The organism is Pseudoalteromonas sp. SMS1, assembly GCF_021530565.1.
Lineage (GTDB): Bacteria > Pseudomonadota > Gammaproteobacteria > Enterobacterales > Alteromonadaceae > Pseudoalteromonas.
Map to the genome: position 1 here is coordinate 1 of NZ_JAKGBI010000025.1, position 57,671 is coordinate 57,671.

Genomic DNA, 57,671 nt, shown 5'->3' on the forward strand with positions numbered 1-57,671 from the left:
GGTTGCACTTGCCAATGAAGCAGCAAAATTTGATGACCTAGAATTAAGCTATGACAATCGTCGCAAGCTAGACAAGCTGAAGCTCAACTTAACACTTCCCGCCCCTAAAGATCCGGCAAAAACGGCTGAGCTTGCAAAACTTTCAGCTGATTTAGACGGCCTGTATGGTAAAGGCAAGTATTGTAAAGACGGCACATGCATGAGCCTAGGAGATATGACGGCTAAAATGGCAACGAGCCGTGATTACGAAGAACTACTTGATATCTGGCAAGGTTGGCGAGACGTATCTAAGCCTATGCGCCCACTATATAAAGACTTAGTGTCTTTGGCGAATGAAGGCGCAAATGAACTTGGCTACGCAGATACAGGCGCAATGTGGCGCAGTAAATACGATATGCCAGCAGATGACTTTGCAAAAGAGCTTGATCGCATCTGGGGACAGGTAAAACCGCTATATAACTCACTGCACTGTCATGTTCGTGCCAAATTGGGTGAAAAATATGGCGAAGATAAAGTACCTCAAGACCAACCTATTCCAGCACACCTGCTAGGTAACATGTGGGCGCAATCTTGGGGCAATATCTACGACTTAGTGGCGCCAGAAAATGCAGATCCAGGTTACGACCTCACAGAGTTACTTGAACAGCATAACTACGATGCTATAAAGATGACTAAAGGCGCTGAAAAGTTCTTTACCTCTATGGGCTTTGAACCTCTGCCAGAAACATTCTGGACTCGCTCACTTTTCCTTAAACCAAAGGATCGCGATGTACAATGCCATGCTTCAGCATGGAACCTAAACTTTAAAGATGACTTGCGCATCAAAATGTGTATCCAGCAAACAGGCGAAGAATTTTCAGTCATTCACCACGAACTTGGTCACAATTTCTACCAACGCGCATACAACAAGTTACCACTGTATTATCAAGAAAGTGCAAACGATGGCTTCCACGAAGCAATTGGTGACACGATTGCGCTATCCGTTACACCGGGATACCTAAAGGAGATAGGTTTACTGGATCAGGTACCAGATGAATCCAAAGATATCGGCCTGTTAATGAAAATGGCGATGGATAAAGTGGCTTTCATTCCATTTGGCTTGTTAGTCGACCAATGGCGTTGGAAAGTATACTCTGGCGAAATAAGCCCTGAGCAATATAACCAAGCCTGGTGGGAGCTACGTGAAAAATACCAAGGTGTCACTGCACCGGTTGCACGTACAGAAAATGACTTTGATCCGGGTGCAAAGTACCATGTGCCGGGCAATGTACCTTACACTCGTTATTTCCTAGCCCATATTCTACAGTTTGAGTTCCACAAATCACTGTGTGAAATCGCAGGTAGTAAAGAAGCGATCCACCGTTGTTCAGTTTACAACTCAAAAGAAGCCGGCGAGCGTTTAAACACAATGCTTGAAATGGGAAGTAGTCGTCCATGGCAAGAAGCACTTGAAACGGTCACGGGTAGTCAACAAATGGATGCGACAGCCATCCTAGACTACTTTGCACCACTGCAAGCCTACTTAGACGAGCAAAACAAAAATCGTCAGTGTGGTTGGTAATCACACGCGTCTAAATGTGTGCAGCGCTAAGCTGCACACATTGCATCTCGCCATATCTTGCAACACTTTTTTTCTTCCTGCTCTGCAAAAATACCGCTAATGTATTGATATCAAGAGGAGAAACCATGAATTTAAATCGTACTTGGCTATACAGCCAGTTTGAACTTACACGCTTGTTTGCCACCAAACGTGGCTGGCTAGCCGTAACCGCATTTTCTTTGGTGTGGTTTATGGTGCTGCGTTACCCTATTTACAACGCCGTGCCATTTATTAACAGTCCCGAATTTGAAGGCTTTGTAAGTCAACTTGCCGGCACTGTTGGCCTATACAGCTTGGTTTCATGGCCAGAAGCCGAGCTCGCTATTTTCTGGGTCATCGCCTTGTTTACCTTCCCAATGTTTTCTGTCTTTGTCACGGCAGACCAAACTGTTGAAGACCGAAATCGCGGTACAGTCCGGTTTCTCACCCTAAGAAGCACTCGGTTTGAGTTATTGCTTGGACGATTCATGGGTCAAGTCTTTATTTTAGCAGTATTAATTGGCTTGGTTTGTATTGCTACCCTCATTATGATGGGCATACGAGACAGCGGCTTAGTCAGCTCAGGGCTGACAAAGACTTTAGCTATTTGGGCTAAGTTATTGATTACCTGCTTACCCTTTATTGCGTTAATGAGCTTACTTAACTTGTTGACGAATTCAGCCCGTATGAGCATCGTTTTTGCGATTTTGTTCTTTACCATTATCGCGTCGGTGATTACCTATGTAGGCGATGTATACCCGATGTTTTCGTTCTTAAATTTCGCCATTCCAGGTCACCATATTGGAGATATTACGGGCTGGCAAAGCGACGCACATTTTTCGTTGTTGGTGCCAATATTTCAAACTGTCGCATTGTTAGGTGCTGGCCAGTTTATATTGCGGGAGCGTGACCTATGAATACTGTCATTGAAGTAAACGCATTGGCAAAAAGTTTTGGCTCAAAACATGCCCTATCAGACGTCAATTTTAGGATAGAACAAGGCAGCACAGTGGCGCTCGTTGGGCCAAATGGCGCTGGAAAAACAACCTTATTTAGTATCATCTGCGGATATCTAAAACCCGACCATGGCACGGTCAATATTCTTGGCCATAACCCAAGAAGTGCACCACTGTTTAGTAAACTCAGTGCACTACCACAAGATGCACAGCTCGACCCTAAATTCTCCGTGGAAAAACAGCTAAGCTTTTTTGCACAGCTTCAGGGAATGGATAAAAAAGCAGCGCTGGCAGATACTCAGCGAGTTTTAGAGCTTGTAGATTTATCTCAAGTTGCCCAGTCCAAAACATCAGAGCTCTCACATGGTATGCGCAAACGAGTTTGTATTGCACAAGCTCTCTTAGGTAGCCCAGAGGTCGTATTACTAGATGAAGCCACAGCCGGATTAGACCCCAAAAATGCCAAGGCAATTCGTAACCTGATTGCTTCGCTTAAAGGCCAAATCACCTTTATTTTAAGCTCTCATGATTTAAGCGAGTTAGAACGACTATGTGATACCGTACTCTATTTAGAACAGGGAAAACTGAGCAGTCACCAGAGTGATTTACACCAAACACAACCGGGTAGCTTTATCACATTACAGATGCTTAATCTCAGTGATGACATGCATCAAAAAATAGCCCAGCTCACCGGGGTGCTAGCGGTAAAACAAACCCAATCCGACGAGCTTGTTATTGAATACACAAAACAGCCAGAACCTTTAGATTTGTCCTTACTCTCATTGATACATGAAAACCAGTGGACATATAAACAAATTGTCAATGGCCGAACTTTAGAAAACCAACTCTTTGTAGATTAGCAAGGGCTATGCGCACCGCAGCCAAAATGCGGCGCGCATTCCCTTGTGATTTGGCACGTCATTAACCCCCCCTCGGTACGCCCTGAAAAATTGAGGCGGAAAACAACGTATTGGACGACATTGCAAACCTGTTACAAACCATGGCATTAGTCGTATACAGCCCCCTTGCAAACATGATGTCGCGACTGTGACGAACACATTCTTTTTTAATTCAAAACAGGCGCCAAATTGAAGTAACTTTATTTAGTCCCCCTCAGTAGGTATCATCCTCGGATTACATTATCCGCAAGCCACGTTGCTTTTGCTTTGAATTGAAGGGTATAAAATATGAAGACTGCAATCGTGTTGGGTGCGACAGGCCTAATTGGGAAGCACTTGGTTGAGCAGCTCATACTTAATGCAAACATTGACCAGATTGTCGCAGTTACTCGCAGACCGGTCGATTTTGGCGCATCCAAAGTACACAACGCAGTGATTAATTTCGAACAATTGGACGACTGCGCGGACGTGTTTCAAGGAGATTTGCTGTTTTCTTGCTTGGGTACCACCAAAAAACAAGCTGGCTCCATTTCAAAACAACGCATCGTTGATTTTGACTACCAATTACAAGTCGCAAAATTAGCTGCACGTAACAAAGTTGCTCACTATTTATTGGTGTCTTCAAGTGGCGCCAACAAACATAGTCGCAGCCCCTATTTAAAAATAAAGGGTCAACTAGAGGACCAAATAAGCCAACTTACTTTTGAAAAAATAAGCATTGTTCAACCTTCACTGCTTCTTGGACAACGTGATCATGTCCGTATCGCGGAAACTCTGGGGAGCTATATTTTACCCATACTATGCAAACTACCAGGCTTACGTAAATTTAGACCAATTACAGGTGAACAAGTCGCCAAAAAAATGATTGAAATCAGTGCCTCGCAACCGCTTGGTCAATGTACCTTTAAACTTGATGAGCTCTTTTAGGCCCGTGTTGAATAGTTAACTCGGGACAAAAAGTATAGTGTTTCACGCACGACTGGCGAGAGCTGCGCACAATCATGGCACAGCGAATAAAATGAACCGTTCAGCAAATATACGCACGCTGCAATTACTTCGCGGGCGATAAATTTTTAACATAACCTGCGCATGTGCATTGGAATTCACGCGTGTTAACTTTAACGCGCCAGTGAAGTTGAGTGTCAGAAGCCAAGGCATCAGCATCATAACGGTGACTTTGGTTTCTTAAACAGGCATTAGACTCTTGCTCAGAAAATACTTGAGAATCTCTCAAGGTTGGGTAACCCGTCTTAACACATGCGCCAATGACATAGTTTGGTTCACTCAGCATCAAATTGGTATATTCAGTGTCGTTTTCACGCTGCATCGGTGTAGGTTGCTGAATAATATTCTGATCTTTTTTACTCCCTTCACATGCTGCGATTGGTACGACACCAAGCAAAATTAGTAAGTGAAATAGGATTTTAGAAGATATTCTTTTCATCGGGGTAGCCGTTCCTTGTCGTTGCAACAAGCTTAGAGCAAATTGATAAATTTGCCTTCAAAACTATTCATTTAACTTGTTCTGTTCCGAATAAAATACTAATTATGATGTAAATCATTCGATTCACTCCGTAGTCTGCTTACGGTATACTAGTACCCAAACCCCCATCAGCAATGCCCATACTAACATTCATTTAGAGAGTAGCATGACTAGTAACGCTTCAAATAATACCCTCATCCAAGAGTTAAAAACTATCGTTGGCAATAGCTTTGTGCTAACTGACGACACCAAAAAGCAACCTTACACAAAAGGATTTCGATTTGGCTCAGGCGAAGCGTTGGCAGTAATTAGACCTGCGACTTTGTTAGAAATTTGGCAAGCACTTGAAGCCTGTGTTGCAGCTGATGTCATTGTAATTATGCAAGCCGCTAATACCGGGTTAACTGGTGGTTCAACACCCGATGGTAAAAACTATGACCGCCCTATCGTCATTATTAGCACCATGCGCATAAACGATATTCAGCTCATTGACAGCGCAAAGCAAATTGTTGGACTAGCTGGTAGTACTTTGTTTGGCTTAGAGGATACACTCGCCCCACATGGCCGAGAGCCTCATTCCGTGATAGGCTCTTCATGTATTGGCGCGTCAATCGTTGGCGGTATTTGTAACAATTCTGGCGGCGCTCTCGTTCAACGTGGACCTGCCTATACCGAATTGTCACTGTTTGCGCAAATTGATGAACACGGTAAATTATCATTAGTCAATAACCTAGGTATTAACTTGGGACAAACACCTGAAGACATCCTGACTAATCTACAGAACCAAAACTACACAGATGCAGATGTGCATTTTCCAGCACTTAGAGCCTCTGATGATGAATATCATGAACGGGTTCGAGATGTTGACGCCGACACGCCGTCTCGTTTCAACAATGACGGGCGCCGATTATACGAATCTTCTGGCTGCGCAGGTAAATTAGCTGTTTTTGCCGTGCGCTTAGACACTTATCCAGTTCCTGAAAAACACCAAGTATTTTATGTCGGCACCAATGACCCCGCTGTTTTAGCACAAATTAGACGCGATATTTTGTCTAAATTCGATAACCTACCAGTGTCTGGTGAATACTTGCACAGAGACTGCTATGACGCTTCTAAAAAGTACGGTAAAGATACCTTCTTGGTCATTGATAAACTTGGCTCAAAGTACATCCCAAAAATGTTCGCCATGAAACGTACCGTTGATCGGATTGCGGAAAACTTTAAGTTTTTACCTAATAAGTTTTCCGACCGAATCATGCAGTATTTAAGCTGTTTATGGCCAAATCACCTACCAAAGCGTATGGAAGCATATCGTGACCGCTATGAGCACCACTGGATTGTAGAAATGAGCAATGCAGGTGTGGCTGAGGCAAAAGCTTACTTTGATGAGTTTTTCAAAACCAATGATGGCAGCTATTTCGAGTGTACTGAAGATGAAGGCGAAAAAGCGATTTTACATCGTTTTGTAGCAGGGGGTGCCATTGGCCGTATGCAGACTATGAACAGTAAAGAAATGGGTGCGATCATGACAATCGACGTGGCATTTCCGCGCAATGAAAAAGAGTGGTTTGAGCAATTACCACCTGAGATTGACGAACAAATTGCCGTCAAACTTTACTACGGCCATTTATTTTGTCACGTCATGCATCAAAATTACATCATGAAGCCTGGTGTTGATGCTAAGGCCGTAAAAAATAAAATTCTCGAGACATTTGATAAACGTGGTGCAGAGTATCCAGCCGAGCACAATGTAGGTCATGAGTACCTTGCCAAAGATGCACTAAAATCATTTTACAAGGAACTCGACCCAACAAACTCATTCAACCCCGGGATTGGTAAAACAAGCAAATGCAAACACTGGCACGAACCGTCTGAATAATCTCTCATTGATGCCTTACTACAGCAGAGCATTGCAGTAGTAAGGCTGCAACTAACAGACACCTAGCAACGTGAGCCCAACGCCCAATTATTCGCGATGAATTAAAATTTTTATATAATCTATTTGAAACATTTTTGATACACTATAACGCTATTAGAAAAATTCAAGTGTTGTAAACCTTATGAATCACCCTCTCAAAACAAGTGCAATTGCACTTTGTGCTCTGCTGACAGCAGCCTGTAACGCCACCAACCCAATTGACAAAAAGCCATTAGAAGACAACAACCTACGCGTAGTAACTTGGAATATCGAACATTTAGCTGCGAAGAATACTGAAGGCTGTAAACCAAGAAGCCATACAGAGCTGGTCGAATTGCAAGCCTATGCCAAGTCACTTGATGCAGATGTCATTGCCTTTCAAGAAGTGGGATCTATCAACGCCCTTGAAACCGTTTTGGATAAAACACAGTGGCAGTTCATCATTTCAAATCGAAAAGATAGCCCAAGCTACACTTGTCGCGGTAACGGCTTAACGTCAACGCAGCAAAAGGTTGCTTTTGCCGTGAGAAAAACCTTGGATATTGAGCAAGTCGTTCAACACAGACAATTTTCAGACTTAAAAATGGGACTCAGAAACGCGCTGGAGATACAACTAAACTATCGTGGTGAAACGCTGAGTCTACTTAATGTACACTTGAAAAGCGGCTGTTTTGTGGACGACTACCGTCGCTCTGACAAAGACGCATGTAAGCTACTCGCGAAACAGATCCCACTTTTAGATAAATGGGTGGAAGATAAAAGCAAAGCTGACGCGCCCTTTATTGTGTTAGGCGATTTTAACCACCGACTTTCTGCCCCATATAATCGCTTCAGCCGTGACCTTTACTACCCAGATGGGCTAGCAAACAATGCGCCAAATGATGTGACTAAAGCATCGTTTTTCAACGCGAATCTGATGCTAACCGGCTGCCACCCATATTACCCAGCGCCCATTGACCACATGTTAGTATCTAACACATTAAAATCTAATTATGTGCAAAACAGTGCTCAGTTCCATTACTTTGATAATATGGAACCAAAGAAAATGCTCAGTGATCACTGCGCGTTAAGTCTTGACTTAAAATAATAAATACAGTTTCTTCGGGCTGTACAGCACACGCTATACAGCCCATACAAATCAAAAAATTACTTTTCGACTTGATCAATGACATCAATTACAGCCTTAAACAAACGCTTGTTGGCAAGGCCTAAACTCTGATTTACCACAGAGCCATACGCACCAAACCTGACAACAACCAGCTGTTTTGAAGGGATGATAACGACATACTGCCCGCGATGCCCTCTCAGTGACACGGTATCCTTTGGCAGCCTTGGTAGCCAAAACCCTAAATCATTCAGCCACAGCTGCCCACCGTAGTGATCCACGACACCTTTACCCATCATGACCTCTGTGATCCAAGTTTGAGATACTATTTGACGACCGTCCCAGTGACCTTTTTGAATAAAGAGTTGCCCTATTTTTAGCCAGTCATGAATCGTTAGAAACATGCGCGCACCACCACGCAAATTACCCGCTTCGTCAAACTCAGCAATAGCATTGTTGATCCCAAGTGGCGCAAAAAACTGCGTTTGATACAGGTTATTTAATGACTGAATATCTCCCCCAGAGGCGACTTTCACGACATCGCTGAGAAGTTGAGTTGTGCCCGTTGCATACTCAAATTTGCTGCCTGGTGAATAGTCACTTGGGCGTTTTGAGACATATTCAACTGAATTACCCGTGTGGTACCACATTGGCGCCAAATCTTCATGCCCATGAATATCTGGGGTCTCAGCCCATTTCACGCCTGAGCTCATATTGAGCAGGTTTCGTATCGACATAGTATGTGCGCCATATGTCACTTCCTGGTCTAATGTTAGCTTACCTTGCTGCGCTAACACACCCACCAGCAATCCAGTCAACGTTTTAGCCATCGACCAGCTCAGCATTCTCGTATCACCAGAATGGTGCGCATCATACTGCTCTGCAACCAGCTTTCCTCTGTGCAATACCGCAACGGCAAACGTGTTATCACTCCATGGGTAGTCCAAGTGATTATTGGCAAAGAATTTATCCAGCGACACATCATCTCGTATAGCTTTGTTTATTGGCGTACTGGGCATTTCTGCTGGTAACGACAATGTATCAGCTTGCGCAACTAATTCGGCAGGTGTCAGTGCATGCAACAAAGTACAGCCAAGCCCAGCCCTATAAACAGAAGTACGCGTGAGATCTTGCCCATCGACTTGTGCCGTAATTGATACACGTTTTGTGGTGCCGTTAACCTCAATTGCAGGGGTACTAGGCAGTGCCCCTAACGCTTCTGGAATAACCCGTTGCCGAATAAACTCAACAGATTCGCCTGAGACAAAGTGCCTAGAGCAAATTTGGTTAGCGCTGTATCCTAACAGCACATTGGGATCTGAATGACAGCCAGTTAAAACAAGCGATGAAGCCACGCACGCAAGCGCGAATACTGTGTTTTTCATATTTATTCCTTTTGTTATAGTCAAAATTCATGACGAATAACTCAACAATAAATACAAATTTATGCTCTGAAATTCCCTAGCTTAGTAGTGCTTTTTTATTGCCCGAGCTCGGATGTGTGCTAATAATTGTATATATCAATAAACACCCACCTAGAGCAAAGTTAGATAAAGATAAGCCCCATACAATCCCGCTAAACCCGGCAAAATGTGCCCCAACAAATGCACTTGGTACAGAAAAAATAAAAAGTCTAATAATACTAAAACTCAATGCTATACCACTTCGCCCAATTGCATTACAGCAGCTCACATACAACATCACACCAGCCAAAGCGATATAAGATATCGGCAGCACTGTGACTGCAAGGTGGATCGCATCTTTGACGTTAGGTTGTTTACAAAACCCACCACTGAAGAGATCTGCACCGAAAAACAGCAACATCGCAATCACTGATTGCCAAACAACACACGCGAGCACCGCAAGTTTTATACTCCGCCTAACCCTCAGTAGTTTTTTAGCCTCCCAGTTTTGACCGACGAAAATGGGTAATGACGTGGTAAGTACCATCGGCAATAATAAAGCGATAGGCTCCACTCGCATGACGACGCCATACGCTGCAACCGCATCACTGCCTTGTGTCGCGACTATCCCCATCAAGAGCGATTGTGCAATTGGGGTGAGTAATTGAATCGCAACCACCGGCACCAACAGACGCAATAAACACCTAAATGCTTGGCGACTTTGTTGAGAAATCAAATTTACTTTGAGTGAAATATTCTCTTTAACTACGAGTAAGTACAGCGAAAACAAACAGCTGATGAATGCCGCCAACAGGTGCGCTAGACCGAGTTTCTCCAATCCACTTAACGGTAAACTGTGTGCAAATGGCGAAAAAAATGTCGTGCTTAAAACAACTTGCGACAGAGAAAATGTCATCAATAAGCATGCTGCCGCACGCATATTGCCAAATGCACGCAACACCCCAAAAATAACCATAACGACAAAGAAAAAAACCACTGCACTCAATCTATATTGCATATAAGCTTTTAAAGTAGGCCACACTTGTAATTGCGGTGTAGACGCCTCGTCAAACCCAAGTAAGTTTAATATCGGTAATAAGTTGAACCAGGTGACCCCAGCCAACACAGACCCAACAATAGCCGTAAAGATCAAACTCACCGCCGCCAGTTCTTCAACCTTGCGTGCTTGTGTCAAACGTGTTGCAACCACAATACCCAAGCCAATGGCAAAGGCAAAAAGCGTCGCTTGAATGGGAAGGGTAAAACTCATCGCAGTGAGCTCTTCAACCCCCAACCGCGAAGCAAAATATAATTCGATTAAATCAGCACCAAACAAAGCTAAGATCGCAAATAACATCGGCATGGTAAGCTGACCAAGCACGGTACTTGTCGATCCCGTTAGAATCCATCGTTTGCGTGCCATTCTTTGACGCTGTTTTTGGCACATTGCTGCTGCCGCAACCTCTGGGTATTTTGAAAGGGTTTTGCATGTCATAGTTTACGGCTTTCTCCCTGCTATTTAAGTTATTCGTTAAGTATTTTGCAGTCCGTATGCCAAAAAGACCTCTTTGGTAAAAAAGAGTTCCCCCATGCCCCTTCTATAGTCGACCAACTGCCTTCGATATGAGATAAGCCACAATACTTGTAAATTTGGTAAGAAAATGTGAACGCATGAAGCTGATGATAATATGTACAAATTCATTATTTGTATTTCAGCCAAAATGGTGACTTTAAACTCAAAGATAAAGCCGTCATAATTATCATTAGATGAATAAGCATGTAAGTAGTGAATATGGTTCGAAAGCCAGAAGAAAAGCAGCCTGAAGTCCCATCCCCTTGCGTCAGAAATTGTTGTCTTGACAACAATGACATATGTGTTGGGTGCCTGCGTCATATTGACGAAATTGTTGGCTGGGGTAGCAAAAGTGATCAAGAAAAGTCCGCCATATTAACGCGCTGTGAATCTAGGAAGGAGGTGCGCATTAAATAGATTAATGGCACTTTTGTCATCTGCTTTAAACCTCCCCCACACCACTTCATAAATAGCACTACCCAATATACTTACATAAGGGAAATCAATGAATAAATCTAAATTATCTCACTATATTACCTTGGCTTTATGCCTCTCGAGTGCATCCGCGTATAGTCAAGAGCTAGTTAATGACGGTCAGTTCAATGCACTCAGCATACAAGAAGCGCAAATCAGCACTGAATCTAACTTTTGGCTTGCATCACCTTCTGACGGGGCAGGCATCTTCAACCCTACGCTCTCTCAATATACTTCGCACGAATCAATTAACAATGTTGGCGCTGTCAGTGCAAGCGCTAAACTGAGTCAAAACTTACACACGACGCTTGATTTACAAAGCACCTATTTAATTTCAGCAAAAGTTGGCTGGCGAAATGACAGCGATGCTTACAATTTTAAAATTGGCTTAAGTGTGAATGGCGAATTCATTGACCTGACACCAAGCGTGCAGCTTCAACAAGGCCAATTTACGCCAGTTTCTGTCTCTTTTACTCCCAACACGACACACCAAGCTTTAGCTGACTCGGCACACCCTATCATTTTAGAACTAGTAAACTCAGACACTCAAATCAGCACCATAGATTTTGACGAGGTTTCAGTTACCATCTTACCCAAACGTACCGATACCGACGGAGATGGTATGGACGACGCTTGGGAAGTGTTACACGGCCTTAGCCCAGCGGATCCGAGTGATGCCCACACTGACATAGACGGCGACCTTGCTACGAACTTAAACGAATTCTTAAACAACACAGACCCAACGAACAGCGCAAGTGTGCCCAGTGCCTTCAGCCACACGCTTACAGGGAATACCGAAGTTGACGGCGCTTTACGATTAGTGCCACAAGCTATCTCTCCAGTGCTGTGTGATGCTGCCCATGAAGGCTCAATGTACTACAGCAGCGTCGACAAACTGCTCTTTGTTTGTGACGGCACTGTTTGGAATGAATTTAAAGGTGAACAAGGAGAGCCTGGCATACAAGGTCCTCAGGGACTCCCTGGTGTACAAGGTATACAGGGGGAAACAGGTGCGACGGGGTTAACTGGGGCAATCGGTCCACAAGGTGATAGAGGTCCCATCGGCCCTCAGGGACCACAAGGCATTCAAGGAGCCCCTGGTACAACCCATTGGCGGGATGGTGCAGGAAGAGTCACAACCACGGTGAGTGTCGGCGTTGGGACGGTAACTCCCTCAGCTGCTCTTGAAGTCATCGGGAATGCGATAGCAAATACCCCGATTCAACCTAATCACTTGGTCACCAAAGGATATGCTGATTCAGCAGATAGAATGTTGATGGCCAAATATGATGAACTATTGACAATGCTAACCGTGTTAAATAATGAAGTGTTCCCTAGTGATGGTTCCAGTTGTGCCAATGTTCTTGCGGCTAACCCATCAGCACAAAGCGGTATTTACCTCATTGATGCAGACGGCCCAGGTGGTGAGAAAGGCGTGTATTATTATTGCGATATGCAAGACCCTAGTGCATCTCGAAAAGCCATTTTCGCGCAAGAAACAGGACCAAACAAAAATATTGCTTTGGTTTATACAAACTCACTTCAGCCTGCTAGCTACTCCGCTAGCGCGACGGTTTCTGGATTTACCCCTGCCGGTGCGTTTGATGGACACCTTTACTACACTGCACCAGAAAGAAAGATAAACCTCGATGCAGGAGACTACATCTCTCATGGAATTTGGCTTGGGCCCGCCAACAACAATGAATGGCTGCAAGTTGCTTTTGCCAAAAAAGCGGTGATTACCGCATTCAGCACGCAAGTCGCAACGCATGATGCTAATTTCGCACCCAGAACACCGAATCAAGCGATTTTGCAGGTGTCAGATGATGGCATCAACTTTGTTGATCATGAACACTTAACGATGGACAAAGGCAAAGCAGTCGTCACCCTTAAGCGCCCTGCGGTAGGCACCTATTTTAGATTGCTAGTACTGTCTACCCATGGTTCTTCAAGCCGTACTCAGATAGACGAAATGGAGTATTACGGGTTCTTCATTGATGAATTTGGACTAGATCCTGATACCGCGCAAGGCACAAATTGCAAAGATATTCAGCAGAAAAATGCGGGGGCCACATCAGGGTATTATCAAATTGATCCTGATGGGGCTGACGGGCTATCACCTTTTACGGTCTACTGCGATATGGAAACATTAGGAGGGGGATGGACGCTGTTTGCAAACCATGCTGACGGGCTCGAAAGAAAGTTAGAGAGAGAGCCCGTAAAGGTTGATCAATTTGGGGTATTGGCATCTGCTCGTTGGCAAGCTTTGCGCGCCACTATGACCGAAGGACTCATGTTTATCGATGAAAACCAAAAGGTGTCGATGATTTCTGCGTATAACGTCACTCACCCAACAGGGGTAGGTTGCCAAAGCTTAATGGACAGCACTGCGTCAGATCTCACCGCGACATTTGACAATACGCCGCATATGGAAGGGTTAAATATTTTCCGTTCAGAGCCCACTGGCGTAGCATGTAACTATGTGGACAGTGGCACGTTCACGATGGCCCAATTGTCAGATAATACCGGCTACTATCAATATGATATTGCTGGTGCAGCCATATTTAATGGTAACCCTGAAAGGCCATTTTCGGTATGGCCATACCGTACAATATATGCCCACACTGAGCAGGACCAGTTAAAGTACTTTATCAAGTAGGCCACATAGCGGCGCTTTGGCGCCGCAGATAAGCTTTTGTCTAACGCTTTAAGTGACCAACGTTAAAGCTACTTGCCTTACTTGGATCACCTTTCCCGTCGTATACGGCCTGTTGTGGATAAGGGTAAACTGGCTGTTCTCTCGTCACGTCCCCATTTGTGTCTTCTTTTTGAGTCAGTAGACTGTTGGGTGCAACGCCACCTATTACCCATGCTTCTAATGCACTTATTGCATCAAACGTCGCGTTGCCAGGCCCATCAACGCCACAGTGCAAGACCCCAGGCAGTAAAAACAGCCTAGCAAAATCACGGACTTCTTGATTGTGGCTTGCCATAAACGCCTCAACGTTTTCATACCAGTCAATGGTTGCATAAGCAGGAACGGCAGCATCAGCCCAGCCATGTAGAACCAACATTTTGCCGCCACTATTTTTAAATGCTCTTAAGTCAGGATCATCTGCATCGATCATTTCACTGATATGGGCCAAGTTTTCTGCCTCATCTTCATATGAAAAATCACGCCAATTGTAATCAACATCTAATGCTTCGGGGTAAGCAATGTACTTTAGATACTCAGTCGCAGCGTAATAATGGAAAGGTTTTAGCTGTGCAAGTTGAGGCGCAACCCACCCCACCCACTCTGGCTCAGAGCCATATGGCAGACCCCCATAAATGACTTCTCCATGCACGTTTTTTGACGGTGCATATAGGGCTTTTACTGTATTGACTTGCTGTTGCGATAAGCAGTCATTAACATGCCCCGCTTCGCATTGTAGTGTTTTGGGGTCAAAATCACACAATCGTGGATCACTGATCACCCCATCTGTAAGACCGTCATACGCGTCACAAGCGCGCATCACCGCACTGGCAATTTTGCTGATATCTTCGGGTGATAAGATCGGGTTATCTCTATCATCGAGAATTGCCCGCGCGTTATCCATACAATTGACTAAATTCACATCGGTGTAGTTTATTGTTGGGCCACGAGCGATCACCCCGTCAAAATCATCGGGAAAACGTTTTGCAGCCATTACACCCGCATGCCCGCCTTTCGAGCAACCCGTGATAAATGAATACTGAGGCTGAGTATGGTAAAACTTCTCAATGATGGCCTTTGCAGCCACAGCGACAACATGGTTGGCACGATAAGCAAAATCAACTTTTCCTTGTTCGTTGTTTCTCGCCCACTTGCCATCAAAGCCATAAGCCGTATGACCACCATCATGACTCATAGTCGCATAATGTCTTACAATTCCAGCCATAGGCGGGTACGGGCTGACATCACCACAAAACCCCATACACGCATTCAGTAAGTATTTCTGGTTCCACACTTCGCGGGCAGGCAAGCGCAACTCAAAGCGTATTGTTGGCGTTACATACCCTCTCACAAGGCAATGATCTGGAAGAGACGTTTGTGACTTTGAGATAGGAGCTCCCATTAATCGGCTGTGTTTATAAGCCCACACAGACTCTGTCGCATTCATTTCATAGCCTTTGATGAAACGAGATTCGATCACGTTAGTTGCAGCCTCGCCATTGTCTAATTTTGAAAAGTCATCAAATCGCAAGGACATACAGGCGCGCGCTTGGGCACTGGGTTGTGTTGCAACCTCCGACGCCAAAAGGGGCTGTGAAAAAGGCACTAACCCAACCACGGAGAGTGAAATTGCCGCTTTACTTAAAAATGTTGATTTTAAAAACATACCCATTTATCTCCTTTAAAGGGATGCAATTGATAACCATTATCAATTGCAGAGTGAATTGTGTTGTATTTACCTTAGAAACACAAGTAACTTATCGTAGGAGCACTGCACAATAACAACTCGGTCAAACAATGACCGTATTTTTGAGTGAAAGAAAAAAGGTGAAGGTGTGTTTGTGGTGTTTGAATACGTGTAAAATAGGCTGCCAAAATAAATATAGCGCGATAAAGCCGCTAACAGGTGCCAAGCCTCGTCGGTCATGTCTGGTTTTTTACTCGCCAAGTCAGGCTACGACGTTAACACGACAACGTCTATTCCCCTTATTTAGCTGCACAACGAAGGTAAAGTAAATGCTTTGTTGAACATCTCTTTATGCTCAAAGCACCAGCCTTAGCAAATCGCCGCTGAGAATGCTGGTCAAATTCTGAAAAATGAAAACCACTCTTGTAAATCAACAAGCTGCCTATCGCCGTGAAGCATATCGGCATCATCTAGTTCATCACAGGCAAATGAAGTACGTATGGACATTGATGGTGGTAAATGCCTGAGACTAACACCAAACTTATTACGCACCTTTTTAATTTCTATCTTAGGTTAACACTATGCCATTACCACATGAGCATTCATCACGACAGAGCAATGACTGGAAAATGAAGCGTAATCTCTCACGACGTCTACATTGTTTGGTTACAACGCCAATACCCCTGCCAATATAATGTATACGACGTGATTTATCTCGCCCTAGCAACCCGTGCGTTATTTCAGACTTCTTTAATCTATCAACTTATCCAGCTTTATAAAAAAATCATTGAATGTTGCTGACATATCTTCAGAATGTTCTTGCACCTGTTGCAGGTCATCTTTAGCACCGTCGAGTGTATCTCTAATCTGCTGCTCCTGTGCATTCGTTAATCCGAATTCTACAATTGACTCTTCTACATCAAAGATTAACCGCTCTACTAACTCTTGGCATGAATGACTATAACTTTTGAACACCTGTTCAATGTCTTCTAAATCTTTACTCGCGACTTGACTAAGCTCCCTGAGGCCTTTATTTTTCGCTTGTATCGCCAGAATATTGGTTTGCAGACTCCTTAATCTGGCGTCTGCGCCTCGCACAATTAGCGCTAAAATATCGTTAAAGCGGCCATATTTCTCTTCATCTTCAATTGGCATATTTTTAACCAACAAAGAACAGTAGCAACTGTTAAAAAAACTGCGCTTTTCGATATTAATTACTGTTTTACTTTCACGTCCTTTTTTGAGCAATTCACTTTCCAATGGGTTTATTGCACCAAAATTGCAATAGTCTCTGAACTCACCCAACAGCCCGATTTGCACCGATGCATTTAGGTCAAGATTGCTACAGGTCTCCAATATGGCGCTAGACAAATCTGAGAGCGTATTGCATTGATAGGATTTTTCAATAAACTCAAGGCACTGACCGAGTTCACTGCAACTCGTAATCGCAGTCATTGTGACTTCTTCGGCCGTTTCGCAGTTGACCTTCAACGTGTCGATTTCACTGCTGTACTTTACTAACCGTTCGATCCTAAAGCTTAGCTCTTCAGCGTCAAACGGCTTGGTAATATAGTCATCCCCGCCCGCTTTAAATCCTTCTAACTTATCCTCAATACAGTCTTTTGAAGACACAAACAAAACAGGGGTATCCGAATGTTCAGCGCGACGGCGAATGGCCTTGCATACTTCATAACCATTCATGCCTGGCATCACAACATCCAACAATACGGCGTCATATTTGCGCTCATCAAATAATGTTAATGCCTCATCACCGTTAAGCGCAGAAAAATATTCGTGTGCATCGCCTAACATCGTTTTCGCAATGTCGTGGTTCACGTCATCGTCATCCACCAGCAAAACAGTGTAACTCATACCACCCCCAATTAAGTGCTAGTCTCGATACTTTTGAGAAATATCAAAGAACAGGTCTTCTTTTTGCAAAAACTCATCAAGTAGCTCAGGATCAAAATGGGTCCCACGCCCCTCTTTCATAATTGCAATAGCTTTGTCATGATCCATTGCATCCTTATATACACGCTTGCTAATCAGCGCATCATACACATCGGCTATCGCCATCAAACGCGCACTCAATGGGATTTCTTCCCCCTTCAATCCCATCGGATAACCAGAACCATCCCATTTCTCATGATGGTAATGAGAAATTTCTTTTGCAGTTTGTAAAAAGCTGTCTGTTTGGCCTAAAGCAGACTCAGCCGTTTCAATGGCATTGCGCCCAAACACAGTGTGGTTTTTCATAATCTCAAACTCTTCGGCGGTCAACTTACCAGGCTTAAGCAGCACATTATCAGGGATCCCGACTTTCCCAATATCATGTAGCGGCGCCGATTTATAAAAATTATTAATGGTTTCTGAATTAAGTATTTGTTTATACTTTTCTTTTTCGCTGATGATGGTTGCCAGCAGCTTGACATATAATTGAGTCCGACGAATGTGATTACCCGTCTCTTGGTCACGCGTTTCAGCCAAACTGGCCATTGCCTGAATCGTTACATCTTGTAACTGAGACATTTGCTCAGTCCGCTTTTGTACTTCTTCTTCCAAATAATCATTCTTGTTCTTGAGAATATCTTTAGACTCTTTGTTCAATAAATGTGTGTTCAACCTCGCAAGCAATATGGGGGGGCTAATCGGTTTGTTAATATAATCACACGCTCCCAGTAAAAACCCTTTCTCTTCATCTTCTACGCTTGTTTTAGCCGTTAAGAAAATGACCGGTATCTCACAGTAAACCTCATGTGACTTCAGATACTTTATGACTTCATAGCCATTCATTTTAGGCATGACAACGTCGAGAAGAATAATATCTACATTATTCTTCGCCACGACCGAAATTGCAGCCTCACCGCTTTTTACTGCCAGTACTCGATACTTATCCTTAATGATCTCCGTCATAAAAGCTAAATTCTCTTTAACGTCATCAACCACTAGCACTGTTTTTTGCTGTTCCATAGTCCCTTCTATTGATTTGTTGGACAATTGTTCACCACACACAAAAATATAGGTCTATTATTACTGAAACGCCAAGCTTGGATAGGATCCGATGAAAAGTTTAAGAATCAGCTTTTTTATCACATTCTCAATCATGCTCCTTGTTAGTATCGGTATTGGGTTGATGTCTTATTACGTAAAAACCGAAGTCAGCGAGCTATCAGAAAAACAAACACAGCTGTTCAAACTCACCGAACTGGCACATGAACTGAAACTCAGTTCAGACAATTTGACAAACTTTGCAAGGGCTTACGCAGTCACAGGTAACGACAAATGGCAACAATTGTTCAGTTACACCTTGCTAGTGCGCGATGGAAAGGTGCGGGCAGACAACGCAAACACCTACGATTACTGGGATAGCTTGGCAGCACCACATTCAAACTTACCCCCAATCATCAGAGTCAATGACGGGCACAACATAATTGAGCGATTTCAACAGCTAGGCGCCCAAGATTTTGAGCTTTTACAAATGCAAAATGCACTTTCTACCTCTAATGGATTAGTTTCTCTTGAAAGGCGTGCTTTTAATGCAATTGAAGGGATCCACAAAGATGAATACGGAAACTGGGTTAAAGATGCCGCTCCTGACCTAATCAGTGCACAAAAGATCTTGTTTAGCGACAATTACTTAATTGAAAAGTCAAAAATCATGTCGGCGATTGGGGAAGCGCATCGCGCCATTACATCTCGATTAAACACTGAGCTTGAAAACCATCAAAGCAGTCTAAATACCGCCTACCTGCTGAGAAATATTTTTAACTTGGTTTTATTGGTCAATATTGCCCTGTCGTTTTACCTATTGTGGCGACTTTATATCAATCCTGTTGCCTCAATTCAAAAACAAGTCGTTACGAATGTTGAGCAAGGCAACTATAATTTCACTTTAGACGAATCCGTTAAAGGTGATTTGTCTGACTTATCAAAGTCGATGAACAAGTTGTTGAGCGACCTATCTGAGCAGTTAGAGTTCAATACCATCATGAAAGACTTTGGGCTGGCGCTTCGGGGGAAGAAGAACCCCCATGAACTGGGAGAAGAATTACTGCAATTCTTAGAGCAGCGACTCTCTGTACCTTTACTCGGTCTTTATGTGTTTGAAGAGCAAAAAGTCCTAAACAGGGTTGCTGGTACAGGGTATAGCTCTAGTGCTGCGAAAACTTATAGCAATTACGATTCTATCCATTTTCACGTGTTAAGCACCCAAAAACCATACTCGATGAAATTTGAGAAGGATCAGTACGCCATTGAATTAAATGGTGAAAAGCTTTCAATTTGCGAGCTATATTACTTTCCATTAGTGGTGAGCAACGACAGTATCGGTCTACTGGAGCTCGGCAGCTTGGTTGCGTTGACGGATCAAGACTACAAATGGATAAAGTCTGTGATAAACGATTTAGCAGTGAGTCTTCAGCTCACGCAAAACATCGACTTGCAGTCCAAGGCCGAGAAACGCATCGTTGAGCAACTCGAGTTGAATAAAAAGATTTTGGATGCCATCCCAAGCCCTATGTACTACAAAAACAGTATGGGCAAATACCTGGGTGTTAACAGCGTATTTCACCAATACTTCGGGACATTTGATGCTGACGTACTCGATGCAACAGCCGAGGACATTTTCAATTATGAAATTGCACAAATATTCGAACAATCGCACCAAGACCTGCTCACAGGTACGTCCAATCAGCATTACGAAATCACCATCAACAATTCTGAAAATATACCTAGAAACTTCATCGTTTACGAAGCCGTTTTCACCAATGCAGAAAACGAGTTAGCCGGCGTCGTCGGACTCTTACTCGACGTAACAGAGCGCAAGCAAATGGAGCAAGAGCTGCGCCAAGCGAAAGATAGAGCGGATGAAATGAGTACTGCTAAAGGTGAGTTTTTGGCCAATATGAGTCATGAAATCCGTACGCCTATGAACGCCATCATAGGAATGAGCCACTTAGCCCTGAGAACAGAGCTTAGTACACAACAACTCGGTTATATAAATAAAATTGATCAGGCGGCTAAGAGCTTACTCGGTATTATTAATGACATCTTAGATTTTTCAAAAATTGAATCCGGTAAGCTAGAAGTTGAGCAAATTGACTTTTCATTACAGGAAGTACTTGATAACGTTGTAAATATCAATGTCATCCGGATGCAAGAAAAAGGACTTGAGATGCTACTTGATATCGCCCCAGATGTGCCAATTAGCTTGATTGGCGATCCTTTGAGGTTAGGACAAGTACTCATCAATTTGTGTGGGAATGCCATTAAATTTACAGAGCAAGGCGAAATCACCATCTCAGTGACAACGGTTGAGCAACAGGAAAACACGGCGACACTCAAGTTCTCTGTTCATGATACAGGGATTGGAATGACGCAGGCCCAGCAAGATAAATTGTTTCAAGCATTCTCTCAGGCGGATGGCTCAATAACCAGAAAGTACGGTGGCACAGGGCTTGGGCTTAGTATCTCGAAAAAACTTGTAGAACTAATGGACGGCAGTATTGGCGTTAATAGTGAGGAAGGCAAAGGTTCTGAATTCTATTTCACAACACGTTGCGGACTGCAGTCAGCGAAACTCACCAACGTCATTTGTCCAGATAGTCAGCTAACAGGAAAGCGGGTGTTAGTCGTTGATGACAACGAAAGTGCGCGTTCTATACTAACTAACTTACTAAAAGCAATGAAATTCAATGTCACTTGCAGCGCCAGTGGTTCAGGGGCTATCGAGCTTGTACAAGCAAGCCAATACGACATTATTTTTATGGATTGGAAAATGCCACATATGAGTGGTATTGACGCCATCAAACACATCAAGACGCTCGAACTAGAAATCGAACCAAAGTATATTCTGGTCACTGCATATGGCACAGATATCGGTATGAATGCAGAAATTCATGATTTGATTGATGCAATTATCCTCAAGCCGGTCAATGCATCTGTATTATTGGATGCCATCATGGAGTCATTTGAACTGGCACCACAATGTTCAAAAGAGGTCTCAAACTCCGAGCCCCAAGCAATAGAATTTAACCAAGAGCGAGTGCTGCTCGTTGAGGACAATAGTACTAACCAAGAAATCGCAAATGAGATGCTATGTTCATTAAATTTATCCGTAAAAATCGCAGATAACGGTCAAATTGCAGTAGATATGGTCAATAGCGAGCCCTTTGATATTGTACTGATGGACATACAAATGCCAGTTATGGATGGATACTCGGCGGCCAAAGCGATTAGAGGTAATCACAAGTTTGATAAATTACCCATTGTCGCCATGACCGCCAATGTCATGAAAGAAGACCTAGAAAAGTGCGACCAAGCTGGTATGGATGGCCATATTGGCAAGCCAATTAACTTTGGCCAAATGGCACAAACGATTAAAGCCCACCTGTCCACTGAACGAGGAACCCCCTCCACCCTGTCAGAGCAAAGTACGAACGATAAGTCAGCCGCAAAGCAACCACATGCGCTCACCCCACCCCCTATCGACGAAAAAAGTAAAAACCAAGAATTAAAAGGCGTAGATGTAACGTGTGCGATAAAAAGATTGGGAGGCAACGAAAAAGCATTTTGGAATATCATCAGAAAATTTGCCAGAAACCAAATCGAAGAAACCATTAATTTGAGTCAGGCGTTGGTCATTGGGGACTTCGAACATGCGGAGCGTATCGCGCACTCTCTAAAAGGGGCAAGTGCAAATTTGTGTATTGATGAGCTTTCAAAGCAAGCGTCAGACATAGAATCAGCAATTTCAAAAGGCGAAAAGGTCGCGGCACAGGATGTTGAAAAAATGACCCTGTATTTACGTGAGCTCCATCAAGCATTGTCTGACGCACATCAAGACGCCCCAACACCCGAACCAACCACTTCCAACGTGGTTCCGTTAAATATAACAAGAAATGACTTTATTGAGTTGGAAGAGCTACTTTTAGCTTGTGACACGCAATCAGTGGAGAAAGTGCACGAACTCAAAACAAAACACAAAATTAGCGAAGAAACCTGTAATCAGCTTGTCGAGCTCATTGAAGATTTTGAATTTGACCAAGCAAGAGAGTTAATTGCACAATTGCTCAATCAGTCGGCTTAAATTCAGTCTAAGCGATATCAATGTGTCAACACTTAGGAGCACAATAAATAGGGCCTCTTTTATAAATACGCCGGACTCACATAGACGTGATTGAGGATTGTGTGTCCTGCAAACTCAAAACTGAATTCACCAACGTGCTTAAAACCCAAGCGCTGATAAAACATGTTAGATGAATTTTCTGTCCAAGTGTATAACCAAAACGGCAAACCATAATGCTGCGCTACCGCCTGTAACAGCACTTTGCCTATACCTTGACCATGGAAATAGTTATGAACATAAAGCTTCTCCAGCTCATAACCACGACTTGGGTCACCAAAAAATGAGGCGGTATTGATCATAGCAAATCCGAGTAAGGCGCCCGCTCGCTCATAAACGAGTATTTTATACGCTTTATTGGCCAGTAATTCTTCAAAGTGTGCTTTTGTAAATTGCTCAATAGCAAAGTCGGCATAAGCTTTACGCATCCCATCAACAGTATAAGTATTCAGCCAAACTTGCAGTGTAAGAGCGGCTAAACTTGCCACATCATGGATATTTGCATGTCTTATCATTTCAATATTTACCGATACTTTATCTACTTGCACTGAACAGCACCATCGACTGCTGCGACCATTGTGACACATTTATGATTTCCAAAAAGCATGTTTCACTCCACTGATTTTTGGATAAATGTGAAGCTTTAACAATCTACTTCATCAAACTACTTCATCAAACTGCTGACACCAAGTTTTAACCCCGAGAACGAAGGCAACGCCACTTCACGCCTTATCGTGTATACAACCAACCTCGCTGATCTAACCGAAATATAACGCCTCGCTTATAGTCACCTTGCCAGCAGTGCTTGAGTGCTTCGTAGATTGCGTCGAGCATTAAAATCTAAGTTGCCAGCTACGCTTTCCCTGATATATTAACTGCTGTAACCCCCCTATCAAGGATAAGATTAACATTCGACTTGAGACGGACATACGGTTTGTTGAGCGATGGACTTAGAACTTTATGCACAATACCTTACGCGTTTTGGGTATGCCAACGCCTTACCCTAGAACAAATAACAACACATTGCTTTAATTGCAACAGTTGTTGAATAATGGCACCACGAGTCAACACCTGTAGATACGCCTGACTCAGTAATCATGGTATATAGATCCACACAGACACCAAAACACACTTTGTTAATACTGTTTACATCTATATACTTTCAATATGCAATTTGAGAAAAACACTTCACAAACATGAGTAAATAAACTCCCGAAATGAATAAAATAATAAAAATTTAAATATATTTAAAACGCATTATATTCCAAACTAATAATTTAAAGGATGGATATTCAATGCTATTTCCTTGCTTTTAAAGTACAAGAGCATTCAATACGATATTGCAACCAAATAGAAATGTCACTTGCTTGGTCACTATCAGAGCCTTTGAAGAAACGAGTATCTAGGTAAACCCTACGAGGTGTCTATTGCATGGATTTTAAACGAAAGTCGCGGCAGCCCTGATAGGATGCCGCATAGCATAATGAAGCCATTACTCTTATAAAGAAAAGCAAGAAAAATAATAAATTAAACACCTGAAAATATAAGTACTTTTAAATCAGGCATTTAAAAACAAACCTAATCGCTAACCTGGGTTCTCGCGAGAGTCAGGTTCACAATAGGTAATCTAGTTCCTTTGCTGTTTTGGAGGGAAAAAACTCTGTAATTTGATATTCGGCAATACCTGTTTTAAAGAAAGGGTCCTCGCTCAATACCGCTTCTAACTGCTCTTTTGAAGTAGAAGTAGCTAGGATCACACCACCCGTTCTAGGTTCAGTACGACCAGACATTAAAAAAATACCATCGTCGTAACATCTGTCCAAATATTCAACATGCAGGGGTAAATATTTATCAACTTCAGATAAACCAACTAAATAATTTAGTGTGACGATAAACATGCCAGTTCCTTTTTATAATAATTTATATGCGCTCAATGCTGAATCAAAGTGTGCATTAATATAACGAACCACCTATTTCGATTCTTTTAATAATGTATCAGCCAATAAGGTACATGTATATAGATACTCACATTTGTTTACAACTTACTAGGTTCAAGCAGTGTTAATCAAGTGCAGCAAACATGCGACAATTTGTCACATGCCATTCCGAATGTGAGTCAAATATAATGCCCTCATTATCCCCAATATAATAATAATCATATGCTTAAACAGCTACTTTTATGGCATAGACGCATTGCCCTTTTTTGTCTTGTTCCCTTCATTGTATGGGCACTCTCGGGCTTACTACACCCAATAATGTCGCACTTTGCAAAAGCCCCTAGGATCAATGCAACACCCACTCAGATTAATGTGCAATATTTACAAAATTATGCACATTTAAAAGATTTGCTAAGCCAAAAGCAGATTGAACGATTCAGTCATGCCAGTTTAGTTAGTTATAAAGGTGCTTATTATTATCAAGTTAGAGAACTGAAACTCAATCACATCGCGATGCACTACTTGCCACTCAGACCGCACCTCCCAATCTTGACTGACGAGCAATATGCCCAATATTTGGCCCATAAATGGTCACATCAAACAATCTCAAATTCAAAACTGATAACCCAGTTTAGTACTGCGTACCCAGAGATAAACCGCGTTTTGCCTGTGTACCGCTTTACCCTTGAAAATGGCAATCGCGTGTACATTGATACGCTAGGCAAACGCATTACTGCTCACAACACAGTGCTGCGTGAATCACTGTCTTATTGGTTTAAACAATTACATACTTGGCAGTTTGTGGGAGATAGACACAGCCCGTGGCGAATCGTGCCTATGCTTCTCATTAGTGCAACATTGTTTATTGTGGCAATATTGGGACTCATAGCCTATAGCATGCTCTGGCGACGTATAAAATCTTCTCGCTTAACAAAACAGGCAATGCACAGAAGTCTCGGGCTGGTATTGAGTGTGTGCCTATTGGGGTTTGCTTCAAGTAGCATGCATATCTTGATTGATAAGTTTTATCCGCAATCGTTCAGGCAGATAATACCTGACAACACATTAATGACTCGAGCATTAGACCACGACCCCATTAAGGCGATGCAGCTAAGTAAGGGGCAGAATTTTCAACTCGTGGCCATTGACGGCGAAATATACAGTCAAATCCCCCTGAGTGAAAAAGGGGCAACACAGTTCTCTTATTGGCAAGACACGCGCACAAGCAAAACTGATCTGCAACTTGTGCAACAGATATTAAATGAACAACTGAATATAAGCGGTACCGTGCAACATTTTGAGCAGATCGATAGATTTGGGCCTACTTATGGGTTCATCAATAAACGTTTGCCTGTCATACAGCTCAGATTTGCCGAACAACCGAACCACCTTTACAGTGTTGAACCCCATACTGGCTATGTCGCAGCAATAGAGGATACTTGGCAAAGCGCGCGTAACTGGCACTTTGGAAATCTGCATAAATATCATTTTTTGAACCCAATTGGCAAAGGACTTCGCGATAGTATTGTCGCAATAATTTGTCTTGGCCTTGTATTCGTTGCCATACTCGGCACTAGCTTATATTTCGCCAGAGCCATTCGCCAATACCGAATTAAAAAGCAACGCGCATCTCATCATAAAGAATTATTAAAAATAACTAAGGAACAAGCAGAATGAAATCAGGCTTTTCTTATTCACTGATTACGATTGCACTATTGCAAGCGGACCTCGCAAACGCACAACATGATGGTACAGATACAATTGAACAAATCATTGTTACTGCCAGCCGAAGTGCAAAGGCCAATACCGACTTAGCGTTGAGCGTCGGCAGCGTCTCTAAAGAGGTGATAAGAAATGACAATGCCCAGCACGTGTCAGAATCTCTAGAAACTATTCCAGGGGTATTATTAAATCAACTCTCTGGCGGACAAGGACACAATGCGGCCATTCGTATGCCCATCAACTATGGGGGGTATACGCTCTATCTACAAGATAACGTACCACTGCAATCCGCGGCATTTTACAACCACAATGCGCTGTGGTGGGCGAGTACTAACTCGTCAACGTCAAGGCTAGAGGTTATTAAAGGTGCTGGTACAAGCTTATATGGCTCAGGCGCCGTTGCTGCCACAGTTAACGTTTTATCGGCACCAGTCGAAAACAGCGTGAATGAATTCGCAACCACGTTTGGTGAACATGGCTACAACAGGTTTAATGGCGCACTGACACACCACTGGTCAGAGCAAAATGGTGTCAGAGTTTCAGCAGCTTATTTAGACAATGATGGATGGCGAGAACACAGCAGTGTGAAAAAATCGGAGTTCAACGTGCTTCATGAATTCGCCATAGATAATAAACACAGCCTAAAAACCAGCCTAATAGCATCTCAGCTCGATCAACAAATGTTGGATGCATTAGAAGGGGATGAATTTGAAGCAGATCCGACACAATCTGGGCTCTCACAAAATGTGCTCAATATAGATCCTCGACGTGACACCAACTACCTACGCTTAAGTGCTGAATATCAATATGACGACGCTGAGTTTTATGCATCTGTGATACCTTATCTCCGCTATAGGAGCAACGACTACATCGCTACATGGCAACCAAACATGCCAAACGTAGAGTCAACAGTGAGAACGCTGGGCCTACTCGTCCTAAGCAATTTTCAACATCATAGTAATTTTGAGACAACCGTCGGTATCGATATAGAACGCTCAGAGGGGGAGGCCTATTCATATCAGCCAACCACAACAACGCCACCGGGTAAAACCCCTATCACTTACCCTGAAGGTCATATTTTTTACCATGACACAACACGTTATACAGGCATTTCACCTTACATACAGCACATTGGCCACATCAATGAGCAATTAAGTTATGCCATCGGCGCGCGATATGATCATAACCAATATGACTTTGATAACCACCGCCCTGTCTACGATGACGACGGCTTTAATAATCGCTCTATCCCCAGTCGCAGTGATACATTTAAACACCTAAGTCCAAAAGCAAGTTTAAATTATAAACTCCAAGACAATGCCAGTATGTATATACGGTATGCAAGTGCCATTCGTCTTCCAACCACCTCTGAGATGTATCATCTTAAAACCAAAGAAACCAGCGCTCAACTCAGCGCGTTGCGTGAAGAAACCTCAGACACCTACGAAATAGGTTACAAAGCGAATATAGATAACCTCTCTATTGAAGCGGCTTATTATATAATGGACGTTAACGACGCCATCGTAACAGCCTATGATGATTTGATGTCTAGCTATCGCACCAATGCGGGTGAAGTTCGCCATCAGGGGTTTGAATTCGGTGCACATTATACTTTGGACGCTAGTTGGTCTGTCGCATTTGCCTATAGCCAATCAAAACATGAGTTTGGGCACTATATCCAAGATCAGAATCGGCAAGACAGAGACGAAAAGGACTTTACTGGCAAAAGTTTACAAATGGCGCCAGAATATGTTGCGAACGTAAGGCTCAATCATACGAGCCAACGGTTTGATGGACTCCAAGTCACTGCGGAACTTAAAAGCATCGGAGATTATTGGATGGATGCAGCCAACACAGAAAAGTATGATGGCTACACCATAGCCAATATAAAAGTAAACTATCAACTGTCTGACGCATTAAAACTGCATGCACGTATTGCCAACTTAACGGACAAAAAATACGCCCTCCAAGCGGAAAAACGCTATGGCCGAGAGCGTATTCAACCTGGCGCACCACAAACTGCCTACCTAGGATTAAGTTATACTTTTTAAAGACCCAGCGTAAAGAAGCGCTTTTGGATGCCCCGAGTGTGATATCGAACATCATCGATATCACACTTTTATTTTCTCGTCCGCTCATGGTGAAGAAGAATCATTGACATGTTTTCGTCATCAAACCGTCATTATATTCATGCTCTAATAGCTGGTATAGACCAGAAAGAAGATGCACTATGAATAACGACTATTTACTTTTAACACCCGGTCCCTTATCAACCTCAATTACTGTCAAAGAAGCAATGCTAAAAGATTGGTGTACATGGGATGACGATTACAATGTAGAGATTGTTCAGGCCATTCGTGCCGAACTTTGTCGACTTGCCACAAGCTGCACAGATTATACCGCAACATTAATGCAAGGCAGTGGTACCAGCTGTGTTGAATCTGCACTAGGCTCTTTAATCCCCAATGACGGCAAACTCCTTGTCATCAATAATGGCGCCTATGGTGCGCGCATTGTAGAAATTGCACAATATCTCAATATTGCCTATTCAGAGTTGAGCTACGCAGAAACACAAATTCCTGAGCCCTTAGATGTGGAAACGGTACTGCTTAGCGACCCCTTAATTACGCATGTTGCAATGGTACACTGTGAAACCACAACAGGCATACTTAACCCAGTTAAAGACATTGCTAAAATTGTCAAAAAGCATAAAAAGGTCATGATATTGGACGCTATGAGCAGCTTTGGTGGCGTGCCATTTGATATGCATGAATGGCATATAGATGTGTTGATCAGCTCAGCGAATAAATGCATTCAAGGGGTACCTGGTTTTGGATTTGTCATCGCAAAACACGCTCTGATGGAAAATGCCAAAGGCCATGCTCGCTCTCTGTCTCTCGACCTACATGCGCAGTGGCAAACGATGGAACAATACCAAGGTAAGTGGCGCTTTACATCCCCCACTCACGTAGTCAGAGCTTTTGCACAGGCGTTAACAGAACTTCAGCAAGAGGGGGGGGTAACGGCTCGTCATCAAAGATACAAAAAAAATCAATCGTTACTGGTTGCAGGCATGCAGGCAATGGGATTTAAAACTTTGCTTGGGCAGGCTCTTCACTCACCCATTATAACCGCTTTTTATTCTCCACAATCGCCTGAGTATAACTTCAAGCGGTTTTATCAGCAGCTGAAGTCTCTCGGCTTTGTTATTTACCCTGGCAAAGTTTCCAATGCAGATTGCTTTAGAATTGGGAATATTGGAGATGTGACTTCTCACGATATTACCAGGTTACTCGATGCTGTCGCCACAGCAAAGTATTGGTAAGTAGAATGACGCAGTGCACAGTCTTTCTATGCACTGCGACATAGAGATTGCTCTAAAAATACGAAGTAATATTGCCAGCACGGTATCGAGGCTTATGGTCGTTACCAGCTCGATTATCGCAGATCATATGGAGCAACCCCGAACAGCTCGCTCCATATGGCAATACTAGACTCTGAACCCTTCCACCACTAAGCCCAACTCTTGACTGGCGCTGCGCAGCGCTTTACTGGTATCCGTCAACGATTGAGTCGCATCCAATGAGAGGTTTGTAGAATCAGACAAATCCGTTATGCGGCGGTTTACTTCTTGTGCAGCATGAGACTGTTCTTGCGTTGCACGCGCAATTTGACTGTTCATTTGCGAGATCACTTCAATAAACCGTTCAATTTCAGTCAACGCCGTATCCGCTTCTTTTGCCTGTTGCACGGATTCGATAGAAGTAGCTTGACTCTGCTGAACGGCAATGACCGCAGCCTGCGCTCCTTGTTGCAGTCTTTCAATCATCGACTGAATTTCATCTGTACTTTCACTCGTGCGGCTTGCTAATGTTCTCACCTCATCAGCAACAACTGCAAACCCCCTTCCTTGCTCGCCTGCACGCGCGGCTTCAATTGCTGCATTCAATGCCAATAGATTTGTTTGTTCTGAAATCCCTCGTATCACGTCTAGTACCGAACCGATGTTATTGCTTTCTTCTGCCAAAGAGCTCGTCACTTCGCTGACTTGCTGAATACTGCCCGATAAGCTTTCAATCGTACCGATTGTTTTCGCTAAGGTGGCCTTACCTAATCCACTGTTTTTCATTGCATCTGTTGCGGCTTGTTCCGCCGCTTCTGCATTGTTATTGATTTCTTGTATTTGCATGCTCATTTGTTCTACAGCAGTGGCCACTTGTCGACTATTGTCGTTCTGCATTTCAATAAAGTTCAAATTCCCACGCCCAGCTTGGTCAACTTCATGTGCCAAGTTTTTTACACTGTCACTGTTGCCGGCCACTTTAAGTATGGAGCTACGCATTCTTTCTGTGTAGGCATTAAAATGCTTGGTCAGTTTAGCGACTTCATCTTTACCATACTCATCGAGACGTAAGGTCAAATCCCCATCTCCATTGGCAATGCGTTTCATCGTATTGGCGGTTTCGCGAATTGGGTGCAGGATACTTTTTGAGATCAAAATACTGAGGCTAATAGATAAGATAATGATCACGGCAAAGTCGATGAGGAGATCATTTCTTTGCGATTGGTATTCCGAATAAATGGTGTCGAGGTAAACACCCGATCCCACGATCCACTGCCATGGTTCAAACCCTTTTACAAAAGAAATTTTTTCAACGGGCTCTTGTGCCCCCGGCTTTGGCCATTTGTAGGGCACGAACCCACTGGATTGACGTGATACCACGTTTACCATATCGACAAACAGCGCTTTACCATCCGGGTCTTGTACGCCCTTTAATGACTTACCATTTAAATTTGGTTTAAATGGGTGCATCACCATCGCAGGCTGAAAGTCATTAACCCAAAAATAGTTATCCTCTTCATATCTCAGGCTAGATAACGTATTTAAAGCTCGCTGTCTGGCTTCAGACTCCGTGAGTGCCCCGCTTTGTTGCTGTGCATAAAAGTGACGTAATATACTGTGTGCACTTTCTACGAGACTTTGTGTTTTTTCATATTGTTGTGACTCTAGTGCAGCATATTGGCGCTGCAAATTTAAAATGTTTTGGATCACCAAAGCGGCAATCACCGTTCCAATTAAAATCGTGAGGCGTTGATAAATACTACACTGCCTTAACGTTCGCATAAGTTGTTCCTTCTTGCATACATATTGAACCTTAAATATAGACACGCAGAAATCGTTCGCCAGTGAAAATAAAAATAAAATTCATTTAAAACATAGGGATAGATAAAAACAAACACAACAGAAAAGCAATTACCCATTAGTCTATACTCCATACTATTCTCAACTTTAAACAGTCATGAGATCAAACTTGGTGCCTTAGACATGGCCTTTTATTCTTTCGGAACAATAAAAATCTGAGTGCACTAAACACATTGTTTAAATGGGCGTCGTTTTTCCTAGCTAGATCAGCTAGCATATCGACAATTAAATAATAATTAGAAAAAGAGGAAAACATGATCCAAGATGGATTCTCATTTATTGCATTTTTAATGTTTTTTGCAGGCCTTGTGATTTGGTATGAAAATAAATATAAAGATGGTCGTTTTTTTAAATACGTCCCTGCGGTGATTATTATCTATTTTTCTGCCATGGTCATGTCCACACTAGGTGTCTGGGATATGACAGACTCCGTAAAACAAGCACGCGCAGAAGTAAGAACGGCCATTCTACCCGCTATGATTTTTTTGATGCTTTTGCGTGCAGACCTAAGAGACATTGTTAAGCTCGGTCCAAAATTACTCGGGACGTTTTTTGCTGCGACATTAAGTATCGTGCTTGGTTTTGTCGTGTCATTTGCTCTTTTCCAAAGCGTTTTAAGTGACAATGCCGCATTGACCTTTGGCGCACTTGCTGGCAGCTGGATTGGGGGGACGCAGAATATGGTCGCGGTTCAGCAGTCCCTTGGCCTAAATGATGCGGGAATGGGTTATACCCTGCTAATTGATTCCATTGACTATGCAATGTGGATTATGTTTTTACTGGCGTTAGTGCCTTTCGCCCACAAATTCAACGCTTGGACTAAGGCTGATACCAGCACATTGGACGATTTACAGCAAAAACTCACGCTATCCAATGACCAAATACGCAAAGAAACAACCTTCCCTGATATGATGCTGTTACTCGGCTGCGCGTTTGGCCTATCTGCGCTGGCGACCTATGTGTCGGGTTTGCTACCGCAAAATGCAATTTTGAATGGCACAACTTGGAGTATCATGATAGTCACCTTGGCCGGTGTGGTATGTGCCATGACTCCACTTGGTAAAATTCCAGGCTCCCCGCAACTTTCAAACGTTCTGCTATACACATTAGTCGCTCTCATCGCGGCAAATGCCAACTTTGCTGAACTCACCCAAGCACCTGCATACATACTTGCAGGGTTTGTTATCTTGCTGATCCATGGCGTCATACTCACGACCATTGCAAAACTCTTTAAGTTAGATCTCTTCACCTGTGGTATCGCATCGTTAGCAAATATTGGCGGAGTGGCCTCTTCTCCCGTGCTGGCAGCGGCATACAGTCAAACATTAGTACCCGTGGCGATTTTGATGGCCCTCATGGGGGTTATCATTGGTACAGGGGGGGGTATTGGCGTTGCCATGTTGCTTCAAGCAATGTAGCCCCTTCAAGTTAACGGCTCGAGTACTCGCTTGAGCCACGCTCAGCCGGTTCATAAAAACGCCCGTTATCTAACCAGCTGAGCTTAGTTTTCTGCACGGTTTAAACGCCTTCTACCACCATTTCGATCGCATCGTGCAACCAATACTCAATATTGTAATCAACCAATTGTTCGTGCACATCATAGCGTGCACGCTTTACCTTTAAGCACGGCGCACCGCTGTTTTTTTCAAGCTTAAGTGCGACGTCATCCGGTAAAACCGTGACACTTATCACACATTGCTCATGACTTATTTCGACTTGATACTGCGCTGACATGATTTCTGTGATCGAACCATTTAAAGGTTGCTTTTCCAGTCCATTAAAGCGCGCTGCAAGGCAGTAAATTTGTTCCATTAAAATTGCGCGACCATCGAGTTTCCTAACGCGTGTTAGTTGATAGACCGCATCTCCATTAAAGTAATCATTGGCGATGCTATACATAGCGCTTGGAGGGGCTATGCTGATCACTTCGGTTTTTGGTGCAAAGCCCTGCTCATTGGTTAAGCGATTAAAGTTCACCTTACGTGCAGGGTGCCATCTCAGTTTTTGCGGTGTCACAAACCAGCCTCGGCGCTTTTGGCTATATATCACTCCCTCAGCTTCCAGTCTTGCTAATGCTTCTCTGACTGTAATTCGAGTGGAATTGAATGTGTCCTGTAAATCACGCTCTGAAGGCAGTTTAGATCCAGGCTGCATAGAGCCTTGAGATAACAAATCTTGGATATAGTTACGAATTTTCTGATATAGCAACATGGCATTATTTAGGGCCTAAACCAGCAAGATATGACAAGCTTACGTGAGTTTTATGACAATCTGAATCTCTATGCACGTAATATCATGACATTCAAAACAAAATATTGTGCAACCGCTGTGATTAATTCAGCTATGACCCTAACCAAAGCCCTTAACATCGGGATCTAACTTGGCGGCACTGCCGCTTAATCCACTTAGCCAGATATCGAGCTTTGACGGCACCTTGCCCATATCTTGTGCACGTTCCTTGCGCCTTATTGCGTTTCTTATGGTATAAGCCCCCACGCTTCTAAATGGCTCAAAAGGAAATTTCGATAATTGACCATTCACCAATGCACACCTTGACCACGCGTTGTTTTGTTTCATGATTAAGGCACTGAGAATTTTGCCACCCAAGTAGGACTGCACCACGCCATTGCCCGAGTAGCCACTCCCATAGAAAACATTATCTTGCCCTGTTAGCTGTCCAAAGAATGGCATACCTGACACGCTGCGATCGGATGGGCCTGTCCAAGTCCGCTCAATCGGTAAGGCCTTGCCGAAAAAGTACTTAACAGAGTGCTCTAACATCTCTGAATAACGACTTGCTTGGTCAAACCGCCGACTCACTTGATTGGCAAAACTAAAATAATTACCGCCCTTACCTAACATCAAACGACCATCAGGTGTTGTTCGGTAGTAGTTAACAAAAATTCGTGCATCAATAATCGGCGCGCCATGGCGTAAATTGCGTTTTGATAACAGTGCGGGGATCGGTTTTGTGATAACCATATCGCTTGATACCAAAACCACACTTCTTGCAAATTCGCTGAGCAGTGAGGGTAACCAAGCATTCACGGCAAACGTTAAACTCGTCGCTCGAATCGTATGGCCCTGTTGCGTTGAGATAACTAATGTTTCGCCACCGCCATGAGACTGGTAGGCGGTATGCTCAAAAATACGGACCCCCAGTTTTATGGCAATTCGGCGCAAACCTCTAACTAATTTAGCAGGTTGAATACTGCCTGCATGGGGGCTAAAAATCGCGCGCTTATTCGCATTTGAGCCTGTTGCCTGAAGTTTGTGTCCATCTACCAACTGCCAATGGTTAAGCCGGTGCTTTTCAAGCAGTTCGAGCACTGGCGCCAACTTGACAACCTGAGCCTGATTCGAGGCAGTATAGTAAGTCCCATCAACTCGACAATCACAATCAATACCATAACGCTGAGTGAATTGATGAATCTCATGGACAGCTTGCTCTGAGTTTTGTACAAAAAAGCGAGCTTGCTCTAAGCCAAACTGCTTAATTAAGCTGGCAAACTTTGTAGACCAAGTCAGCATTGCCCCCCCATTTCGACCCGAGGCTCCCTGACCACATAACCCTTTGTCAATCACAGTTACATCGAGCGCCGGTCTAGCTTGCTTGAGCATAATAGCAGTCCAAAGGCCTGTAAATCCGCCTCCCACAATACAAGCGTCCGTATCAATGTCATGTTCTAACGACTTTGCTAAGTCCAAATCTGCACTATCGATGGCTTCATCAAACCAAAATGGTTGAAAACGCTTCATGGACGCGCCCCACGTGCCAATTTTGACTCTATTTCCTGTAAAATAGGCTCAATATCCGCAAGTGAGTCGATCACATAATGTGCTCCGGCAGAGGATAGCTGTGTATATGCGTTACGCGCTAATCCCTGTTGCTGTGAACTGTCTAGCGCGCTCCATTCTTCTTCGCTGAGCCCAACCGCATTACCCGTAATTGCAATGCCGACTGTCCACATGCCTGCGTTTAACCCTTCCGTAATACCATGGATCGAATCATCTACTTTAACGCAAGAAGCAACGCGAGAAATTCCCAAGTGTTGTACATTTTCCAGTGCCATCCAAGGCCCAGGACGCGATCCTGACATACAGTCATCGCTTGCTATAGCGCAATCTGGCACATATCCATATTCTGCCGCCGCTGGAGCCAGCACCTCCATCACCGCATTCGGATACCCAGAGCAGCTGCCTATTTTTATGCCGCTCGCTTGTAGCTTATGGATCACCTCCAGCGTGCCGTCTATCGGCTTTGCCCGCTCAGCCACTTTGGCTATTTGCAATGGCATAAACGTTTCATAAATATGATCCACATCTTGAGGTGTTGGCATTCGGCCGAACTTCGCTTCCCAACGAGTACGAATTTTGGGTTCGCTGAGCAACGTATTTATATGATCCCATTTTCCCATGCCCATTGGGCCGCGGGCTTCTTGCAAAGTGATATCAAAGTCAAAGCCTCGTTTAAATGCTTCGACAAAGATACTGGTCGGCGCAATCGAACCATAGTCAACAACCGTACCTGCCCAATCTAGAATAAGTGCTTCTATGTGTTTCATGTGAATTCCTAATATGTGTCATTATGTTAGTTAGATGCGATTGCAATACGCGAAGAAGATACCTGTTGCGTGTGCTTGTTGAGCAACCGGGCTTTAAAGTAAATGAGCGCACTTACGACGAGTACGCCGGCAATGGCTGCGACCCAATAACAGGCAGAGATAAAAAACTGCAACCAAGAGAGCTCTGGCGTGGCAAATGTTTTGTAAAGCAAAATGCCCACCGATCCGATATATCCTGCAGAATCTGCAAGGTAAATCAAAAAACCAGCATTGGCTGTCGACCCCACCGCAGAGATAAGTCGGTCAAACAGAAAGCAGTTGTATGGGATGTAGCTGATATATAAACCGGCACCAAGTAGCACCATCCAGGCTTTTGAAGAGAGTAACTGCATTTCGTAACTGTACGTACTGCCAGCTAGCAGCAGAACACCAAACAAAATAAAATAATGATTGGCAAAAAACGCCGTCCGGTTGTTTTTGATGAGAACTAAAGCAGCCATTGCCAATAGAACAAGAAAAGCAATCCGGATCCCTGCATACGCGAATATACTCGGCTCATGGCCATAACCCAGCGCTTGCCAAATTTCGGCAGAGAAATTGTCTCTAAAGTCTCTGAAACCAGTAAAAAGTAAAAAGCTCAGTACCAACGCGAGTATGCCAAACCAATATTGCTTAAAAAATTGCCAACGTGCCTGGCCACTCATTGGCGCACGCTTTTGCCGAGCTTGTTCATCTTCTTGCGTGGGTTTTGGAATACTGTTTAAACACATCACGCTGAAAAGCAATAAGGGTAAAAAGACAGCACCAGTCGCAGCTGGCATCCACAATTCGGGTACATTCAATGTGACCACCAGCCATTGCCCAACCGTTCTCACAAGTCCTGAGGCTAAAATAAAGGTCACACTGAGCACTGCACCAAGTATTTCGGTGTTTTTGCGCCCTTCTAAGTAGCTAAACACCACGCCCCAAATCATGCCAAGGGATAATCCATTCACAAACAGCCAAACCACATTGACCCCAACGGGTGTTAAGGCAAATAACACCAATGCAAGTTCAGCGCTCAAAATCATACCGACAATCACGGATGCACGCATACTCGGGCGCATTTCTGCAATGACTTTTACGCCGATGAACTTAGCACATAAATAGCCCAATACCTGCGCCAATATCAATGCCACTTTAAAACTGATTAGCCATTCTGAATTGTTATAAGTTTCATATGAGTTCACTGAAAATGGCTTACGAAACGCATACATACTAAAGTACGTTAAGAATGCACTCGATGCGGCAAACAAGACAAAGCCTACGCCACTCGCTCTTTCAAGCCAAGTGGGCGGTTGCTGCCAAAGGCGAAAATTGATCATGATATTTCTACTCGTATCGGCAGGCTCTGACACCTGCCATAAGACTTTAATGACTAAAACTGATAATTGAACCCGACCATTCCGCGCATACCATAGTACTCCACTTGCACAGGACGCCCTTTGCTGCCTTGGTAGTATGCCAATGGCTCGTCAGTTAGGTTATTGAGCTCTAAATACACGAGTGCATGCTCATTAAGTTGATATGACGTGGTGAAATCAACGGTGGTGTTCGCGCCGTAATAGATATCTTCTTCAATAGCAAACTTGCCAGCGCCATGTTCGGTGATGTACGAGCCTTTGTGATTAATCGATATCCGAGCAGCAAATTGTGTATCATCATAATACAGTGTGAAGTTATATAGCTCATCCGCTTGACGTGGGATAGCAGGGTCATCTTCTCGGGTAAGCCCTGTCATCTGAGAGTCCATAAATGTTGCATTACTCATCACGCCAAAGTTTTCCAAGCCGGTGGAAATAAACGCAAGGTCGCGATTAAATGCCACTTCAACGCCAGTAACTTTCGCACCGGCACCATTTTCTGGACGTGTAATACTAATACCATCGACGCCACGATATGTATCTTTTCGCGTAGACCAATAGATGGGGTCTTTAATGTCTTTATAAAATACGCCAGCAGATAGCAAGCCGACGCGCTCAAAATAATACTCGACCATCACATCTAGATTCGTTGAAAAAGTCGGGTTTAAATTTGGATTGCCCGTTTTCAGCTGCTGCTCTTGTTCTAAAAAGGTGCCACCGGCAGTTAAATCTCCAAAATCGGGCCGTGCAAATGTACGTGTCAATGCAACGCGATAGTTGGTCTCTTCATTTGCTCGATATGTAAGATGGAACGACGGCAGAATAGCCCAGTAATCTTTGGTATGATTGTTCACAATGAGTGAGCCTGAATCTTCTAGATAAGTGAAACCCGATACTTGGGTGTCGGTGTGTGTCGCGCGTAATCCAGTGACAATCTCAATATCATCACTCAGTTGATAAATACCCATCCCATATATCGATGCATGTGTTTCATTCACCGTGAAATTACGTCCGAGTGCCCCGCCGTTTTTGACCAACGCAGACTCAGCTTCATCCAATTCAAATTGGGCTTTGTTGCGGTTCCAAAATTGCATTGCTTCTTCTGTCGCGGCAACCGGCGCAAAAATAGCCTGATAATTAACGGGTAATTCAGATAAATAGTCACTGCGCCCCGGCTGTTCTGACAGCGTAAAACCATCCAGTGTCGGTGCATCACCATGGCTCTCTCCATAACGATAGAACTCATCAGAAAAACCCGCTTGTCGCTGTTTATCGCGGTATTTAACGCCAAATTTCAAAGCGAATACATGGTCTATTTGCCACGCAAGATCCGCATTGAACACGACCCGATCTTTTTCATTGACGAAGACTTTATACAGATTAACCCAAGACAACTGACTTCGAGATGGGTCCATTTTAAAGTTGTCGGGTAAGTAAGTACGGATCCCATTCCACGGGTCTTGACCGCCGTCGATGATGTTATACGCATATGACTTGCCGTTTTTAGCCTCTTTCAAACCTGCATACTCGACCTGTTGGTCAAAGCGCATAACAAAATAACTGTGATCTTGCTGGTTTGGCTTATTACCATAGCGAAATTCATTGTCATAGCTAGCGATTTGCCAATTAAACTCCTTGTCTATGCCGAAGTCATGCGATCCTCTAAACTCAAACCCAGACATTTCTGTAATAAGCTCATCGCGAATATGCTGTAGCTCTATACGATCTTTATCGAAGCGCAGCCGGTGTTTATAATGCGTTTCATCGTCTATCAAAGTACCATACAATGCACTCGCACTGATTGCGCCACTGTCTAAATCATATTCTATCGACCCATTTAGGCCAAACGTTTCACGCGTGCCCGTATAATCTCTTAATTCTAACCGATAGATCCCATACTCTTCTTCTTTACCGCGCCGACGAGTTTCAAAGTTATCAGTCGCCCAATCACGTTTCCAAGCAGTCGCGTTGATAATAAACCCCAGCCTGTCATCTAACACTCTATCGCCGTAAATCACATTTGCTGAGTAGTTACTGCCATCTGCAAGCTCATTCTGGCCGATACCAATATTGGTTTTTAAGATGAATGCATCTGCACCTTTTTTCGTAATAAAATTTACATTTCCACCAATTGCATCTCCTTCCATATCGGGCGTGATGGCCTTGGACACCTCAACGAATTCAATTAATTCACTGGGAAAGAAGTCAAACGCCGTCGCACGGCTGGTGGTTTCCTCTTCTGCCGTAGGCAAACGATTACCATTCATGCTCGTTGAACTCCACTGTGCTGGTAACCCCCTGACAGCGACAAAACGGCCTTCCCCTTGATCACGTTCAATGGAAATCCCAGGGATCCGTTGCACCGCCTCAGCAGCATTCCTATCCGGCAGCTTGCCGATCCCATCTGCGGCAATGACACTTTTGATACTGAGGGCATTCTTTTGCGTATTCGCGGCAGCCATTTCACCGCGAAAGATTTGCCCGATACTCACTACTTCTTCCATCATTTGACGACTGTTTAAAACAATGGGATCCAGTTGCAATACTTTCCCATCAACAACGTCAACATCAATTTCCACATCGCCATAACCGATATATGAAACGACTAGGGTATAACGACCGCTTGCCAGCTTCGACAATGAGAATTCGCCTCGATAGTCGGTCACCGTTGAAATATCATGGTCTTTAACATGCACAATGGCGCCGGATAAGCTTGATTGCGGATCTTCAACTATCCCTACCAATTTGCCACTATTGGCATAAACGCTTGCACTACTAGCCAAAACTATCGCAGCTGCGATTTGTGTGAGTTTACTCATTGCTTTTATCTCAAATGTTGGTTTATCTGGTCTAGACCAATTTGTTGCAATTAGAGTAATGGTGATTTTTTACACTAGCGTGACGGTTTAGTTAAAGGTTGATTTAAGGAAAAAGACAAATCGAGTTTTAAATAAAAGTGGTCTATCGCATAGGCGAGGAAGTATCATTTGATGGCGAAGACACAGTTACAGCGATAAGCTTGCTTGCACGGCATCCACAAGATCTCTAGACCAAACACCATCACTGTTTCCGTTTGTAAAATACACAATGATGTGTGCGTCATTCAACTTGTTTTTATATACAACTCTAACACGGCTCAATGTACCGCCATCATGCCCTAGTTCTTGGATACGCGAATTACGTGCATAATCCCAACCAGACGCAAAGTAACCGATATTGCCATCTCGCAAGCGATAAGGTTGAAAATAATGCTGAAGTTGCGATTGCGCTATTAACTTACCAGTAGTAACTGACGATAAAAATCGCCCTATATCTTCTAAGTTACTGTGGTAGCCACCATGTACCACACTATAGTCGGGCCAAAGGATAGGTTCAATCTCGACTAACTTTCCACCACTGACATCATATGCCTTAACCACATCCCTGTTATTTTGTGCTTGCTTCAGCCTCAACGTGTTTTTCATGCCGAGCGGGGTTAAAATTCGCTGCTCAACAAGCCGTTCATAGCTCAGTCCAGACACTGATTCTAATATGGCCGCGAGCACCAAATAATTGGTCTGTGTATACCTTATCTTTGTACCAGAAGAAAAATGTACCGGCTTCGCTTGGAGCTTCGCGAATACGTCTTTTTTATTTGATGCAAAAGCGAAATGACGTGGTGCTCGATCAAAATACTCAGGAATACCTGAGGCGTGATTCAAAAAGTCATTAATAGAAATATTTTGCCAAGCGCTTGGCAATCCACGGACATAAAGTGATGCGGGTTGATCGAGTGCAATTTGCTGTTCTTCAGCAAATTGCAAAATCAACACACTGGCAAATAATTTACTGATTGAGTAGATAGGGAATAAGCTGTCTTTAGTCAGCTGATGCTCGGCTTGAAACAACTCACTACTGTAGACTGCTTTAAACACCTCTTTATCTTGGTGTAACACCAGCAGTCCTTGGGCTGGGATATTATGCTGCTCAGCATGTTGAGCAAGTAAGTCTGTTAGTTTTTCAGAATCACTGCGTGCATCACCAAAACCGCACCCTGATAACGTGATCAAACATAGCAATGACTGAACAATTATTCTAAACATCAACGACTCTTTTATTGCCAACTCTACACCTAAGCCACGGAAAAAGATAGGATTACTAATTTTAACCACACTGTAATCATGAGTGGGTTATGAATAGTTATTTATCTAAAACGCTTACTCTGGCTTAAATAGTATCATTCAACTTTGCTGATTAACCAAACCTTTCATGTGGCATTTTAGTATCGAGATATGTCAACAAAACGGTGTTAAATTCAGTACCCGATAAGGAAATTTTTTGTTTTTTATCACGCGTCAATTGCGTATCATAAATTAACGAAAAGAAAGGACATAGGACACGCCAATGGCAACTACAAAACTGGCTCAACGCACTTTGACGCATAAAGATGCGCTCCTTTACGCTGTGCTGACTTGCTCATTTATTTTAATCACCGCCATTGTCATTTGGACAAAAACAATCTCTTTTCGCCCTTTGATCCAAGACCTTCGCCTAGTCGATGCGGTAAAAGTTGCTGATGTGTTAGATTTGCAAAAGATTACCTATTATGCCGACTTCAAAAGTCATATGTTGTACGTAGACGAATCACACACTCAAGCGGCCCGACTTGCCCTAGCGCGTGCTGGTTTCGTCTTTGATACGCCACACGATGGATCGTTGAATGCTTTGCCGATTGCCTGCAAAGCACTTGAAACCGAACAGGATAGACAGGGACTGCGCCCAATCTATGAACAGCCATGGTTTATGGCCGTACTCAAATTGATAGCAGGAACACTGATCATCTTGGTATTTATTTTGGCGGTTGTCCGGCCCGCACTCAAAGCACTCATTAATGGGACAAGTCAAAACACACAATAAGGCTTTCTCCGCCTCCCATGCAGGGGTCTATACAGCGGCGTCAAAAGCAATTCCTGTATGCTAAAAAAACACTTTGCCCTTAAAAGGGTGATGCAAAACGCATCATTGGCGACTAACGGTTATGTGGTCGGTCATAATTTATCTCCGGACCATTTGGCACAACTTGAGTTGGATTAATCATCGTATGACTGAAATAGTAATGGCGTTTTATATGGTGAAAATCGACTGTCTGAGCAACCCCTGGAAATTGAAACAACGCACGTACATAATTTGACAGGTGCGGGTAGCTTTCAATAGTGCGTTTGTTACATTTAAAGTGACCGACGTACACCGAATCAAAACGAATTAAGGTCGTAAACAACCGCCAATCCGCTTCCGTAAGCACATCTCCAACTAAATATCTGTTTTCACTCAAGAGCTCTTCAATTTTGTCGAGAGCTGAAAACAGCTTGTGATAGGCGGATGAATACGCTTCTTGGCTCGTTGCAAAGCCCGTACGATAAACACCATTGTTGATGCTGTCGTATACAAAACGATTGATTTCATCAATTTGTGTTCGCAACTGTGCAGGGTAAAAATCTCGCGTATTACCTGTTAAATGGTTGAATGCGCTGTTAAACATACGGATGATTTCAGATGACTCATTACTCACAATGCGGTGTTGTTTTTTATCCCAAAGTACAGGGACTGTCACACGTCCACTATAGCTCGGATTATTTTTAGTATAAATTTGGTGCATATACGCGCTATTGAACAACGTGTCGCCTGTACTGCCTGTACCTTGGTCAAATGTCCACCCATTTTGTAACATATCAGGACTGACAATAGAGACATCAATATAGTCCTCTAACCCTTTTAACTGGCGGAAAATCAAAGTTCGGTGCGCCCACGGGCATGCCAACGAAACATACAAATGATACCGGCCTTTTTCGGCTTTAAATCCTGCTTCACCATCTGCGGTTACCCAGTTACGCAGCTGAGCGGCTTCTCTTTGAAACTCACCTTTGCTAGAGGCCGTATCATACCATTTGTCGTGCCATTGACCGTTTACTAATAAACCCATTGCTACTCTCCTAATCTAAAAACCTGTGACTTGCGAGGTCGCTTAAGCTTGATACATCTTGTGTCCATTTGCACCGTGCCTAAGCGCTACTCTGAATAATTAAGAATGGCGTTGGTCTCACTGGTCTAGCATAGACCCACGCCTCAGTTTTTACGCTTTTACAAGCTTATGATCGATACTAAAACGACCTGCACCAGCACAAGCCAATACTAAAAATCCGCCAGCCATTGCAATATTTTTAAAGAACATAAAAAACTGCATTTGATCTGCTAAGTTTGTGTGAAATACCAACGCACTCACGATACAAAACCCTGCAAATACCAATGCAGTCAATTGCGTAAATGCACCTGCGAGAATGAATAGACCACCAACTAATTCAAGCGCAATCACAAGCGGCAATAGAAATTCAGGTAAGCCACCCGATGCTAAATACTGGGCATTTCCCTCGTAATATTGCACTTTATTCACCCCTGCAAGGATGAAAATAACGGATAGACCAACTCGACCGACTAAATTTGCGATATTGGAGAGACCTTCATTGTTTGAGATAACGTTCACTATTTTCATTGTTTCGCTCCTAAGCTTTGCATACTAACTGGCACCTCTGCCTGACTTGCCAACCAGTTTACTATCGCTTAAAACAAATAAAATTAGTTAATGACGAGCTTATTGTTCTATTTTTAAGAATTTTAGAGTGTACACTGTACCAACAGCTAGGTGAGTTAGAACTGAATAATGCACAAAGATGGGCCGTGCCGCTGCGCTTACATGGCGATGCTTAAAACATTGCAGAGCTCAGAGACAAAAAAGCCATCTAATGACTTAGATGGCATGCATAGGGTGGGCGCGCCCCCGACTATTGGGTTTTATTGACTTTATATGACTTAATATTGCCTTCATTTTGAGAAGTTGAGGTAATATAAGCCAATTGAATATCGCCCGTTTGAGGCGATAAAGTCACTTTGGCAATTGGGTTGTCAGTATTGGCACCTTGCCCTGCTTTAACCACAATCAGTTCATTTTGATCCACAGGCAAGTCGAGATACGATGTCGCTTCTCCATACTCTAGGTTTTCAGCAATTCTTTGATCTCCCATGTATACATCAACTTTTCCCATATCAGCTACATAGGTGTGGAAGACAATAACACGATACTTACTACTGGCCATTGCATCATCGTTAATTTTTACAGCCCCTAACTGTGCTGCTTGAGCAGAATCATTGTCTAGACGACCAAAAGAGTAAACCACATAGTCTGCATGCTCTGAAAAACGAAAGCGCGTTGACGCAATGGCGGTTTCCAACGAATTACCTTTCACCCCGTAAAACGTGAAGACATTACCATCAGAGTCATCTTGTATCAGTAGCTTTTCAGCCGATTTTTCGCCAAACAACAAGCCATCTTTGTCTGTTAAAGACATCTCTTCACTGCCTTTTTCAAACTGCCAGTACACGTCCACTTCATTGTTGACTAGGTTGATTGCACTGACATCAGCAGTGTAATTATCATCACTACATCCAGCTAATGCACCAACCATCACCGAGAACACTAAACCTTTGATTAAATTCACTTTACTCTCCTACAATTGTCACTAAAGAAAGTATAATCAAGTGAATGCTGAGAAGTTGTTATCGAGTGTAACTATTCACCGTTTTGATGTAGCCAAGCGTTACGAGATTCTTCAACTACGCATTCTCAACGCCTATCAGGTACGCTTCCAAATACTTTGCCTGACCATACACGCCTGCTGAGGAGACGTGCATACGCATGACTTGCAAACTCAATTAGATATTGCAAAAGCTCATTGCACAGCTTTTTCGCAATTCTTGATTAAACAGCTTCTGCAAAATGGTGATATCATTCGTTCGTACATAATTTGGCCTGACCACCAACGAGATTGTCCGATGTGGTCCAGGTTCATTCAGATGAATTGCAACAAGATCCGACTCCCCCTTCACCAATTGGTCTAATGCCATTTGCGGTACTAAGGTCGTGCCCATTTTCCCTGCAACCATTTGGATCAGCGTATGTAAACTGGTACTGTCGAACGAGGTATCTTTTTGTTCATTAGATAAATTACATGCACTCAGTGCATGTTCTTTCAAGCAATGGCCTTCTTTTAAAAGCATTAACCTGTTCATTTCAAATTGGTCACTGGATATCTCTTCGAGACTCGCGCTGCATTCTTCTTTATGGCTTACCCAGTAAAAGTCTTCGTGCCAAAAATCAAACGCCATTAACCCTTCTATTTGATATGGCAACGCCAATATAGCAGCATCTAAGTCTCCTTGGCGTAGCATATCAGCCAAGACATGAGACTGGTCCTCAATAATTTTCAATCTAAATTCGGGATATTGTTTACGTACTTCTGGTAGCACCTTAGGCAACAAAAATGGCCCAATGGTTGGGATCACGCCAATTTTCATTGGCCGACCCAGTGGCGCCTTATTGGTTTGTGCCAACGTCATGAGCTCGTCTGTTTCTAATTTGATTTGCCTCGCTTTGTCCAGCAACAGCCGACCTTCTTCAGTGACAAAAACATGCTTATTGTTGCGCTCAAAAATAACCGCCCCTAACTGCTTTTCAAACTCGTGAATCGCTGTGCTCAAAGTTGACTGAGACACATGGCATGCGTCAGCTGCCTTTTTGAAGTGCAGTGTTTTTTCGACCGCCAACGCATACACAATTTGTTTGAGTGAAATCATCGCTAATGTTCTTTATTTTAGATTATTTTCTCTATCTTAATCGTTAAATCTAATAATGCACCCAAGCAACTGTTTAAAAGTAATACAGCACGCTATCTGACTTACCCCACCGCCTTAAAAAGCTCTTTAATTTCATATAGATAAAATTAAAATTCACTACCAACTGCGAATATTCTAAAAAACTGATAATTATCTTTAAGTTATTCAATTTTAAATCTTTCATCAGTGATTTTAGGCTCTAAAAAGCACGCACTCAGACTGCTTTCATACTAGCACTGGGTATTTTATTTGGAGCTTACTTATGCGTACAAAGTTATTAACCTTAGCAGCAACCGTTAGCATGGCAATGAGTGGAGCCACACTGGCATCACCGCCTGTCACGCAAATTAAAACTAACCAATTTTGGTGGCCTGAGCAGCTTGATATAAGTCCGCTTAGACAACATGCCATGAAATCAAACCCCTATGGCGAAGAGTTTGATTACCGCCGTGAATTCATCAAACTTGATTTAGATAAAGTCAAAGCAGACATCACGGCAACATTGACCGACTCTCAAGACTGGTGGCCAGCAGATTGGGGGCACTATGGCCCACTCATGATCCGCATGGCTTGGCATAGTGCAGGGGTATATCGAGTCCATGATGGTAGAGGGGGAGCCGCAGGCGGTCAACAGCGTTTCAATCCATTAAATAGCTGGCCAGACAATGCTAATTTGGATAAAGCAAGGCGTCTGCTCTGGCCCGTCAAGCAAAAATATGGCAAACAGCTATCTTGGGCTGATCTCATGGTATTGGCTGGTAATGTATCCCTTGAATCAATGGGCTTCAAAACTTTTGGATTTGCTGGTGGCAGAAGCGATGACTGGGAACCCGATCTGGTTTACTGGGGCCCTGAAACCGCATTCTTGGCGGACGAAAGGCGAGATAAAAAAGGCAAGCTAAAAGGCCCACTGGCAGCGGTTGAAATGGGGTTAATCTATGTAAACCCACAGGGTCCGCATGGTAAGCCGGATCCACTACTTGCCGCTGAGGACATACGATTGTCGTTCGGTCGTATGGCCATGAATGATGAAGAGATAGTGGCTTTGATAGCAGGTGGTCATACTTTTGGCAAAGCGCATGGAGCCAAAAAGCCCGACAACTGTATCGGAAAAGAACCCGCTGCAGCGCCGACTGAGCAACAAGGGTTTGGGTGGAAAAACCGCTGTGGTAGTGGTAAAGGTGCAGACACGAGTACCAGTGGTTTTGAAGGAGCATGGACAGTGACGCCCACACGATGGTCAACCAATTACCTAGACAACCTGATGAACTTCAACTGGGTACAGACCACCAGCCCAGCAGGTGCCATTCAGTGGATCCCGGATAACCCCGCCGCAGTCAACTTGGTGCCCGACGCACACTTAAAAAACAAGCGTAGCGCGCCCATTATGTTTACCACAGACTTAGCACTAAAAGAGGACCCTGCTTTTAGGAAAATCGTAGAGCGTTTTAGATCTGACCCAAATGCGTATGAACTTGCATTTGCAAAGGCATGGTTTAAATTGACTCACAGAGATATGGGGCCACGAGCACGCTACCTTGGTAATGATATTCCTAAAGAAACAATGCTTTGGCAAGACCCCTTGCCAAAGCCATCCGGCAAACCCATTTCCACGTCTGACATTAAACAGCTGAAAAAGGCAATCATTAGCGCTGAGATCAGCGATGCAGATCTAATTGAAACAGCGTGGGCGTCGGCATCAAGCCATAGAGTCACAGACATGCGTGGCGGCGCGAATGGTGCCAGAATTCGACTTGCACCACAAAGTGAATGGCAGGTAAATAACCCGGCACAATTGAGCTCTGTGCTGGCAAAACTTGAAAGGGTAAAAAGCAAGTTTAACCAACGCGCCCGTCGCAAAGTATCCATGGCTGACCTCATTGTCTTAGCCGGTGCTACAGGGCTTGAAAATGCCGCAAAAAAAGCAGGATTTAAGGTGTCCGTGCCTTTTGTACCAGGCAGAACAGATGCAAGCCAAGCACACACTGATATTGCGTCTTTCAATTATTTAGAGCCAAAAGCGGACGCTTTTAGGAATTATTACCATGATGATGCATATATGTCTCCAACAAAAATGCTCATAGATAAGGCTAATATGCTCGGCTTATCGGTACCGGAGATGACTGTGCTACTCGGCGGGATGCGAGTGCTGGACACCAATACCGATAACACGAAAACGGGCGTATTGACGCATACACCGGGCCAATTAAACAATGCTTTTTTTGTCAATCTACTCGATATGAAAACCAAGTGGAAAAAGTCTGACAACCAGCAAGGTATCTATGTTGGGATAGATAGAAAGTCAGGTCAGCAGCAATGGCAAGCGAGCGCTGTCGATTTAATTTTTGGTTCTAATTCAGAGTTACGTGCAATCTCAGAAGTGTACGCGTCAGAAGATGCTAAACAAAAATTTGTTGATGATTTCATCAAAGCGTGGGTAAAGGTGATGCGCTTAGATAGATTCGATTTACAATAACTTCGACACCACCCAAGCCGTGACACACGGCTATTAAAATCATGTCATACGGTTGTTTAAATATATCGTGTGACATGACTTTATGCGATAACCACTATTCTACAATCAAACGATTATTTGTGTCTCTACTAGAGAGTACTTGCTGCGAATCAAAAGTGGTTGTGCACTTCGCCATGCGATCGTATAAAAGCACATTGACTGTTGCAGCTAGATTCATACATCCTGTGGTGGGAACATAGACAACCGCATCAGCTGCATCGACAATACTTTGCGGCAAACTGCCATCCTCTGGGCCAAAAACATACAGCGCATCTTCGGGGTGTGTAAATTCGGGCAAGGGTGTTGCACCTTCAACAAGCTCCACACACACCAGTGACCTGCCTGGTACTTTTAAACTTGTTAAATCATCAACTTGATGAATAGGAATATGCTCAGCGATGTTTTTAGTATCGGTGTGATACTTCGCCGCTCTTGCATACCTGTTACCATTGAAGTACACAGCCTGCGCACCGTAACACCCCGCTGCACGCAATACTCCACCAACATTGGTTGGTGACTTGGGGTTGACCAAACCTATTGCAGAATATGACTCACTCATTTTTTAACTCTCAATGTGCAGGCAGCAAAACTACCAAAAATTTTCGACGCGCGATTGTATCACGTGCGAAATTTTGTGCCACTTTGGTCACACAACATAATGCCAGACAGCCCACCCCCCTGATTTGGATGGACGAGCACATGACACAGCCGACAGTTACTTTGATCTACCTCAATCTGGCAGACTTTCAGCACGCCTTTGCCGCGCCCCATGCAACCCATTAACCAGTCACGTTGAGGTTATATTTTACGAACAGTAGAGTGTCGTGCTCATATGTGTCGTTACACCAACGATGCTTAGCTAATATTGAGCTGGGCACGTGCCCGCGATCATTGACCGTGTCGAACCCAAATTTTTTATAAAACTCCGCTAAATGCGCGAAGGGTAAGCAATGAACACGTTCAAACTCAACAGCATGCGCAACTAAAAACTCAACGAGTTTCGAGGCCACCCCTGCACCTCTGAAATCAGGAAGCACATACATGCCTCCCAGCTCCGCATCGACCGAAGTAAGCGGTTGTACTCGACCGACGCCCGCTTTTTGCCCATCAATCAACGCAATGGCAATCAAGTCCTGCGCTATATCGGACAATTTAAAACCAATTCGTTGGTACTGCTCATTGACCCAGTGCATTTCTTCTTCCCTTGCCTTTCGGATGGCTAACTCACTTTGCATTCTTATACTCCTTCAGTAATGACGGGTACATTTAACCACAAATACGCACGGTGTGAGACATGGATTACCGCTTATATATTGAAAAGGGGGACACTGCCCGACGCAATACAGATATCTCTCATTTTGATACGCACTACCGCTCAGTCGACTTTGCTAAATCGCACTATTCACACCGACAAACAAACACCATAAGCCATTGCAAAACAAGAAGAAAAGCATAAAACTAGGGTAGCCCATGAGGAACGAATGCCCCTTTATTCAATACATTGTCCAGCAATAATAAAACGCATTGTTATTTAGCTTCTATACTTGTGTTCAGGACTTTTTGATATTTCTCGCTACACCAGCGTCTTAAGGGAACTTTGAACATGGTTAATTCCGCCCACTTCAATTTTTTATCTACGCTACAATCAAAACTCATTGCGGCTTTTTCTGCCGTCATGGTGACACTGGCCATTATCGGCCTGATCTCTTTCTTCGCGTTGAAAACTGCTTCTGATGGATTCAAAGACTATCGAGGGCTAGCGCGTGACAGCAACTTAGCAGGCATATTGCAATCAAATATGTTAATGGTGCGCATGAATGTCAAAGACTTCTTGCTCACAGGCAGTGAGAAGGATATTAATCAGTATAATCAATACTTTATAGAGGTGGAAAAGCTACTCGATGACGCCACTCGTGAAATTAACAAACCTGAACGTTCTGCAATGGTGAAAGAGCTTATAAAAGAAATTTCGCAGTATAATCAGACATTTGAAGTCATCAAGGCGTACAGAGTCCAACGGGATGAACTCGTAAACGGACAACTCAATGTATTGGGTCCACAAATGGAGCGCGAGCTGACTAAACTGATGTACAACGCATCAGAAGACAGCAACACACAGCTAGCCTATTTAACGGGGGTAGCGATGCGCAATTTACTCCTTGGACGTTTATACGTGATTAAGTATCTTGAGAGTAATGATGAGAGTGCCGATCAACGCGTTAGACAAGAGTTCTCGCAATTTGAAGCGCAGATGGACCGCATTGAACTGTTAACCAATTCAGATGCTAGCAGACAAATGATTGACCAGATCAGAAGCATGGAATCTGAGTACAAAACGGCGTATCAAAGTGTGCACGACATCATTGTTGACAGAAATGACAAGGTCGCCAATACCCTAGACGTCATTGGGCCTCAGTTTGCTAAGTTAGTCGATGACTTAAAACTTTCTGTTAAATCAGACCAAGATACGTTGGGGCCAAGATTGAAAGCTGATAACGAATACGCGGTCAATAAAATATTAATCACCTTCGCCGTTGCTCTGTTGCTCAGCGGATGTGTGGTCCTTATTTTAACCCGCTCTGTGATGGCGCAACTCGGTAAAGACCCCAACGAGCTAGAACGGATTGCCACCGCTATTGCACGTGGCGATTTGGATGAAAAGTATGATGAAAGCGCATCGAAAGGGGTATTTAAGTCCATGCTTTCAATGCGTGAAAGCTTACGCCACGGGCGAGAAAAAGAACGCGAAGAAAAGCGCATTGCGAGTGCAAATGCAAGGATAAAAAGCGCCCTCGATAATGCCAGCGCCTGTGTCATGATAGCTGACAAGCATGGCCAAGTGATCTATTTAAACGATGCGATAAGCACCATGTTTAAAGAAGCAAGCCAAGATATCAGCCAACTCCACCCTAACTTTGACTACCGTAACATCATTAATACCTCTTTAAGTAGCCAGTTGCCTGCTTTCTCAGAAGTCGAAAGCCAAGTTGAACAATTGACCAGTACCTACGAGCATGAACTCGAAATTGCTGGCCGAACCTTTTCACTCGTAGCAAGTCCAGTGGTTGTAGAAGGTCAAACCGTTGGTCTTGTGTATGAATGGGAAGATAAAACGCATTGGCTTGCAAATGAACGAGAAAAAGCACGCGTCGCGTCAGAGAATGCGCGCGTAAAATATGCTTTGGATGGCTCATCTGGACAAGTCATGATCACCGACGACACGTATCAAGTGATTTATTTAAATGAGGCGCTTGGTAGGATGTTTGCAACTGCTGAGCCAGATATTTTAAATGTTTTGCCGGCATTTGATCCCACCAACGTAATAAGCCAGCCGCTGACGCGTTATTTTGAACATTTCTCTGAGTTGCTTGCTGAGTATGATCAATTAACCACCAGCCATGAGAGTGAATTTGTATTAGCAGGCAGAACATTCTCTATTGTTGCGAGTCCGGTTAATGTTGAAGGTCAACGAGTCGGTACCGTGATCGAATGGCAAGACAAAACTGATTGGCTCGCATTAGAGCAAGAAAAGTCGCGTATCGCATCCGAAAACGCTCGCGTAAAATATGCATTGGACAGTGTGTCGGGCAATGTCATGATTGCTGATCCTGATTTAAATATTATCTATGCCAATAACGCGTTACGAAACATGATGGCCGAATCTGAACACGATATCCGTCAGCATGTTGGCAACTTCAACTCCTCAGATCTTACTGGCTTTGCTATTCAAGACTTTTACTTGGAGCCAGAACAACAAAAAATCGTTTTTGATAATCTGCAAGATACACTCAGAAGTGTTGAACACATCGGTGAAAAAGTGTTTGCACTCACCGCCAACCCTATAGAGGTCGAAGGCCAGCGTATTGGTACTGTACTTGAGTGGGCTGACCGAACCGCAGAAGTGAATATTGAAAAAGAAATAGACCAAATTGTGCAAGCGGCCTCTCAAGGCGATCTCAGTAAAAAAATTGATCCAGCTGGTAAGTCAGGGTTTTTCGGCAATCTGAGTCAAGGCCTAAATGGCTTACTGGATACCGTCGAAGTTGCGCTTGATGACGTCATGCAAATGTTAGGGGCACTTGCCCAAGGCGACTTGTCCAAGCGAATGACGAACGACTACCAAGGCAAATTTGGTAGACTTAAAGAAGATACCAACGCTACAGCAGATAAGCTGACAGAAATTATATCGAGCATACGCTCATCCGCAGGCAGTATCTCCCAAAGTGCCAATGAGATTGCTCAGGGAAACATGGACTTGAGCCAACGCACGGAAGAACAGGCATCTAGTCTTGAGGAGACCTCGGCCAGTATGGATGCCATGACAGACAGTGTGAAACAAAGCAGTAAACGTGCAGAAAATGCCAGCGAACTATCTCTAGAGGCTGAGCAGCGCGCTGAACAAGGCGGCCAAGTGGTTAACTTAGCAGTGACAGCGATGAAGGAAATTAACGACTCGAGCAAAGAGATCTCAGAAATCATTGGCGTCATTGATGAAATTGCATTTCAAACTAACCTGTTGGCACTAAATGCAGCTGTCGAGGCAGCAAGAGCTGGTGAACAAGGGAGAGGCTTTGCCGTTGTTGCGGGTGAAGTGAGGAACCTTGCCCAACGCTCTTCAGAAGCAGCTAAGGAGATAAAAGAGCTGATCCGAGACAGCCAAACGAAAGTCGAGGAAGGCACTTCATTGGTCAATAAATCAGGAGAAACACTATTAGAGATTGTTGAATCAACTTCCAAAGTGCGCGCCATGATGCAAGAGCTAGCAGCCTCGGCACGGCAGCAGTCAGAGGGCATTATTCAAGTTAATAGTGCTGTGACTCAAATGGATGAAATGACACAACAAAATGCAGCATTGGTTGAAGAAGCGTCTGCTGCGGGGCAATCGATGGCAGATCAAGCCAACAATATGAATCGAACGATGGACTTTTTTACCTTAGACAAAGAAAGTATCAACCGAATCAAAGCGCTCGCACATATCGCTTCCTAACTCCCCCTACCCGCGGCTCCTCCTTGCCGCGGGTACATATTCTCAGTCCTTCGTTTTTATTTAACAGTGACCATTGACCTGTCTACTACTTTATAGTCTACAGTAAGGCTACTCCTCTGAAGTATGGATCTGCATATGTATAAAGTATCTGAACTCGCACAACAGGTTGGCCTTTCTCGAACTGCGTTGCTGTACTACGAAAAAAAAGGACTAATTTCAGGAAGAAGACTCGACAATGGTTACCGCGTTTACACGCAAAAGGATCTGCAGCGTGTACGTTTGATCCAACAGCTCCTTGCTGGCGGCCTGACATTACGAGAATGCAAAGCCTGTATTGAGTCAAAAATTGACCAGCAGGTTTTAAGACGCCGTCTCACCGCACTGGATGATGAAATTAAGATTAAGCAACAATCTCGAAATTTACTGTCAGCGATGCTAGGTGAAGGGGAGCTAAAAACATGGCATGAGCAGCTAAACAAAGTAGCACCCGACGCGCATCTGGATTGGCTGATTAAACAAGGTTTTGAAGAGAAAGAAGCACTTCGACTTAGGTGGCTTTCAAAAGATATGCACGAACACGATAGATATATGACAGATTTTATGACGGTGTACAACGCACTAGAACAATGGGGTCCTGGAAGTACACAAGATACGCTAAAAGCGCTCAAAGCAGTGCCTCCGCCTGTATGTGAAATCTTAGAAATTGGCTGTGGAAAAGGCCTAGCAACACAGGTGCTCGCTCAGCATACACCTGCAAATATAACTGCAATCGACAACGAGCAATCTGCATTGGACGCACTGGTTAATCGCTTTAAACAGACAAATTTACTCGGCAGACTCTCTTTACAGTGCCTGAGTATGACGCAACTGCATACACTGGAAAAACGCTTCGACTTGCTCTGGGCTGAAGGCAGTGCTTACATTATGGGAGTCACTCACGCCCTAAACACATGGGCCCCCCTGCTCACACCACGCGGTACCCTTGTTTTTAGTGATCTGGTATGGCACACAAGCTCACCATCAAACCAAGCAAAAGATTTTTGGTCAAAAGAGTATGCAGATATGCAACCGCTTGCAAATCGGCTGAGACAAATCGAACAGTCAGGTTTTAACGTCATTACACACTTTTCTCAAAGCAACCAAGCGTGGCTTAACTACTACCAACCGCTCGAAAAGCGAGTTCAGACGCTAAAACCAAGCATGCCATTCTCAGCAGCACTCAATGATCTAGAAGCTGAAATCAACGTATGTACACAGTTTGCACATGAGTTTGGATACCATTTTTTTATCGTTGAAAAGAAGGCTTAAATGCGCCTCTTTTTAGGCTCAACATACGACCCCCCATGGATTAAAGCAACCATTTAGTTGTGAGAGGTAAAAACTCCAAACCCCCTAACACGACTTTCGTCATACTGCAGGCAGTGCGGTTTAACTGCCCTCCCCCCCAAAAAAATGATGATGTGAAATTAGGGATGAGTATTGACTAAACCTGTAAAAATTAACACCAAAGGCCCCTTATGAGAGAATTTATACAATAGAGTGTTAACATAAGTGAAAATACAGTTTTAATCGTAGCGAAAATTTTAAATATGAAAACCGTCAAGCTCTTATCTGCACTGGTTATTATGCTCCTGTTTGTTGTCACGTTTTATCATCAAAAAGTGATATCGACGTTATTGCTACCGCAATATATCGCTTGGGCACATAACATCGAAGAACAAGGCTTGAAAATTGGCATGTCATTAAACGAAAGAGAGCAACAGTTAGCGGCGGAAATAGGGATAAAACATCCTGAAAAAGTCAAAATTGTGTATGTAAATGAGGTCCCATTTCCACATGAAAACTTTGCATTAAAAACACTGGGAGAAGCTTTAGGGTTTATTGGCGAAGGTATCGTGAATAACGCACAAGTGTTTGGATACACAATCTACGTGAGAAAAGGGTTTAATTTGAATAAACCTAAATTAGCACATGAGTTGGTGCATGTGTTGCAAATAGAGCGGTCTAGCCTAGATCAGATTGTTACACAACATTTTTCAGACCTAGCCCAATACGGTTATAGCAACGCCCCCTTGGAAGTTGAAGCATTTGAAGCGAATAAAACATACAGCCAGGATTGGTAAATTAACAAAAAGGGGAGTTGCGCGTTTCGTTACGTACTTCATCAACAAAGAAAACTGAGAGTTCTATATCAAAATTGATGTTGCATTATTTTTCGCTGATGCAATAAAAAAGAAGGAATAACATCAGGTGGAAATCTTAAAAGCAAAAAAAGTATTCAGGTTTTTGGCTATTTTCCTAGCATTCCCATTATGGGTATTTACAACAGTCATCTTATTCGCCATAACGATCGGTGAATATAATAATACCTATAATTGGGCGTCACTAATTGCCACGTTTAGTGGCGCATTAGCGTTTTCGTATGTTGCTATAAAAGGTAACACGGGAAGATAGCACCATCACGCTCGGGGTTTTGACTCAACCTACTTCCCCAGCTGGAACCAAAATTAGGTAACAGAATAACAGTTCGATGCAGCGACATATAACAAAGCCTTTTGATAAATTGCATTATGAATACCGGCTCATAACAAAGGCCCCAGTGAATAGAAAGTATGTCATGCTACTAAGAACGTGCCGTTGTTTTTTGCGACCAAATGACACCGCTTGCTGAGCGTATGCACCATGCCTTGCGCCCCAGAGCGATGAAAAGCGCAACCTGACCATGGCGTAATCCACGTATTTTACTTCTGCACGTCCATCGCCACATAGAGCAGTATCACATCTAAACGCGCTACTAAAATGCTTGAAGTCAGTGCGGCATAGGTGAACCTTCGTTTAATATCGAAACGATCTTTTTTATCCCCAGAACACCCAACACACTCACGTATGGCGTTTAATGCGCCGAATTAGAGAGGCCTGACAAAATGAACGGTACATCTTGGCATACGCACATTGTCAAACTGTCGTGGAATTAAAACGAATTAGATAGGTAAGCAAAGCCCGTCGCTTACAATGCTAGGTATTACAAATTAAGTTCTGGGGTATCGCTACCCCACCCACTTTGTTAAACACGTTACTGTTTGACGAATCAACTCGATTCATAACAATAAGCGCTTACCCACGCATGCCAGCAAGCATCAAAGTTATAATAAATCCGCAATAAACTCCACAGGATGCTTGGGTTTTCGCCCTTCGTAGCGCTTTACTTGGCTGCGACAAGAGAACCCCGTTGCAATCACTTGCTGTGACTTCACATGCTTTTCCCATGACATGTTGTATAATTGCCGAGCGGCCTCTTGATTCTTTGACTCATGACCATACGTGCCCGCCATCCCACAACACCCAACATTTGGCGCCTGAATCTCAACCCCCAAGTTTTTGAAAATGGATAACCAAGTAGCCGTTGACGCCCTTGGATTTGTCTCTTCAGTACAGTGAGCAAGCAGCGCCAAAGTGCCTTGATATTCTGTAATGTGGAGAGTAGATAAGTCTTGTTGTATCAGCCATTCGTGGATTGCCTGAACCCTATAATCTCCCCGCTGAGACTCCGTCAGTACTTTGCGATATTCATCTTCATACACAAACACCAAAGCAGAATCCATGCCTACCATCGGGATCTGTAATGTCGACGCTTGCTGTAAAAATGCACTTGTTTTGGCGGCTGTTGCTTTGAATGCGCTTAAAAACCCTTTTACATGCTTGGTTTTACCATTCTCATGATAGGGTAATAAAATAGCTTGC

Annotated in this window: 39 protein-coding genes and 1 pseudogene (1 of these 40 running past the window's edge); 18 read left to right on the forward strand and 22 right to left on the reverse strand. The window is 43.6% G+C overall.

Annotated features, from left to right (window positions below):
* The 4 genes from L1286_RS20950 to L1286_RS20965 form a co-directional block, all read left to right on the forward strand.
* Window positions 1-1,561: M2 family metallopeptidase (locus tag L1286_RS20950; protein WP_235408972.1), on the forward strand; the 1,561-nt coding region annotated here is incomplete at its 5' end.
* Window positions 1,562-1,686: 125 nt separating this feature from the next.
* The gene (locus tag L1286_RS20955) at window positions 1,687-2,496 is read left to right on the forward strand and encodes a hypothetical protein (protein ID WP_235408973.1); all 810 of its coding nucleotides are present in this window, start codon (window positions 1,687-1,689) and stop codon (window positions 2,494-2,496) included.
* Window positions 2,493-3,395 carry an ABC transporter ATP-binding protein gene (locus L1286_RS20960; RefSeq protein ID WP_235408974.1) on the forward strand — a complete coding sequence of 301 codons (903 nt, stop codon included), beginning with the start codon at window positions 2,493-2,495 and terminating at the stop codon, window positions 3,393-3,395. The genes L1286_RS20955 and L1286_RS20960 overlap by 4 nt, the downstream gene beginning before the upstream one ends.
* Before the next feature lie 327 nt (window positions 3,396-3,722).
* Window positions 3,723-4,361 (forward strand): NAD(P)H-binding protein, encoded by a 639-nt coding sequence (locus tag L1286_RS20965; protein ID WP_235408976.1) that lies wholly within the window; start codon window positions 3,723-3,725, stop codon window positions 4,359-4,361.
* 124 nt (window positions 4,362-4,485) lie between these two features.
* On the opposite strand, the gene L1286_RS20970 is transcribed toward L1286_RS20965, so the two are convergent.
* Window positions 4,486-4,878 (reverse strand): hypothetical protein, encoded by a 393-nt coding sequence (locus L1286_RS20970; protein ID WP_235408978.1) that lies wholly within the window; start codon window positions 4,876-4,878, stop codon window positions 4,486-4,488.
* Window positions 4,879-5,083: 205 nt separating this feature from the next.
* Here L1286_RS20970 and dld point away from each other — a divergent pair, with 205 nt between their 5' ends.
* Both dld and L1286_RS20980 read left to right on the forward strand, forming a co-directional pair.
* On the forward strand, window positions 5,084-6,796 hold the full coding sequence (gene dld, locus L1286_RS20975) for a D-lactate dehydrogenase (protein ID WP_235408980.1): 1,713 nt from the start codon (window positions 5,084-5,086) through the stop codon (window positions 6,794-6,796).
* Window positions 6,797-6,977: 181 nt separating this feature from the next.
* Window positions 6,978-7,922, forward strand: coding sequence for an endonuclease/exonuclease/phosphatase family protein (locus L1286_RS20980; protein WP_235408981.1), 945 nt, complete (start codon window positions 6,978-6,980; stop codon window positions 7,920-7,922).
* A gap of 59 nt (window positions 7,923-7,981) precedes the next feature.
* Here L1286_RS20980 and L1286_RS20985 read toward each other — a convergent pair whose 3' ends face one another.
* Together L1286_RS20985 and L1286_RS20990 are read right to left on the reverse strand one after the other, a co-directional pair.
* On the reverse strand, window positions 7,982-9,325 hold the full coding sequence (locus L1286_RS20985; protein WP_235408982.1) for a serine hydrolase domain-containing protein: 1,344 nt from the start codon (window positions 9,323-9,325) through the stop codon (window positions 7,982-7,984).
* A 76-nt stretch (window positions 9,326-9,401) separates the two neighbouring features.
* Window positions 9,402-10,838: an MATE family efflux transporter gene (locus tag L1286_RS20990; protein WP_235408984.1), complete on the reverse strand. Its 1,437-nt coding sequence runs from the start codon at window positions 10,836-10,838 to the stop codon at window positions 9,402-9,404.
* Window positions 10,839-11,135: 297 nt separating this feature from the next.
* Here L1286_RS20990 and L1286_RS20995 point away from each other — a divergent pair, with 297 nt between their 5' ends.
* Window positions 11,136-11,333 (forward strand): DUF1289 domain-containing protein, encoded by a 198-nt coding sequence (locus L1286_RS20995; protein ID WP_235408985.1) that lies wholly within the window; start codon window positions 11,136-11,138, stop codon window positions 11,331-11,333.
* An 88-nt stretch (window positions 11,334-11,421) separates the two neighbouring features.
* Window positions 11,422-14,049: a fibrinogen-like YCDxxxxGGGW domain-containing protein gene (locus tag L1286_RS21000; protein WP_235408987.1), complete on the forward strand. Its 2,628-nt coding sequence runs from the start codon at window positions 11,422-11,424 to the stop codon at window positions 14,047-14,049.
* Between the two features lie 40 nt (window positions 14,050-14,089).
* Here L1286_RS21000 and L1286_RS21005 read toward each other — a convergent pair whose 3' ends face one another.
* The 3 genes from L1286_RS21005 to L1286_RS21015 all read right to left on the reverse strand — a co-directional run bounded on the left by L1286_RS21005 (window position 14,090) and on the right by L1286_RS21015 (window position 18,742).
* Window positions 14,090-15,751 carry a tannase/feruloyl esterase family alpha/beta hydrolase gene (locus tag L1286_RS21005; RefSeq protein ID WP_235408988.1) on the reverse strand — a complete coding sequence of 554 codons (1,662 nt, stop codon included), beginning with the start codon at window positions 15,749-15,751 and terminating at the stop codon, window positions 14,090-14,092.
* A gap of 771 nt (window positions 15,752-16,522) precedes the next feature.
* Entirely contained in the window at window positions 16,523-17,644 is a 1,122-nt protein-coding gene (locus L1286_RS21010) for a response regulator (protein WP_235408990.1), read from the reverse strand.
* Between the two features lie 18 nt (window positions 17,645-17,662).
* Entirely contained in the window at window positions 17,663-18,742 is a 1,080-nt protein-coding gene (locus tag L1286_RS21015; protein WP_235408991.1) for an HD-GYP domain-containing protein, read from the reverse strand.
* Window positions 18,743-18,833: 91 nt separating this feature from the next.
* Between L1286_RS21015 and L1286_RS21020 the strand changes: the two genes are divergently transcribed.
* A complete protein-coding gene (locus L1286_RS21020) occupies window positions 18,834-22,859 on the forward strand; it encodes a response regulator (RefSeq protein ID WP_235408993.1) in 4,026 nt (1,341 codons plus the stop codon).
* A 59-nt stretch (window positions 22,860-22,918) separates the two neighbouring features.
* Here L1286_RS21020 and L1286_RS21025 read toward each other — a convergent pair whose 3' ends face one another.
* Both L1286_RS21025 and L1286_RS21030 read right to left on the reverse strand, forming a co-directional pair.
* Window positions 22,919-23,443 (reverse strand): GNAT family N-acetyltransferase, encoded by a 525-nt coding sequence (locus L1286_RS21025; protein ID WP_235408994.1) that lies wholly within the window; start codon window positions 23,441-23,443, stop codon window positions 22,919-22,921.
* Between the two features lie 1,065 nt (window positions 23,444-24,508).
* The gene (locus L1286_RS21030) at window positions 24,509-24,793 is read right to left on the reverse strand and encodes a YciI family protein (protein WP_235408995.1); all 285 of its coding nucleotides are present in this window, start codon (window positions 24,791-24,793) and stop codon (window positions 24,509-24,511) included.
* 261 nt (window positions 24,794-25,054) lie between these two features.
* Between L1286_RS21030 and L1286_RS21035 the strand changes: the two genes are divergently transcribed.
* The 3 genes from L1286_RS21035 to phnW all read left to right on the forward strand — a co-directional run bounded on the left by L1286_RS21035 (window position 25,055) and on the right by phnW (window position 29,879).
* On the forward strand, window positions 25,055-26,509 hold the full coding sequence (locus tag L1286_RS21035) for a PepSY domain-containing protein (protein WP_235408997.1): 1,455 nt from the start codon (window positions 25,055-25,057) through the stop codon (window positions 26,507-26,509).
* The gene (locus L1286_RS21040; protein ID WP_235408998.1) at window positions 26,506-28,605 is read left to right on the forward strand and encodes a TonB-dependent receptor; all 2,100 of its coding nucleotides are present in this window, start codon (window positions 26,506-26,508) and stop codon (window positions 28,603-28,605) included. The genes L1286_RS21035 and L1286_RS21040 overlap by 4 nt, the downstream gene beginning before the upstream one ends.
* A 179-nt stretch (window positions 28,606-28,784) precedes the next feature.
* Window positions 28,785-29,879 (forward strand): 2-aminoethylphosphonate--pyruvate transaminase, encoded by a 1,095-nt coding sequence (phnW, locus tag L1286_RS21045; RefSeq protein ID WP_235409000.1) that lies wholly within the window; start codon window positions 28,785-28,787, stop codon window positions 29,877-29,879.
* Between the two features lie 165 nt (window positions 29,880-30,044).
* Here the strand turns inward: phnW and L1286_RS21050 are convergent, their stop codons facing one another.
* On the reverse strand, window positions 30,045-31,679 hold the full coding sequence (locus L1286_RS21050; RefSeq protein ID WP_235409002.1) for a methyl-accepting chemotaxis protein: 1,635 nt from the start codon (window positions 31,677-31,679) through the stop codon (window positions 30,045-30,047).
* Between the two features lie 332 nt (window positions 31,680-32,011).
* Here L1286_RS21050 and L1286_RS21055 point away from each other — a divergent pair, with 332 nt between their 5' ends.
* Window positions 32,012-33,175, forward strand: coding sequence for a DUF819 family protein (locus L1286_RS21055; RefSeq protein ID WP_235409003.1), 1,164 nt, complete (start codon window positions 32,012-32,014; stop codon window positions 33,173-33,175).
* A 100-nt stretch (window positions 33,176-33,275) separates the two neighbouring features.
* Here L1286_RS21055 and L1286_RS21060 read toward each other — a convergent pair whose 3' ends face one another.
* From L1286_RS21060 to L1286_RS21085, 6 genes are all read right to left on the reverse strand, one after another.
* The gene (locus tag L1286_RS21060; RefSeq protein ID WP_235409005.1) at window positions 33,276-33,968 is read right to left on the reverse strand and encodes a UTRA domain-containing protein; all 693 of its coding nucleotides are present in this window, start codon (window positions 33,966-33,968) and stop codon (window positions 33,276-33,278) included.
* 138 nt (window positions 33,969-34,106) lie between these two features.
* Window positions 34,107-35,516 (reverse strand): FAD-dependent oxidoreductase, encoded by a 1,410-nt coding sequence (locus L1286_RS21065; protein ID WP_235409006.1) that lies wholly within the window; start codon window positions 35,514-35,516, stop codon window positions 34,107-34,109.
* Window positions 35,513-36,322 (reverse strand): phosphonoacetaldehyde hydrolase, encoded by an 810-nt coding sequence (phnX, locus tag L1286_RS21070; protein WP_235409008.1) that lies wholly within the window; start codon window positions 36,320-36,322, stop codon window positions 35,513-35,515. Before phnX ends, L1286_RS21065 begins: the two co-directional genes overlap by 4 nt.
* Before the next feature lie 26 nt (window positions 36,323-36,348).
* Entirely contained in the window at window positions 36,349-37,686 is a 1,338-nt protein-coding gene (locus L1286_RS21075; protein ID WP_235409009.1) for a DUF5690 family protein, read from the reverse strand.
* Between the two features lie 53 nt (window positions 37,687-37,739).
* Window positions 37,740-40,544 carry a TonB-dependent receptor gene (locus tag L1286_RS21080; RefSeq protein WP_235409011.1) on the reverse strand — a complete coding sequence of 935 codons (2,805 nt, stop codon included), beginning with the start codon at window positions 40,542-40,544 and terminating at the stop codon, window positions 37,740-37,742.
* 186 nt (window positions 40,545-40,730) lie between these two features.
* A complete protein-coding gene (locus L1286_RS21085) occupies window positions 40,731-41,807 on the reverse strand; it encodes a serine hydrolase domain-containing protein (protein ID WP_235409012.1) in 1,077 nt (358 codons plus the stop codon).
* Window positions 41,808-42,108: 301 nt separating this feature from the next.
* Between L1286_RS21085 and L1286_RS21090 the strand changes: the two genes are divergently transcribed.
* Entirely contained in the window at window positions 42,109-42,621 is a 513-nt protein-coding gene (locus tag L1286_RS21090) for a hypothetical protein (RefSeq protein ID WP_235409014.1), read from the forward strand.
* A gap of 112 nt (window positions 42,622-42,733) precedes the next feature.
* Here L1286_RS21090 and L1286_RS21095 read toward each other — a convergent pair whose 3' ends face one another.
* The 4 genes from L1286_RS21095 to L1286_RS21110 all read right to left on the reverse strand — a co-directional run bounded on the left by L1286_RS21095 (window position 42,734) and on the right by L1286_RS21110 (window position 46,389).
* The gene (locus L1286_RS21095) at window positions 42,734-43,684 is read right to left on the reverse strand and encodes a glutathione S-transferase family protein (protein WP_235409016.1); all 951 of its coding nucleotides are present in this window, start codon (window positions 43,682-43,684) and stop codon (window positions 42,734-42,736) included.
* A gap of 150 nt (window positions 43,685-43,834) precedes the next feature.
* Window positions 43,835-44,251, reverse strand: a complete 417-nt coding sequence (locus L1286_RS21100; protein ID WP_235409017.1) for a DoxX family protein — start codon at window positions 44,249-44,251, stop codon at window positions 43,835-43,837.
* A 289-nt stretch (window positions 44,252-44,540) separates the two neighbouring features.
* Window positions 44,541-45,254 (reverse strand): DUF4397 domain-containing protein, encoded by a 714-nt coding sequence (locus L1286_RS21105; protein WP_235409019.1) that lies wholly within the window; start codon window positions 45,252-45,254, stop codon window positions 44,541-44,543.
* A gap of 214 nt (window positions 45,255-45,468) precedes the next feature.
* Window positions 45,469-46,389, reverse strand: coding sequence for a hydrogen peroxide-inducible genes activator (locus L1286_RS21110; RefSeq protein ID WP_235409021.1), 921 nt, complete (start codon window positions 46,387-46,389; stop codon window positions 45,469-45,471).
* 301 nt (window positions 46,390-46,690) lie between these two features.
* On the opposite strand from L1286_RS21110, the gene katG reads away from it, so the two are divergent.
* Window positions 46,691-48,904, forward strand: coding sequence for a catalase/peroxidase HPI (katG, locus tag L1286_RS21115; RefSeq protein WP_235409023.1), 2,214 nt, complete (start codon window positions 46,691-46,693; stop codon window positions 48,902-48,904).
* Window positions 48,905-48,998: 94 nt separating this feature from the next.
* Here the strand turns inward: katG and L1286_RS21120 are convergent, their stop codons facing one another.
* Complete coding sequence (locus L1286_RS21120; RefSeq protein WP_235409024.1) at window positions 48,999-49,502, reverse strand: RNA methyltransferase; 504 nt, start codon at window positions 49,500-49,502, stop codon at window positions 48,999-49,001.
* Between the two features lie 220 nt (window positions 49,503-49,722).
* Window positions 49,723-50,178 carry a GNAT family N-acetyltransferase gene (locus tag L1286_RS21125; protein ID WP_235409026.1) on the reverse strand — a complete coding sequence of 152 codons (456 nt, stop codon included), beginning with the start codon at window positions 50,176-50,178 and terminating at the stop codon, window positions 49,723-49,725.
* Between the two features lie 368 nt (window positions 50,179-50,546).
* Between L1286_RS21125 and L1286_RS21130 the strand changes: the two genes are divergently transcribed.
* The 3 genes from L1286_RS21130 to L1286_RS21140 all read left to right on the forward strand — a co-directional run bounded on the left by L1286_RS21130 (window position 50,547) and on the right by L1286_RS21140 (window position 56,053).
* A complete protein-coding gene (locus tag L1286_RS21130; RefSeq protein ID WP_235409028.1) occupies window positions 50,547-53,930 on the forward strand; it encodes a methyl-accepting chemotaxis protein in 3,384 nt (1,127 codons plus the stop codon).
* Between the two features lie 135 nt (window positions 53,931-54,065).
* Entirely contained in the window at window positions 54,066-55,238 is a 1,173-nt protein-coding gene (locus tag L1286_RS21135) for a MerR family transcriptional regulator (protein ID WP_235409030.1), read from the forward strand.
* Between the two features lie 317 nt (window positions 55,239-55,555).
* Entirely contained in the window at window positions 55,556-56,053 is a 498-nt protein-coding gene (locus L1286_RS21140; RefSeq protein WP_442961762.1) for a hypothetical protein, read from the forward strand.
* 1,020 nt (window positions 56,054-57,073) lie between these two features.
* On the opposite strand, the pseudogene L1286_RS21145 reads toward L1286_RS21140, so the two are convergent.
* Window positions 57,074-57,671: pseudogene (locus tag L1286_RS21145) on the reverse strand (FAD-binding and (Fe-S)-binding domain-containing protein) (it continues 2,274 nt past the right edge of the window).

Coding starts and splice junctions, on each gene's coding strand:
- L1286_RS21090 (WP_235409014.1), top strand. CDS start 42,109: ATGGCAACTACAAAACTGGCTCAACGCACTTTGACGCATAAAGATGCG.
- L1286_RS21100 (WP_235409017.1), bottom strand. CDS start 44,251: ATGAAAATAGTGAACGTTATCTCAAACAATGAAGGTCTCTCCAATATC.
- L1286_RS21020 (WP_235408993.1), top strand. CDS start 18,834: ATGAAAAGTTTAAGAATCAGCTTTTTTATCACATTCTCAATCATGCTC.
- L1286_RS21000 (WP_235408987.1), top strand. CDS start 11,422: ATGAATAAATCTAAATTATCTCACTATATTACCTTGGCTTTATGCCTC.
- L1286_RS20970 (WP_235408978.1), bottom strand. CDS start 4,878: ATGAAAAGAATATCTTCTAAAATCCTATTTCACTTACTAATTTTGCTT.
- L1286_RS21080 (WP_235409011.1), bottom strand. CDS start 40,544: ATGAGTAAACTCACACAAATCGCAGCTGCGATAGTTTTGGCTAGTAGT.
- L1286_RS21110 (WP_235409021.1), bottom strand. CDS start 46,389: ATGATTTCACTCAAACAAATTGTGTATGCGTTGGCGGTCGAAAAAACA.
- L1286_RS21040 (WP_235408998.1), top strand. CDS start 26,506: ATGAAATCAGGCTTTTCTTATTCACTGATTACGATTGCACTATTGCAA.
- L1286_RS20965 (WP_235408976.1), top strand. CDS start 3,723: ATGAAGACTGCAATCGTGTTGGGTGCGACAGGCCTAATTGGGAAGCAC.
- L1286_RS21065 (WP_235409006.1), bottom strand. CDS start 35,516: ATGAAGCGTTTTCAACCATTTTGGTTTGATGAAGCCATCGATAGTGCA.
- L1286_RS21120 (WP_235409024.1), bottom strand. CDS start 49,502: ATGAGTGAGTCATATTCTGCAATAGGTTTGGTCAACCCCAAGTCACCA.
- L1286_RS21050 (WP_235409002.1), bottom strand. CDS start 31,679: ATGCGAACGTTAAGGCAGTGTAGTATTTATCAACGCCTCACGATTTTA.
- katG (WP_235409023.1), top strand. CDS start 46,691: ATGCGTACAAAGTTATTAACCTTAGCAGCAACCGTTAGCATGGCAATG.
- L1286_RS20990 (WP_235408984.1), bottom strand. CDS start 10,838: ATGACATGCAAAACCCTTTCAAAATACCCAGAGGTTGCGGCAGCAGCA.
- L1286_RS20995 (WP_235408985.1), top strand. CDS start 11,136: ATGGTTCGAAAGCCAGAAGAAAAGCAGCCTGAAGTCCCATCCCCTTGC.
- L1286_RS21035 (WP_235408997.1), top strand. CDS start 25,055: ATGCTTAAACAGCTACTTTTATGGCATAGACGCATTGCCCTTTTTTGT.
- phnX (WP_235409008.1), bottom strand. CDS start 36,322: ATGAAACACATAGAAGCACTTATTCTAGATTGGGCAGGTACGGTTGTT.
- L1286_RS21140 (WP_442961762.1), top strand. CDS start 55,556: ATGCTCCTGTTTGTTGTCACGTTTTATCATCAAAAAGTGATATCGACG.
- L1286_RS21055 (WP_235409003.1), top strand. CDS start 32,012: ATGATCCAAGATGGATTCTCATTTATTGCATTTTTAATGTTTTTTGCA.
- L1286_RS21030 (WP_235408995.1), bottom strand. CDS start 24,793: ATGTTTATCGTCACACTAAATTATTTAGTTGGTTTATCTGAAGTTGAT.
- L1286_RS21130 (WP_235409028.1), top strand. CDS start 50,547: ATGGTTAATTCCGCCCACTTCAATTTTTTATCTACGCTACAATCAAAA.
- L1286_RS21005 (WP_235408988.1), bottom strand. CDS start 15,751: ATGTTTTTAAAATCAACATTTTTAAGTAAAGCGGCAATTTCACTCTCC.
- L1286_RS21085 (WP_235409012.1), bottom strand. CDS start 41,807: ATGTTTAGAATAATTGTTCAGTCATTGCTATGTTTGATCACGTTATCA.
- L1286_RS21135 (WP_235409030.1), top strand. CDS start 54,066: ATGTATAAAGTATCTGAACTCGCACAACAGGTTGGCCTTTCTCGAACT.
- L1286_RS21095 (WP_235409016.1), bottom strand. CDS start 43,684: ATGGGTTTATTAGTAAACGGTCAATGGCACGACAAATGGTATGATACG.
- L1286_RS21015 (WP_235408991.1), bottom strand. CDS start 18,742: ATGGAACAGCAAAAAACAGTGCTAGTGGTTGATGACGTTAAAGAGAAT.
- phnW (WP_235409000.1), top strand. CDS start 28,785: ATGAATAACGACTATTTACTTTTAACACCCGGTCCCTTATCAACCTCA.
- L1286_RS20980 (WP_235408981.1), top strand. CDS start 6,978: ATGAATCACCCTCTCAAAACAAGTGCAATTGCACTTTGTGCTCTGCTG.
- dld (WP_235408980.1), top strand. CDS start 5,084: ATGACTAGTAACGCTTCAAATAATACCCTCATCCAAGAGTTAAAAACT.
- L1286_RS21125 (WP_235409026.1), bottom strand. CDS start 50,178: ATGCAAAGTGAGTTAGCCATCCGAAAGGCAAGGGAAGAAGAAATGCAC.
- L1286_RS21060 (WP_235409005.1), bottom strand. CDS start 33,968: ATGTTGCTATATCAGAAAATTCGTAACTATATCCAAGATTTGTTATCT.
- L1286_RS21010 (WP_235408990.1), bottom strand. CDS start 17,644: ATGAGTTACACTGTTTTGCTGGTGGATGACGATGACGTGAACCACGAC.
- L1286_RS20955 (WP_235408973.1), top strand. CDS start 1,687: ATGAATTTAAATCGTACTTGGCTATACAGCCAGTTTGAACTTACACGC.
- L1286_RS20960 (WP_235408974.1), top strand. CDS start 2,493: ATGAATACTGTCATTGAAGTAAACGCATTGGCAAAAAGTTTTGGCTCA.
- L1286_RS20985 (WP_235408982.1), bottom strand. CDS start 9,325: ATGAAAAACACAGTATTCGCGCTTGCGTGCGTGGCTTCATCGCTTGTT.
- L1286_RS21075 (WP_235409009.1), bottom strand. CDS start 37,686: ATGATCAATTTTCGCCTTTGGCAGCAACCGCCCACTTGGCTTGAAAGA.